We start from the raw sequence: 57,671 nt of genomic DNA, 5'->3' as shown, positions 1-57,671 counted from the left end.
TTACAGCCAATAGTACATCTAGAAGCGTACAATATACCAACCTTTATCCAGGAAATTATACTTTTAAAATACGGTCAAGTAATAGTGATGGATATTGGAGTAAAACGGTCTCTTATAAAATAAAAATCCTTCCTCCATTCTGGTTGACACCAACTTCGTTTTTAATGTTTTTCGCTATTCTATTTGGTGTTTTCTATTTCATCAGAAAGGAAATCAAAAACCGAATTCGTTTAAAACAAGAATTGCTTACAGAGAAAGTAAATAGAGAACACGATGTAAAATTGAATAATGAGAAATTACGCTTTTTCACTAACATTTCGCATGAATTAAGAACACCTTTAACGCTAATTTTAGGTCCGGCAAAACAATTGCTGGATGAAAACAGTAACGCAACAGATTATGAAAAAAGCCGATATAATTTAATATATCAGAATGCCAGCCGATTATTGAATTTAGTGAATCAGGTATTGGATTTTAGAAAAGCACAATCGGGCGAACTTAAGTTGAAAGTTACTCAGACGAATATTCTAGCGTACTCAAAAAATATTTTTGATTCGTTTAAGGAAATGGCTTATAACAAGAAAATTAAGCTCAATTTTATTTCTGAAGATGACGAAATAAACGGCTGGTTGGATAATGATAAGTATGATAAAATCTTGTATAATCTCTTATCGAATGCCTTGAAATTTACCAATAAAAACGGAAATGTCGATTTGTACATAAGGCTGAAAGATACGGTTGAAGATATTTTGGTTATTGAAGTAACAGATGACGGAATTGGTATTCCGCTAAAAAGTCAGGAGAAAATTTTCAAACGATTTTATCAAGCAACCAACAGTAAAGCCAATAATACGGGATCGGGAATTGGTTTATCTTTAGTAAAATCTTTAGTAGCAATTCATAAAGGAAGTATTTCTGTAGAAAGTACACAAGGAAAAGGAAGTACTTTTAGGGTGGAGATTCCAATTGATCGGGAGTCTTACGAGCATAAAGAAGTTTTTGAATATGCTCTTAAAAATGACAATCTGAGTATGCTTATTCCAGAAAAAGCAGCTAAGAAAATTATACAGAATACCGATTTAAAAGAGAAAATTTTGGTAATTGAAGATAATAGTGAACTAAGAAAATATCTGGTTGATTATTTGTCTGATTATTATAAAGTTTATGACGCAGAAAATGGAGAAGAAGGCTTGAGAATCTGCAGACAAATTAAACCAATTGTTTGTGTTACAGATGTTATGATGCCTGTTATGGACGGATTAGAATTCTGTCGAGAGCTTAAAAATGACGAATTCATCAGTCACATTCCAGTTGTAATGCTGACGGCGCTTTCTGAAAATATGGATAAGGTAAAAGGTTACGACATGGGAGCTGACGGTTATTTAGTAAAACCTTTTGAGCCATTATTGCTTAAAACGGTTATTGAAAATATGATCAAATCTAGGTTGGAACTCAAACAAAAATTCTCTGGCGAGGTAGAAAGCAAAGTAAGTATGCTGACACATTCTCCTATTGACGAAGAATTTATGGAAAAAGTCACTAGTCTTATCAATGATAATTTAAGCGAAGTAGATCTTTCGACTGATTTTCTGTGTGATAAATTAGGGGTAAGTTCTTCAAAATTATATCGAAAAATTAAAGAACTGACGGATTTGGCTCCAAATGAATTTATTAGAACCATTCGTTTGAAAAAATCGGCAGAACTATTGAAAACGAAAAAGTATAATGTTTCGGAAGTAACGAATTTGGTTGGCTTTAATGATCCGCTGTATTTCAGTAGATGTTTTAAAAAACAGTTTGGTTTTCCTCCTAGTAAAATTATTAATTAGGTTTTTTAGCCACTCCCGATAGTTATCGGGATAAAGGGGATTGTAAAGATTTTTTTTGCCACGAATTCACGAATTTTCACTTATATATAGGGGCTTTTTCTTTGCGTTAAATCGCACAAATTTTATAAATTAATAGATGAAACATAGCCTGTGGTTTCAACCACAGGAACGCAACGTTTATCTACAATGCTTGTCCATAATCTAATTTTTCTCGTAATGTCCCTGTGGTTGAAACCACAGGCTATTTTCTTAAAAACTGATTTGTAAAAATTCGTGCAACTCCCCGCAAAATTTAAAGTCTGTTATGTAAGTGAAAATTTGTGAATTCGTGGCTAACATTAATAACTACCTTATAAAGCATAAAGAAAATGACCAAACAAGAAAATCCACAAAGATTACTCAATTACTTCTCAGAAATCATAATGTTATTTTACCTTAATCAAATAGATAAAAGCCAATATAACGGCTTTTTAAATTAAATTAAATGTAAAAATCCTACAATAATCAAATTTATCCATGTTTTTGATGTATTAATCCATTTTGAACGGAATATGTAATTCTATTTTTGTCTTGTAACTTTTAACTATTTAACATTATGAAAAAGCATATAGACACAGACAATCCGTTGAAAAATTTAGATGAGTGGGAAGATGATTTGTTGATGCGATATCCTGATCCTTCTGAAGAAAATGAAAGCGCAAAAGAAAAGCAGAAAGAAGAATTCAGGAATTATGTCGATTCAGAAAGAGTAGAAACAGTTAAGGAGTTTTATAGAATAAACCACACCTATCAAACTTATGACTTTGTCTGCAGTAAGGAACAAGAATTTTTGCAGTTTAATAGAAAAGAAATGTCAATTTGGGAAGCTGTTGATTTTTTGAACACTCTTGTAGACGACAGCGACCCAGATATTGACTTAGATCAAACACAACACCTTTTACAGACTTCAGAGGCTATCCGCGCAGACGGTCATCCAGATTGGTTTGTGCTTACGGGTTTCATCCATGATTTAGGTAAAGTTTTATGCCTGTTTGGAGAACCGCAATGGGCAGTGGTCGGAGATACATTTCCTGTTGGATGTGCCTATTCAGATAAAATCGTTTATTCTGAGTTTTTTAAAGAAAATCCAGATTTTACAGACGAGAGATTCAATACCAAATTTGGGGTTTACACTGAAAACTGCGGATTAGATAATGTAAAAATGAGTTGGGGGCACGATGAATATTTATATCAAATCATGAAAGATTATCTTCCAGATCCGGCTTTATACATGATTCGTTATCATTCCTTTTATTCTCAGCATAAAGAAAATGCTTACGCACATTTGATGAATGAGAAAGACATCGAAATGTTTGACTGGGTTAGAAAATTCAATCCATATGATTTATATACAAAAGCGCCAGTTAAACCAGACGTAAAAGCATTGCTTCCTTATTACAAAGAATTAGTTGCTAAATATTTGCCAGAAAAATTGAAGTTTTAAAAAGGTTATATAAACACATAGAAACAGATTTTTTTGAGCGAAAAAAAGATTTATTAAAAAAACTAGTTTTTCACACATAGCTATGTGTTTCTGTAATAAGTAAAATGCCTTTTGATACAAAGAAAAACTATGTTTCTATGTGTTAGAAAAATAATTGCCAGCTATCTAAAACCAAAATAATGCATAAAATCAAAACCAAAATACTTTTATTCAGCCTGATTGTACTTTGTTCTACTGTTTCGGCTCAAGAAAAAGACCGTAACGATTGGGAAAACCCTGAAGTATTCCAAATTAACAGAGAACCCGCAAGAGCAGCTTTTCTTCCTTATGCAGATGAAACTTCTGCCATAATTGATAAATATGAAAACTCACCTTGGTATTTTTCTTTAAATGGAAAATGGAAATTTTCTTGGTCACCAACACCAGATGAGCGCCCGAAGGATTTTTACAAAACGGATTTCAGTACTTTACATTGGAAGGAACTTCAAGTGCCTTCGAATTGGGAGCTAAACGGATATGGTGTGCCAATCTATACAAATATCACATATCCTTTCGAAAAAAATCCACCTTTCATTAATCATTGGGATAATCCAGTTGGTTCTTATAAAAGAGATTTTGTGCTGCCAGAAAATTGGAAAAACCGACATGTTTTTCTTCATTTTGAAGCAGGAACAGCAGCTATGTATATTTGGGTAAACGGTGAAAAAGTAGGTTACACAGAAAACACCAAAAGTCCAGCAGAATTTGATATTTCTAAATATTTAAAACCTGGAAAAAATGATCTGGCTGTAGAAGTGTACAGATGGAGCGACGGTTCGTATTTGGAAGATCAGGATATGTGGAGACTTTCAGGAATTGACAGAAATGTGTACTTGTACAGTACAGATAATGTTCGCATTTCAGATTTTTTTGCGAAACCAGATTTAGATGCCAAATATAAAAACGGAAGTTTAAGTGTTGATGTAAGTTTGAAAAACCTGACTTCAACTTCAGTTAACAATCAAAAATTAGTTGCAAAATTAGTTGACGCTTCAGGTAAAAATGTATTTACAAAAGAACTGAATGTCAATTTTGAAGCTTCAAAAATTCAAACAATCAATTTCGCTCAAAATGTTTCAAGTCCGAAATTATGGAGCAGTGAAACACCGAATTTATATACTTTACTTCTGACTTTAAAAAATGCAAAAGGCGATCTTATAGAAACCGTTTCAACGCAAATTGGATTCAGAAAAGTAGAATTAAAAGGCGGAGAGTTATTAGTAAACGGAGTTCGATTGATGGTTCATGGCGTAAATATTCATGAGCATAATCCTTTAACTGGGCATTATCAGGACGAAGCTACAATGATGAAAGACATCAAAATGATGAAACAGCTGAATATTAATTCAGTTCGTTGCAGTCATTATCCGAACAATATTTTATGGGTAAAATTATGTAATAAATACGGTTTGTTTTTGGTAGATGAAGCCAATATCGAAAGCCACGGAATGGGAGTAGAAGGACAGCCTTTAAAATGGATGAATCCAAAAACTAATCCAGGTTATCTTCCAGAATGGAGAGAAGCACATCTGGACAGAATTTATAGTCTTGTTGAAAGAGATAAAAATATGCCATCTGTAATTATCTGGTCATTAGGTAATGAAAGTGCCAACGGACCTGTTTTTCACGAAGCTTACAAATGGATCAAAAAAAGAGATAATTCCCGTTTGGTTCAGTTTGAACAGGCAAAAGAAAATGAAAACACAGATATCGTTTGTCCGATGTACCCAACGATAGAATACATGAAGGAATATGCGGCGCGCAAAGAAGTGACTCGTCCATACATTATGTGTGAGTATTCACATGCAATGGGAAATAGCAGTGGTAATTTTCAGGAATATTGGGATATTATCCGCGGAAGCAAAAACATGCAGGGAGGATTCATTTGGGATTGGGTAGATCAAGGATTTTATGGAATTGATGAAGCTGGTCGTAAATACTGGACTTATGGTGGAGATATGGGAAGCCAGAATTATTTAAATGACGAAAACTTCTGTCACAACGGTTTAGTTTATGCCGATAGAACGCCGCATCCTGGAGCTTTTGAAGTAAAGAAAGTTTATCAGAATATTTTATTTAAAGCGGTGGATATTAAAAATGGTTTAATCGAAATTAATAATGATTTTGGGTTTACAAATTTGAATAAATACGGTTTTAGATATGAAGTTTTAGAAAATGGAAAAGTAATTAAAGAAGGAACTTTTAATGTTGCTTTAGATCCGAAAACAAAAAAGCAGTTTAAAATTGATTTACCAAAATTAGAGTCAAAAGAAGGAACAGAATATTTGTTGAATGTTTTTGCTTACACGAAAATTGGTTCAGAATTATTGCCTCAGAACTTTGAAATTGCTAAAGAACAATTTATAATCGAAGACGGGAAATATTTCGAAAAATCAGAAAAAGCAAATACAGCAAAAGTTCAAGATGAAAAAGATCAGTTTGTCTTGACTTCGGATAATGTTACGGTTAAAATCAGTAAATCGTCTGGATTGATTTCGTACTACAGCTTAAAAGGCGAGGAATATTTTAAACAGTATCCGGAACCTAATTTCTGGAGAGCTCCAACCGATAATGATATCGGAAATAAAATGCAGATTAGAACAAATGTTTGGAGAACGGCTGGAAAAAACACTTCTGTAGAAAGCATTCAGCAGACTGAAGAAAACGGAAAGAAATACATCGTTGCAAAATTAAAATTAAATGATGTTGCTTCTGATTATACCATCAAATATGCATTAGGAAATGATGGCGCTTTAGAGATTCAAGCTTCTTATAAAAAAGGAAATAATCCGCTGCCAGAGTTACCGCGTTTCGGAATGATTTTCACTTTAAAAAACACATTAGAAAATCTGGATTATTATGGAAGAGGTCCCTTAGAAAACTATCCAGATAGAAAAACATCTTCATTTAAAGGAATTTATACCAGTAAAGTTGCAGATCAATATGTGCCTTATACACGCCCACAAGAAAATGGATACAAGACAGATATACGCTGGTTTAAATTATCAAGCAATAAAGGAAATGGCTTGGAAATAAAAGGTCTGCAACCTTTAGGTATGAGTACTTTGAATAATTATCCGAGTGATTTTGACGGAGGAATTTCTAAAAAGAATATTCATTCCAGCGACATTACTCCGAGAAATGAAGTTGTTGTTTGTGTCGATTTAACCCAGCGTGGATTAGGAGGTGACAACAGCTGGGGCGCACCGCCACACGAACAATATACTTTAACCCAAAGCGAATATAGCTACGGATTTGTTATTAAACCAATTTTTTAAAGTTTACAGTCTCAGTCGCAGTTTTCAGTCACAGGTAAGCACTGAAAACTGCGACTGAGACTGAAAACTAAAAAAGTTCACAGTTACAGTTAGAACTGAAAACTGCGACTGCGACTGAAAACTAAAAAAACTATCAACCGACCACTGAATACTTTAAAAAATGAGTAACCCAACAAATGGAAGATTAATTTCTTTAGATGCACTGCGCGGATTTGTTATGTTTTGGATTATGAGCGGCGAACACATTATTCATGCTCTGGCCAAAGCAGCGCCAATTCCTATTTTTATCTGGATGTCATCGCAACTGCATCATGCGGAATGGAATGGTATTACTTTTTATGATATGATTTTTCCTGTTTTCCTGTTTGTTGCAGGAGTTTCGATGCCGTATTCTTTTGAAAAGAAAATGAGTTTGGCGGGAGTACAAACACCGCAGGAATTGCCTTCAAGCGAAAAGCGTAAAATCTATTTGTCAATGCTCAGGAGAACTTGTATTTTACTGGTTTTGGGATTTGTTGTAAACGGATTACTGCGATTTGACGGTTTCGATCAGACACGTTTGGCAAGTGTTCTTGGAAGAATTGGACTAGCTTGGTTTTTTGCTGGAATTATTTATTTGAATTTTGATTTTAAAAAACAGCTGATTTGGTTTTTCGGTATTCTGATTGGTTATTACGCAGCAATGAAATGGATTCCGGTGCCAGATTTTGGAGCGGGAGTTTTAACCAAAGAAGGTTCATTAGAAGGTTACATTGATCGTCTTTTCTTGCCGGGAAGATTGCACAGTACAGTTTACGATCCAGAAGGAATATTTTCGACGCTTCCTGCTATTGGAACCGCTTTATTAGGTGTTTTTATTGGAACGTTTTTAAAAGCAAAATGTGCGTTTTCAATAAAGGTAAAAATGCTTTTAATGGCTTTAACGGCTGTAGTTTTGATTATTATAGGATTGATTTGGGATATTAGTTTTCCAATAAACAAACATTTATGGACGAGTTCTTTTGTCTGTTTTGTTGGCGGATTCAGTATTTTGTTTTTTGTCCTTTTTTATGTGATTATCGATTTGTTTGGTTTTCAAAAATGGGCATTCCCATTGATTTTGATTGGTTCCAATTCTATTTTAATTTATATCGCCGCTGAAGGTTTAGTCGATTTTAAACACACCGCAGATTATGTTTTTGGCGGACTTATAAATTTTACACCGTTTATATGGCAACCTTTTTTTGCTGCTTTATCCGTAACAGTTGTACAGCTCACTTTACTGTACTTTCTATATAAACGAAAATGGTTTCTCAAGATTTGATATCAATCAAATTTTGAAATACATCTTACTATCTAACCACACAATAACCACACAATTATGAATGTATTACAAACCGCAGATTATATTGTTTTCTTTATTTACTTTATCATAGTGACCACCTATGGAATGTATATTTACAGAAGCAAAAAAACTGCAACAACGAGTTCGAACGAATATTTTTTGGCTGAAGGATCACTTACTTGGTGGGCGATAGGAGCTTCTTTGATTGCTTCTAATATCTCAGCAGAGCACTTTATTGGAATGAGCGGTTCTGGTTTTGCTATCGGACTTGCAATTGCTTCTTACGAATGGATGTCTGCTGCCACTTTAATTATTGTAGCAATGTTTATTCTGCCAATTTATTTGAAGAATAAGATATTTACCATGCCACAGTTTTTAGCTAAAAGATATAGCGGTACAGTAAGCGCAATTATGGCAATTATCTGGCTGTTAATCTATGTATTTGTTAATCTTACTTCAATTATTTATTTAGGTGCTTTAGCCATTTCCTCTATAGCTCCTGTAAGTTTTCAGTTTTGTGTCATTGGTTTGAGTTTGTTCTCTGTGATTGTGACTTTAGGCGGAATGAAGGTAATTGGATACACCGATATGTTTCAAGTTATCGTTTTAATTTTGGGTGGATTAGTAACAACTTATTTAGCCTTGACACTACTTTCTGATCAGTTTGGTTTTGGAAAAGATATATTAAAAGGGCTTGCTATAATTGCTAAAGAAGCACCAGATCATTTACACATGATATTAGACGAATCCAATCCGCATTATAATGAATTGCCAGGAATGTCTGTGTTAGTTGGCGGAATGTTAATTAATAATTTGGCATATTGGGGATGTAATCAATATATCGTTCAAAGAGCTTTAGGAGCCGATTTGAAAACAGCGCGTAAAGGAATTTTATTTGCTGCTTTTCTAAAATTATTAGTTCCAGTTATTGCTGTTTTGCCTGGAATCGCCATGTTTGTAATGCATGAAAACGGAATGTTTCAGCAGGAAATGGTAGATGCTGCTGGAGTTTTAAAGCCAGACCACGCTTACCCAACTTTAATGAATTTACTTCCAGCAGGATTAAAAGGTGTGGCTTTAGCTGCTTTGACTGCGGCGATTGTAGCTTCATTAGCAGGAAAAGCCAACAGTATTTCGACGATTTTTTCTTTAGATATTTATAAAAAGTATTTCAATTCTCAAGCATCAGAAAAAAAACTGGTTCGTACAGGAAGATGGTGCGTGGTTGTTTGTATGATTATTGCGGCTTTTGTGGCTCCAGCATTAAAATCATTAGATCAGGCGTATCAATTTATACAAGAATACGTTGGATTCTTTTCACCGGGAGTTTTAGCAATTTTCTTGTTGGGAATGTTCTGGAAAAAAACAACTCCAACAGCTGGATTAGCTGGAGCATTGCTTACAGTGCCAATTGCAGCAGTTTTGAAATTCCTGCCAATGTGGACAGAAGGCGCTTTTCCAGATTATCCTTTCTTAGATAGAATGACTATCGTTTTCTTCATCATTGTATTTATAATGGTTGGAATTAGTATAGCAAAACCAGTTTCTGAAATAGAATCTAAAATGCATGAAATTGAAGTTGATAAATCGATGTTTAAAGTTTCATCAGAGTTTATCGTTGGTTCCTTTATTATCAGTGGAATTTTGGTTGCTCTCTATACTGTTTTCTGGTAATTTTTATTTTGCCGCGAAGACACAAAGGCTCAAAGTTTATTTAAAAAAATAAATTGAAAATCGCTCGCAATCCTGATGGCTATCGGGAGCAGAAACGAAAAGTTTTTTGCCACAGATTTTAGGATTAAAAAAGGATTTTTGTTTCACGCAGATGTGGCAGATTTAGGCAGATTTAATTAGTTTTTTTTTAATAGATATCTGCGGAATCTGCTTAAATCTTTTTTAAATCTGCGTGAAAAATATTTAGCGCCAATGTTGAGATTAAAAACTTAAATACTAACAGATGAAAAGAAATTTTATAATCGTATTGTTTGTTTTTTGTGTTTCCGTAACTATTTCGGCGCAAAAGATATTTGACGTTAAAAAATACGGTGCAGTAGCAGATGGAATAACATTAAATACAAAAGCAATCCAGAAAGCAATTGACGCAGCCAACAAAAACAAAGGAGGAAGAGTTGTTTTTTCTAAAGGAACTTTTCTTTCGGGAAGTATTGTTCTAAAAAATGGAGTGGAATTATTTTTTGAAGACGATGCCGTTTTGCTAGGAAGTACAAATCCTGATGATTATCCGAAATACGAAGGAATTAGAGCTTTGATTTTAGCTTACGAATCCAAAAATATTGCGGTAAACGGAAAAGGAATTATAAACGGGCAAGGAAGAGAATTAGCATTGGCAATTGATAGTTTGCACCATACGGGAGTACGAATTGATCCAAAATACAATTACAGAAGAATGCGTCCTGAAGATGGAAGAGGAAAATTGATTTCGTTTGTAAAATGCGATTCGATTACAATGACTCACATTACTTTGAAAAATAGTCCAGGTTGGACACAATGTTTTAGAGAATGTAAAAATATTGTAATTGATTTTATGAAAGTAGAAAGCAGAGCGTATTGGAACAATGACGGAATTGATCTTGATGGTTGCGAAAATGCCCGAATTACCAATTGTAATGTAAACGCTGCAGATGACGGAATTTGTTTAAAATCGGAAGAACCGGGATTGCAGAACAATAATATTTACATTGGAAATTGTACGATAAGATCAAGTGCAAACGCAGTGAAATTTGGTACAGGTTCTTATGGAAGCTTCAAAAATGTAACAATCGAAAACATCAAAGTTTTTGATACTTTCAGATCGGCAATTGCGATTGAATCTGTGGATGGCGCGGAAATCGAAAATATTAAAGTTTCGAATATTACAGCTGTTAATACTGGAAATGCAATATTGATTAGGCTAGGTCATAGAAATGGAGACAAACCGGGTTATATCAAAAATGTATCGGTTAAAAATGTAAAAGCACAGATTCCCTTTGGCCGTCCAGACATTGATTACGATATGCGCGGACCTGAAGTTGATTATTTCCATAATCCATTTCCGTCTTCAATTGCTGGAATTCCGGGACATTTGATTGAAAACGTAACTTTAGAAAATATTGAAATCGTTTATCCAGGAAAAGCTTCAAAAGGAATGGCTTATCATCCGTTAAGCAGATTAAAAGACGTAAAAGAAAACATAAAAGGTTATCCTGAATTTACCATGTTTGGAGAATTGCCTTCTTGGGGATTTTATGTGCGTCACGTAAACGGAATCGAGATGAAAAACATAAAATTGATTTTGGAAAAAGAAGATTTCCGTCCCGCTTTTGTTTTCGACGATGTAAAAAATCTGACCATGAAAGCTATTGATATTCCTTCGGATAAGATCAATCAGATTGTCTTTAAAGATGTTTCGTCAAGTAATTTGGACAACGAATCTTTAAAAAGAAAAATAGAACCAGAGCAAAATAAATTTGAATTGCCAGCACACTAGTAGTTGGCCACAAAGGCACAAAGACTAGAAGTTTTTTTGCCAATAATTGTAAAATTTGTTTCACGCAGATTTAAAAATATTTAAGCAGATTCAGCAGATTTTTTAAAGAAATCAAATAAAATCTGCCCAAGTCTGCAATATCTGCGTGAAAAAAAACTTAAAGAAAAAAAACTTTGTGCCTTTGAGTCTTTGTGGCATTAAAAAAATAAAAAACATGAAAAAGAAATCTATAATCGCGATACTTATTTTCTGTATTTCCTTAACTGTTTCGGCACAGAAAATCTACGACGTTAAGAAATATGGAGCGAAAGGAGACGGAAAAACAAATGATGCAGCCGCAATTCAGAAAGCAATTGATGAATGCAGCAAAACGGGTGGAAGAGTTTTAATTCCAGCGCCATTTACTTTTCTATCAGGACCAATTGATGTAAAATCAAAAGTCGATTTGCATATCGAAGCAGGAGCTAAATTATTGGCAAGTCCAGATGAAAAACTGTATACAAAAAGCGCTTTCAGAACGAATCCCGGAGAAGGAACAATTTGGATTGGAGGAGAAAATATAGAAGATTTTACCATTAGCGGAAGCGGCAAAATAGACGGAAACGGAATTTCTTTTATGGGAGCAGAGGAAGATGATGCCTATATTTTAAAACCGTTTAATGTATTAGATCCAAGACCGCACGTTTTAACAATTATTGGCGGAAAAAATATAAGAATCAAAGATGTTCATATCGGAAATTCAGCTTATTGGACCGTTCATTTAATTGGCTGTAATGATGTTGTCATCAGTGGAATTACTTTGTTGAACAGTTTAAAAGTGCGTAACAGTGACGGAATCGATTTGGATCATTCAAAAAATGTTAGAATAAGTGATTGTTATATTGAAAGTGGTGACGATTGCATTTGTTTGAAAAACAGAAGAGAATTTGAAGAATTTGGCGCTTGCGAAAATATTACCGTTACAAATTGTACAATGACAAGCAGTAGCTGTGCAATTAAAATTGGTTCAGAAAATATGGACGCGATTAGACAAGTTGTTTTTAATAATTGTATCATTAAAAACAGCAATCGCGCTTTAGGAATCCAGAACAGAGATGAAGGAACGGTAAGCGATGTTATTTTTTCTAATATCATTATAGAAAGTAAATTAAAAACAGATACTTGGTGGGGAAAAGCAGAACCAATTTATGTTACAGCTTTCAGCAGAGCAAAAGGGAATCATAAAGATGCGAACTGGCGTTTTCCAAAGGGAGCTACTGAAGGGAAAGTGGGAGAAATTAGAAATATCTATTTTTCTAATATTCAATGCACAGGAGAAAACGGTGTATTTGTAAGCGGTGAATCTAAAGATAAAATCAAGAATATTGTTTTTGATAATGTGAGCGTTTTTATAGATAAAACAACTTCTTTTTCTGGCGGATTATATGACAGACGCCCAGCAAATGTTGAAGGTTTTGTAAAAGGAAGTACATCAGGTTTTTATTTTGATAACGCTGAAAGTATTAAAGTTCAAAATTGTACTGTTCAATGGGGAAAAAACAAACCAGATTATTTTAAATATGCTGTTGAAAGTAAAAATGTTGATGTTTTAAAAGTGATTAATTTAGATGGAGAATCGGCTTTTCCTGCTAAATTAGAGGCAGTAAAAAAATAACCATCTCATACCAAAATTATGAAAAACAATATCAGAAAATTTACTATTTGCGGTCTATTAATGAGCAGTTTTTATCTAAATGCTCAAAAAGCGACTTTAGAAGTTGATGCTTCAAAAACGATTACTAAAATCCAACCAACAATGTTCGGTTTGTTTTTTGAAGACATCAATTTTGCTGCAGATGGAGGATTATACGCTGAAATGATTAAAAACAGATCTTTTGAATTTGATAAACCTTTAATGGGTTGGGAACAGCCTAACACCAAAAGATCTTCCATGAATAAAGAATCGGGTAGTGCCACGCCAATAAATTTATCGGCTACTAATACCAATTTCTGTCGAGTAGAGATAAACAATGATAAAGGCTATGCTTTAATAAATGAAGGATTTAGAGGAATGGGAGTGAAGAAAGATGCCAAATACAATCTTTCTTTGAAAGCTGCGAATCCAAATGGAGCAATTAAAAAAATTATTGTTCAATTAATAGATAAAGATCAAAAGGTAATTGGAGAAACGAGCATTGTTCCAAAATCAGAGCAATGGACAAATTACAAAGCACAAATTATTGGTACACAAACAGAAGCAAAAGCCAAACTAAAACTGACTTTTGAAGGAACGGGAACGATTGATTTGGATATGATTTCGTTGTTTCCTGAAGATACTTGGAAAGGGAGAAAAAACGGACTTAGAAAAGATCTTGTACAACTTTTGTATGATGTAAAACCTGGATTTTTACGTTTTCCTGGAGGCTGTATTGTTGAAGGAAGAACTTTATCTGATCGTTATCAATGGAAAAAATCGGTTGGAAATGTAGAGGAAAGAAAAACGATGATGAACCGTTGGAATGTCGAATTCAATCACAAGCAAACTCCTGATTATTTTCAAAGTTTCGGATTAGGGTTTTACGAATATTTCCAGCTTTCAGAAGATATTGGAGCAGAACCTTTGCCAATTTTAAGCTGTGGAATGGCTTGTCAATACAACACAGGAGAATTAGCTCCGATGGATGAATTGGATCCATACATTCAAGATGCTTTAGATTTGATCGAATTTGCCAATGGCGCTGTTACGACAACTTGGGGAAAAATCCGTTCGGATATGGGACATCCTAAACCATTTAATTTAAAATATATTGGAGTTGGAAACGAGCAATGGGGACCAGATTATATTGATCGCTACAAAGTTTTTGAAAAAGCAATAAAAGCAAAATACCCAAATATCATCATAGTTTCTGGAAGCGGGCCTTCGCCAAAAGGAGAACATTTTGATTATGCTATGGCTGAACTTAAAAAGCTGAATGCAGAATTGGTAGACGAACATTATTATGAAAGTCCGAAATGGTTTAGAGAAAATGCCGGTCGTTACGATAATTATGATAGAAAAGGGCCAAAAATATTTGCAGGAGAATATGCGGCGCAAAGTGTTTCAGGAGCAAATCCGAATAATAGAAACAATTGGGAATGTGCATTTTCTGAGGCTGCTTTTATGACAGGATTAGAAAGAAATGCAGAAGTAGTTCAATTATCGTCTTACGCACCTTTAATGGCTCATGAAGATGCTTGGCAATGGACACCTGATATGATTTGGTTTAATAATTTAGAATCTTACGGTTCAGCGAATTATTATGTGCAGCAATTATTTTCGACCAATAAAGGAACAGATCTTTTAAATATTACAAAAGACGGAAAAGCGTTAATTGGTCAAAATGATTTGTATGCATCGGCAGTAAAAGACATACATAGCAAAGAAATTATCGTAAAACTGGTTAATACAGCAGCTTCAAGTCAAGAAGTTAGCATTGATTTAAAAGGAGCAAAATTAGGTTCTAAAGGTTCTATTATAAGATTGTCAAGCTCAAATACGCAAGACGAAAATACTTTTGCTGATCCAAAAAAAATCACTCCAAAACAAAGCGAATATAAAATCACAAAAGGAAAACAAGATTTGGATCTTCCTGCTTATTCGATAACAGTTTTAAAATTGAAAATCAATTAATTGTGAATTGTTAATTATAAATTATTAATTAAAATACCATGTTTCATCATTGTCTTAAAAAGGTTTTTGTAATTCTGTTAGTAACTGGATTTTCTGGTTATGCGCAGGATTTGAAATTGCAATACAATCAGCCAGCTGTGGAATGGACAGAAGCGTTGCCAATTGGAAATGGTACTTTGGGTGCAATGGTTTTTGGAAGAGTAGATTCTGAATTAATTCAGTTGAATGAAGCTACTTTATGGAGTGGAGGACCTGTGCAGAAAAACGTAAATCCAGATGCTTTTAAGAATCTTGCTTTAATTAGAGAAGCGCTGAGAAATGAAGATTTCGAGAAGGCATATCAGCTTACTAAAAATATGCAGGGAGCTTATAGTGAGAGTTTTATGCCTTTGGGAGATCTTATTCTGAAACAGGATTTTGGAGGGCAAAAAACGGATTCTTATAATAGAAGTCTAGATTTACAAACAGGATTAGCAACAACAGATTTCAAAGTTGGTGGTGTAAATTATAAAAGAGAAATCTTTGCTTCTGCACCTGCGCAATGCATTGTAATTAAACTTTCTGCAGATCAAGTAAAGAAACTTTCAGTTACACTTGATGTGACGAGTCTTTTGCGAAACGAAAAATCAATAAACGATAAAGCATTGGTTTTAAAAGGAAAAGCGCCTTCTCACTCAGATCCGAATTATATTGACTACAATAAAGAACCAATTGTTTATGAAGATCCATCTGGATGCAGAGGAATGCGTTTTGAACTGATTATTAAACCAGTTATAAAAGATGGAGAAATAAGTGCTGACGGAAATAAACTGGTCATAAAAAATGCTTCAGAAATTTTGCTTTTTGTTTCAGCCGCGACAAGTTTCAACGGATTTGATAAATGTCCAGACAGTCAAGGTAAAAATGAGCATCAATTGGCTGAAAATCCGATTAAGAAAGCGGTTGGCAAAAAGTATGATAATTTATTAAAAGAACATATTGCTGATTTTCAAAAATTATTTAATAGAGTTTCATTAAAATTGAATGAAAACGAAACCAGCAAAGCCAATCTGGCTACAGACATAAGATTAGAGCATTACGCAAAAGGAGAAAAAGATGCAGGATTAGAAGCTTTATTTTTTCAGTTTGGACGTTATTTATTGATTTCGTCTTCACGCACACACAATACTCCTGCAAACTTGCAAGGAATTTGGAACAATAAACTTCGTGCACCTTGGAGCAGTAATTACACCACAAACATTAATTTACAGATGAATTATTGGCCAGTAGAATCTGGAAATTTGTCTGAATTGTTTTTTCCGCTTGACGAATTCATTAAAAATGTTTCTGTGACAGGAGCGGAAACAGCAAAAAGTTATTACCATGCTAATGGTTGGGTTTTGCATCATAATTCAGATATCTGGGCGATGACCAATCCTGTTGGAGATTTTGGTAAAGGAGACCCAATGTGGGCAAACTGGTATATGGGAGCAAACTGGTTAAGCAGACATTTGTGGGAACATTATGAATATACAGGCGATACAGCATATTTAAGAAAAGTATATCCGATTATTAAAGGTGCGGCTGAGTTTAGTTTAGATTGGTTGCAAAAGGATAAAGACGGATATTTGGTAACAATGCCTTCAACTTCACCAGAAAACATGTTTTATTACGACGGAAAAAAGAAAGGAACTGTAACGACGGCTTCTACAATGGATATTGGAATTATTAAAGATTTGTTCGAAAATACAGTGGAAGCTTCAAAAGTTTTAAATATTGATTCAGAATTCAGAAAAAAAGTAGACAAAGCTGGAAGTGAATTACTTCCTTTTCAAATAGGCAGTAAGGGACAATTATTAGAATGGTACAAAGATTTTGAAGAAGAAGATCCGCATCATAGGCACACTTCGCATCTTTATGCTTTGCATCCAGCTAATTTAATTTCGCCATTGAAAACGCCAGAATTGGCCGAGGCAGCTAGAAAAACGCTAGAACTTCGTGGAGATGACGGAACTGGCTGGAGTTTGGCTTGGAAAGTAAATATGTGGGCAAGACTTTTAGACGGAAATCATGCTTATCGATTATTCAAGAACCAGTTGAGATTAACGAAAGAAAATAATACGGAATACAGCAGACATGGAGGATGTTACCCGAATTTGTTTGATGCGCATCCGCCTTTTCAGATTGATGGAAATTTTGCAGGAACAGCAGGAGTTATAGAAATGCTATTGCAAAGTCAGAACAAAGAAATTCATTTGCTTCCAGCTTTACCAGATGCTTGGACAGACGGCGAAATCAAAGGCATTAAAGCCAAAGGCAATTTTACTGTAGATATAAAATGGAATAATGGCAAAATGAGTCAAGCAAAGATTTTGTCTAATAATGGAGGAATTTGCACAATAAGATCTGCAGAGCCTTTTATTATTGAAAAACTCAATATAAAAAGCGAGAAATCGTCTATTGGTTATACCGTGACATTTAACACCAAAAAAGGAACGAATTACAATATTCTGCCTTTATAAAAGTAGCATTTATTTAAATTTTGGTTTGTTTAAGGCCACTCTCTTTTTTGAGAGTGGTCTTTTGTTTTATGGCTTTAAAGAAAAATCTCCCAGTTTCATAAAACAGAAACTGAGAGATAATCAAAAATAAAAAAAACACATCTTTTAGAACGAATATCTTAAGCCAAGCTGACCTTGGAATCTTGAAGCTAATTGATCTACAGTATAAGGTGAAGTACTTGGTTTTTGGAAAGTATAAGTAGGATCGCCTGTTGCAACTCCTCCTAAGTTTCCTGATTTTGTTAAACCAAGACTTGCTGTTGAATTATAAGTGTTAGGAACAAAATAACTTCTTCCCCAATCTTTATTGATAAGGTTTCCGATATTTGCCATGCTGAACGAAATTTGGAAAGTTCCAACTTTAGTAACCTGAATTTCATCCATTAATTTTAAATCGGCTTGAATGTTCCAAGGAGTTGTATCTCCGTTTCTTTCTGTGAAGTTTCCTCTACGGCTTTTTAAATAATCATTTCCGTTAATGAAAGCTTCATAATCTGCTACTTGCTGTGCTGCTGTTGCAGAAGGAACTCCTGCAGAACTCACTCCAATATATTTTGCTGCTTCTGCTGCATCTTTAAAGATATAAGCTAAACCTGCCGCTTGTCCAGTTCCTGCAATTGTTGAGTTAACAAATCCCCATGAAAACGGATTTCCTGATTGTGCATTGAAATATACATTTGCTGATAAAGTGTTGTTTGGAGCAACTTTTACGCCGTAACCTACATTAGAAACAATTCTGTGTTTGATATTAAAGTTAGAAGTTGCCAATTGAGGATTATTTGGAGTTAAAGATTGGTTCATTTGGAAGTTACTTTCCATAGAGTTACGAATTCCATTTGTGATATCTCTAGAATCTCCGTAAGTATAAGCCACCATAAAGTTGAAACCAAAATCGTAAGTTTTAGAAATCATTTCGGTAATACTGTAACGGTATCCTTTATTTGTGTTTGATAACAAATAAGCATTTGAAAAAGCAGAATTTATGTTTGCAGCATAAATTGGCATTTCATGTTTAGTATCGTAAGAAAAATAAGTCGGATTGTCCGTTTTATTTACTTGTTGGAATTCTAAGTCACGAATTACTTTTGTGTACATACCTTCAAGAGTAAATTTGTAACCGTCAATTATTTTATCAAAAGCCAATGAGTTTCTTAAAACAGCTGGCATTTTAAAATTATTATCAACTAAATCGGCTTGAACTTTTGGTGTAGCATTGTGGTAACCATTAAGTCCACCAGTTGCCAAAGGATCTCCCGCCGCCGCAACTTGAGCAGCAGTTAAATTGTTTTTGTCATAACTTCCGTATCCAACACCATCATTATAATAAGCATAACCTAACCACGCAAACGGAATTCTTCCTGTAAATACACCAGATCCACCTCTAATAACAAACGTTTTGTCTTCATCTACATTGTAAGTAAATCCAACTCTTGGCGAAACTAATGCTGAGCTAAAGAAGTTATTTTTTATTTGATTTAATGGCGTATACGTATAAGTTGTTCCATAATTTGGATCTTCAGGAGAATTTTGTACTTGTTCGCTCAATTTAGGTTTGTTTGGTAAATCAGTATAATCTACACGAACACCTGGAACTACTTTTAATTTGTCTCCAATTCTAATTTCGTCTTGAACGTAAGCACTATACATGTTTATTTTGAATTTAGCATACGGATTATTGAAGATTTCGTCTCTTGTTGAACCGTCAAACGGATAAGTTCCACGAACACGAGTAGGCAGTTTATTGAAGAAATCATCAAGAGATTTGTATGAAACTCTTCCGTTAAGCGCATTTACAAAACCATAGTTGATGTCGTAAAATTCATTGTGAGTACCAAATAATAAAGTATGATTTCCTGTTTTATAAGTTAAGTTGTCTGTGATTTCAGCAGTGTTTTGTTTCATGTTGAAAACAGTTGCTTCACGATCATTTCCTAAGAAAATTGTTCCTCCATTGTAACCAATTTCTGTTTGAGGAAACATGATATTACTAGATTTTGGATCACGATAATCTTTTATTGCCGAATAACTTGCAATAAAAGAGTTAGACCATTGGCTGTTGAAATGTGTTTTTAATTCTAAAACCGTACTGATAGCTTGGTTTTTCTGAGTAAAGTCCATACTTGCAAATCTAAAGTTTGCAGCATCACGCTCTAAGTTTGTCGCTTGAGAAATTACGGTATTGTTTCTTAACGAAAGTGAGTTTTTCTCATTGATTTTCCAGTCAATCTTATTGAAGAATTTTTGGCTTTTCGAGAAGTTATTGTATGAACCATAAGTTCCTGGATCAAATCCGTAGTTTGATTTTACGAATTGCGAAATCTGTTCTGCAGTTGCGTTATCAACTAATGAAGTTAATTTTCCGTTAGAATCTGTTTGTCCAGCATTGTAAAAGACAGGATCTGTTCTTTCTGCATATTCCATATTAGTAAAGAAGAACAATTTGTCTTTGATAATTGGCAACCCTAATCTAAAACCTACTTGATAATCTCCAAAAGAACTTGGCATTTTTGAGCCATCACCAGCATTGTTTGGTCCTGTTATAGCTGCACTTCTTCCGTAACTGTAAATAGATCCGCTCACAGTATTTGTACCACTTCTTGTCACAGCATTTACACTTCCTCCTAAAAAGTTTCCTAATTTAATATCATAAGGAGCAATATAAACTTGAATATCTTGAATCGCATCTAAACTGATAGAATTTGAACGTGTACTGCTTCCTGGCATTCCAGAAGTTCCAGATTGTCCTCCTAAAGACGGACTAAATCCGATGGCATCATTATTTATCGAACCGTCAATTGTAACGTTGTTGTATCTAAAATTGGTACCTGCAAAAGAGTTGTTAGAACTTTGAGGAACAAGTTTTGTAACATCCTGAATTCCTCTATTAATTAAAGGAAGTGCGTTTACTTGTTTTTCATTAATACTTGTGCCATTGTTTTTAGAAGAAGGTTTAGAACTTGTAATTACTACTTCTTCTAATACATTATTATCTGCTTTTCCAACTACAATTGTTGGCAGATCATTTTCGCCAAGAGCTAAAAAAATCTGTGCATTTGAGTAATCTTTCGTGTCGTTACTTTTTATTTCTAATTCGTAAGGACCACCCGCATTTAAGTTTTCGAAGCTAAACCTACCTTGTTTGTCTGTTTTTGCTCTGTAAACTGCATTTGTAGGCAAATGTGTTAGGGTAACATCTGCATCGATAACAGCACTTGTTCCATCATTGACTTTTGCAGACAAGGACGAGGTTGTAATCTGGGCAAAAATACTTCCTGCGGTAAGAAGCATCAAAGCCGAAAAAAAGAGTTTTAGTTTTGTCATGTTATTTATTAGTTTTTATCCACGACAAATAAAATCTCTTTGCTTCAATCCGATTTAAGGCTTATGTTAACGAAAAATCAAAAAACAATTCTTTGTTAATTTAAAATGATGAAGATGTTATTTCATGAAAAAATAGCTATCGCTTTATTATCAAGCAGTTTGTCTCAGATCTCATGGAATAAGGCATTAGAGATAGATTTAAACAAGATTAGAGATAGATTAGAGTATTATGTAAATGTTACGAATTGATAAAAAACAGTTTTTCTGACCAAGAAAAGACTTTGTTTTTATTAAAAAAATTAAGGAAATAGGAGAGAGAAAACAGTGCCTTTTTCAAGTTCAGAATCTACTGTTAAAGCGATGTTATGGCGTTTAAGAATTTGCATGGTAATAAAAAGTCCCAATCCTTGCCCTTGGATATGTCTCGTGCGATCACTTCTAAAAAATAAATCAAAAATCGAAGCAATGTCTTTTTCATCAATTCCAGAACCTTGATCTATTATTTTTAAAAGGAGCTTTCCTTGATTTTCAGAAGCAACTACATTGACCTGCAAAGGAAAAGAGAATTTAATGGCATTGTCTATAATATTATACAAAGCAATAAAAAGCATGTGTCTGTTGCCATTTACAGACAATAAATCTTCATTATTGGCAATAGCGTCCAAATTAAGCGTAACTTTTACTTCAGGATATTCGATGTTTTTCTTTTCGATTATATTCCATAAAATTTCATCAATTCTTACCATTTCCATCTGGTCAGGTTCTGAAAGCTCTAGTCCAGACAGAATAAGCAATCCATCTAGAGTTGATTTTAAATGGAAAGTATCTTTTCGAAGTGATTTTAAAACTTCTTCATATTGTGCGTTTGTTCTAGGATGCTGTAGCGAAACATCGATATCTCCAATAATAAAAGTAAGTGGAGTTTTTAGTTCATGAGAAGCATTTTTAAGAAAGTTTTTCTGTATCGCAACACCTTTTTCAAGTCTTTCTAAAAGATAATTAAAAGTTGTAATAAGCTCTTTTATTTCATCTTTTCCGCTAACGGTTGGCATTTCAAGTCTTGAATGAAGATTTTCTGTTGTAATGGTATTTACCTTCGAAATTACATCTGCAAAAGGTCTGAAAGTTTGTCTTGCTAAAAATCTTCCTAAAAGATAATTAAGCGCAATTCCTGCCAGATAAAAACTAAAAAATACAATGGCAAGCATTTCTAACTGCTGATTTCCAACATCATCAATTCCAGAAACAACAATAATAAAATCACCTTGATTGTCTTTGTAATATAATCCGCTAAATTGCCTCTGATTTATTGTAAAATGCAGAATTTGGTCTCGTGAAATAGCTTTTAAGTTTCGATCACTTAATACAACAGGAACATCATCGCGCAAATACAGTTTCTTGGTTTTTGCATTATAAATTCGGATAGATTGATTGGCAATTTTATTGAATTGCGTTTCTATGTCTTTATAACTTACACTGTCCATTTTTCTTATTTCATCTTTTTCAAAATAGAAAAAAGCAGTGATTAAGGCGTTGTCTTCAAGCTTTTCATAATACAAATCTTTTCTGTGGCTTTTAAAAAGCAAAAAAGATCCAATAAGAACAAGGCCTAAGATAAAAGCAAAAAGCAGTGTAGAATTTCTGGCAAGTTTATTTTTAAGATTCATGAACCTTATTTTTAAGCATATATCCAGTACCTTTTACAGTATGAATTAGCGGAAAAGAAAAATTCTTGTCGACTTTATTTCTTAAATAATTAATATAAACATCAACCGTATTTATACTCATATCGAGATCCATATGCCAAACGGCTTCAGCAATAGCAATTCGGGACAAAGCAGTTTCTCTGTTTTTCATAAAAAAGATCAAAAGCTTTAATTCTCGAGAAGAGAGATTTAATTCTTTACCGTCTCTGCTAGCACTTTGCTCTTTCATATTGATTTTGATTCCCGCATAAGACTGGAAATCTAAAACACCAGAACTAAATTCTGTACGACGAAGCTGCGCATTTATTCGCGCCAGAAGTTCTTCAAACAAAAAAGGTTTTGCCAAGTAATCATCGGCTCCAGCTTTTAATCCTCTCACTTTTTCTTGCGGAGTATCGAGTGCGCTTAAAATAAGAATAGGAACGATTATTTTTCGATTTCTTAAAACCTCGCAGACTTCAAAACCAGAAATATCAGAAAGCATAATATCGAGAATGATAATGTCGTAGGTATTTTCCATTACTTCATTAATGGCATCAAAACCTTTGCTGACGTTTTTTACCTGATACAATTGTTCTTCGAGTCCTCTTGTTATAAAAGAAGCAACTCTTGGATCGTCTTCGACTAATAAAACTTTATTCATTACCGATTAATATTGCTGAATGGAAACCCATGATCAATGAGTTTTAAAGTGATAAAAGTAATTAAAAGTTATTCTATTCTCTGAAAAAAATTCTTGAATTAGATTCGTTTAGTTTTTCTATAAATGTCATTCTTTTATGAGCCTTCGGTATAAGGTTCATTCCATAATGAATTAGGTTTTAAGTAGACTTTGTTTTTCTGAAAATCTAAAATGGTATTAAATCTTTTTAAAACTTCGCTACCAAGAATATGAGTTTTAAATCGGGCTGGATTGTCTTTTGTTAGTAATTGTACTGGTACATCATTCAGACATAAATTTCCTAAATAAAGTTTTTCGTTTTTGACTGTCAGAACTGGAACTTCTACGCCTTGACCATTTTTTAAAATCACTTTCTTCAGAACAGGCAAACTCTCTTTCGGGTATTGCTGTTCCTGCATTATCTGCTGATCAAGCATTGCGGTGCGCTGATAGCCATTGTCAAAAAGGAAACGTCCTTTATAAACTACATTTTTTATTTGAAGCTGTCCTTGAATACAAAATAAAGTATGTGTAAATTCCATATCCAATTTTGTGTAATCTTTATTTTGTTTGGACAGTTTAGAATGAATTATAAAAAGCTTTTTATCATAATCAATTTCTACAATTTTACCATCAAATATATTCCAGCCAAAACGTCCCACAGTTCCTTGTCCTGATAATTCTACAGGATAAATTTCCTGATCTTTCCAAATTTGATTTCCTAGTTTAAAACTATGACCTTTTAAATTACTTAATTTTAGCTGATTGAGCATATCGTTCGTTAAAATAAAATCTGTTGTTCCTGAATCAAATTTTAAATCCAGCGTTTCTTTATCGTCTAATTTAACCTTGAAAATGATGTTGTTATACGCTGAAAGCACAAAAGGAATTGTATCGTGTATTTCAGGTTTGAGTTTTGAAAAGTTTTGTAAAGGCGGACATTCAACTCGTGTATAACAGCTGTCGGTATTATTTAAAAGGACTGCAAAATCAAACTTTTTTCCAGGTTTTAATTTTATGATGATGGAATCTTCATTAGTATAAAAAGTTACCGTTTTCTCTTTGGGAGTTTTATTGGTTACGTATAAATCTGGTTTTGCTTTTGAATCTAAATACCATTTCGTTTTTTCTTCATTTTCTTCTTTTATATAACAGATTTTTGAAGAAGCTTTGATTACAGTTTTTTTTATTTGAGCCTGACAAACCGTTACGACAGCCAGCATAAAAATAAGATGGATCTTCATTGTTTATAATTTCTATTTTCTGGATTAAAGCTGTGGCGGAAGCAAATTATCTAAATCTGAAAGTTTATAGAATTTAAGATCATTCAGTTTCATGTATTTGCATATAAATTCTAAAGTTTCGATTTTCACCTGATAATTTTCAGTGATTTCTTTCACGGGTTTATGACCGCATAAAAGTAGAATTTTATTGTTCTTTTTGGCATAATCTAATAACTCCAATACATACGGAATGCTAAAATGAATGTGGCTGTTATCAATATCAAATGCAAATACGATTTTGGAATTATTAAAATAGCTGTCTTGCTTTTCTGGAATTTCGCCTCCAAATGCTCTTCCTCTAATAATTTTAAAAAGAGGAGATAGTGCTTTGTCCAGCGAATCTGATCTTTCGCCGTAAGGATAAGCAAACGAAGTAACGTTGAAAGACTTTTTTTTCATAGAAATAATCATTGGATCGATTTCCTGTTTTAGATATTCTTTGACGCTATATTTTTGCGTGAACTTAACAGCATTGTAATGATGATAGCCATGTCCGGCAATCTCATGACCGTATTTTTGCATTTCGAGCAGTTTTTTAATTTCAGGTGCTCCAATCGAATCAATTCTGCAGACGTTAAAAGTAGCTTTCCAAGAATATTTTCGCAAAACTTGATCAGCTTCCGACCATTCGTCGACATAAGCATCATCAAAAGATAAAATTACACCCGCTTTATAGGCAGGTTTTGCGACTGGTTTAGGTTTTTTATTTTCACAAGAAAATAAGGTTAAGAAAAGTAAAAGCAATACCGTTTTTGTAAAAAATATTTTCATAGATTTTTGCTTTCTGGTGAATATGAATTTAACATATAAATCAAATATAAAGAATATTCTGAATAGAAACTCCTGTAATAGGGTATTTGGTAATTAGATGATTAAATTATTTTTTTATAATAATCCTCTTTTCAAAACGCCCATGATGACTAATTGAAATATCTTGAAGCGCATTGGAAGAAATTTTCAAATACGGAATACCGTTTTCGTCTTTTACAATTTCTTTATTTTCAACTTCAATCACATTATTTATATCTTTAAAATTGGTAACAGCAACTGTATGAATGCTTTCTAACGATAAAATAGTTTTAGTGTGATAAATATTTTTATCGCAAACTACTTTCCCAAATGAATTATTTATATCTAATGAATCTATAAAACAAATAAGCTTTTTGGGACTGAATTCGCGAATTTTGGTTTGACGATTATAGATTTTATATGCAGCCTCTTTCATGCTCCACAAAAGCCAAACGATGACTTCTGGTTCATCATAATTTCTTATAAGCCGTTGTTCATCAGCCGTAAAAAGCTTTTCTATAAAACCTTTCCGTTGCCAATTACTTTCTTTACGTGACTGCGCGAGATCTATAATGTCATTGCCAATCATTTTGCTGCGAGTTTGGTTTCGATGATTTCCAAAGCAGTTTTCACATCAAGCATTCGTTCCATATCGGCATTGTCAATTACGATGTCGAAATTTTCTTCAATATCAAGTACAATATCAACCAAATTAGCAGAGTTTATATTGAGATCTTTAATGAAGTCTGTTTCTTCAGTTAAATTGTCGTAAGCTTCTGTGTTGGTCGCAAAAGGCTTTATAATTACTTTTAATCTTGCGGTAAGTTCTTGTCTGTCCATTTTAATTTTCGAATTTTTTAAATATTACACACGCGTTTACATCGCCAAAACCAAAACTGGCTTTTGCAATTATTTTGGGGTTAGTTTTAATAGTTTCTAAAAGTACTTTTGAAGGATCAATTAATGCAGCAATTTCAGGATGAAGATCAGAGCAGTTTTTATTTCCAAATAAAAAACCTTCATGAAGCTGTAATACCGTAGCAACACTTTCAATACTTCCAGAAGCACTTAAACAATGTCCAGTTAAGCTTTTCAGCGAATTAATAAATGGAAAATCAGAACTGCTTCGGTCTAATGCTTTTGCCCAATTTTCAATTTCCAAACTATCTTTTGTAGTAGCCGTTAAATGTCCGTTGATGGCATCAATTTCGTGTGGATGTATTCCTGCATTTTCTAGAGCATTTTTAATGCATCTTTGAACGGCTGTGTTGTTTGGAGCGGTCATACTTCCGCCATCGCGCTGTCCGCCCGAATTGACATTTCCGCCCAATATTTCGGCATAAATAGTAGCGTTGCGTTCTAAAGCGCTTTCCAAATCTTCAATTACAAAAGCTCCTGCGCCACTTCCAGGAACAAATCCTGCTGCCGAAGCACTCATTGGTCTTGAACCTTCTTCGGGGCTCTCATTAAACTTGGAAGAACAGACACGAAGCGCGTCAAATCCTCCCCAAATATACGGACCACTGTCAGAAGTGCTTCCCGCTAATATCCGTTTTGCTTGTCCAGATCGTATGCGGTCATAAGCCATTAATATGCATTCAGTTCCCGTAGTACAAGCCGATGAATTGGTAGTTACCTGATTTCCCAATCCGATTTTACCTCCAAGATAAGCGCTTACGCCACTGTTCATAGTTTGGGCAACAACGGTGCTTCCTAATCTTCGGACTTGCAGTTCGTCAATTTTATAAATGCTTTCACGAAATTTATCAATTCCAGAAGTTCCAGCTCCAAAGATTGCGCCGCTATCCCAATCTGGATTTTCATTTATTGACAATCCCGCATTGTTCCAAGCTTCCATACCTGCAATGACGCCGTATAAAATCCCTGTGCTGTTAAATCCGCGAAGTTCGAGTTCTGTAAAATACTGTCCTTTCAACTCTTCAGATATTGGCGGCTGACCTACAATCTGACAAGAAAATTGCAATTCTTCCAGCTGAGAATCATGACGAATACCCGAAATGCCATTTTGCAGCGCATGAGTAAACGCAGGAATTCCAACACCATTTGGCGCAACGACTCCAAGACCTGTTATAACAACTCGTTTTTTCATAATCTTTTTGTTATCATTCCTGCCAGAACACCTCTGCAGACTTCTTGTCCAGCTTCATTTTTCATTATCGCATTGCATTTTAATTTTCCAAAACGAAAGAACAATTTTTCCGAAGTTACCGTTACTTTTTCATTTGGATAAACGGGTTTTAAAAACTCCATATCGGCAGATGTGAAGGCAATCACGGTATTTTCTCCCAATTCATTTCCCAGCAGAAATATTCCCAAGCAAACCATTCCAATCTGAGCCATTGTTTCGGTCAAAATAACGCCTGGAGTAACAGGATTGTTTTTGAAATGACCTTTATAAAAATCAAGATTTTCTTTGAAGGTATAAGTTCCAGTTACGCCGTTTTCATCTGCATGAAGCAATTCATCTACAAACAAAAAAGGTTCGCTGTACGGAAGCTGTTTTATAATATCAGTTAATTTCATAAGCTTTCAAATTACCATTGTAATAAAACTCTTTGTGCCGAAAATCCTGGGCCAAAACTCAGCATTAAACCTTTTTCTCCTTTTTTCGGATTTCGATTCATAATGTTTTCTAAAACATATAAAACCGTAGCGCTCGACATATTGCCATATTGTTTGAGAATTTCTTTAGTGTCGTCAATATTTTTCTCTAATCCACCAAAAAGCGATTCAACCGTTGTCACGATTTTTTTTCCACCGGGATGAAAAATCATGTGGTCAATATCTTTTATTTCGAGATTATTCTGCTTTAAAAAAGGATGAATAATGTCACCAAAATGAGAAGCAATAGTATCAGGAACTTCAATATCGAGAACCATTTGCAGTCCGCCATTAGTTAATTTGAAACCCATCATGTGTTCTGCATCATAAAAATGATACATCTGTTCGTCGAGAATTTCAGGACCAGCATCTTCTTCTTTTGAAGACAATAAGCAGCAAGCCGCGCCATCTCCAAAAATAGCAGCGCTTACAATATTCGGCATGGAGAAATCATCGAGCTGAAAAGTCGCCGTTGGAGATTCTACTGCTATTACCGCTGCACGTTTTCCAGGATTCGATTTTAGAAAATTCTTGGCATAAATAATTCCAGAAATTCCTGCTGCACAGCCCATTTCGGTTACAGGAAGACGAACAATATCTTGTCTTAATTTCATTTTATTAATCAGATAAGCGTCAAGCGAAGGAATCATAATTCCGGTACAGCTTACCGTAATAATATAGTCTAAGCTCTGCGGATCCCAGCCTGTTTTTTCTAATGCTTTTTCGAGAACTTGATGTCCGAGAACAATCATTTCGCGGCTATAAATATCATTTTTTTCTTCGAATGAAGTAGCTGTAAAAACTTCCGAAGGATCCATGATGGAATAGCGCTTGTCTACAGAAGCGCCTTCAAATATCTTCTTTACTTTTTTGATAAAACGCTCTTCCTGACCTTCAAGCCATACGTCTATAAACGGAAGTATTTCTTCGGTCGTTCGAGAATATTGCGGAAGCTGTTTAACAGCCGTGATTATCTTTACACTCATATTTTAGTAATTATCCACTGGTAGCGAAAAGCCCATTTCCAGTTTATGGAATAGTTTTTTAAATTTAGTTTTTCGGAGAAATGCTCCAATTCGTTTTTTTTGAATCCCTTTAAAATAGAAATCAAACCATCGTTACGCGACATTGCATTGAGATTGAAAACAACGCTTATTAGCTCAAACAATCGATACGCAATTTTGCTTCTATGAAGATCATTTACGACAATTCCAATTGAAGCATTTTGGTTTAAAATATGGATTAGTTCTGCAATTTGATTGGTTGTAAAATGATGCAGCGTTAATGTGCACAAAACAATGTCATATTTTAACTGATTGAAATCTTCGGTAAAAATATCCATGCAACTATACTCAATATTTGGAAAATCTTTGGAAAGATTCTTCGCATAATCAATGGTAAAAGCATTGGCGTCGATTCCAATTAATTTGAATTTGAGATTTCGCTTTTTTCCATATTTGGCAAGCATTCTCAGCATGTCTCCATTTCCGCATCCAATATCGGCGATGGTAATGGTTTGAGAAGTATCCGTCTTTTTTAAAAGCTCTTTTATGCCGTGAAGCGTCAGTTTATTTCCTCCAAGCAATTGATTAATAGAAGCAATTTGATCTAACGCGCCAATAAGCTCTTCGCTTTGAAGCGAAAAGTCATCCATTATTTCAATTTCTTCTGTTCTATATTTAGTGTTTACACCCATTTATTCAATTGTTATTGGTCGGCCATGCGTTTGTTTTATAATGAACGAAAGTAAAACAGGAATGGATGCTGCAACGGTTGTCATGATATGAGTCAAATTTTTATGTGTCAGCGCTTTGGCTAAAATTCTACCAAAGAATAATCTTTTGCTAAAATGCTTTTTCCATTCTTTAATGTATTTTTTTTCGAATTCATTTCTCGATTCTATTTTTCCATAATAAAAATCAAGCACAAGCTCAGAAGCTATTTTAGCGCTATGAATTGCCATTGCCATTCCGTTGCCGCACATGGGATGAATTAATCCTGCGGTATCTCCAATCATTAAAATGTGATTTTCTACAGGTTCTTTTTTATCGAATGAAATCTGACTGATTGTTAAAGGTTTTTCGAATAGGGAAGTGCTATTTTCAAAAATAGCTTTCAGTTTTTTATTTTTATAAAGCACTGATTTTTGGTACTCTTCGATGTTTTTGTATTTTTTAAAAGTATCAAAATCGGCTAAATAGCAAATATTGATAACGTCGTTTTCAACTTTTGAAACGCCGCAATAACCGCCTTGAAAATTGTACAAAGCAACAAGACTTTCGTCAAAATTTCCTTTGTAATGTCCTTTTACGGCAAGCCAAGGTGATTTTTTAGAAATGAAATTTCTTGACAAAACCTGATCAATATTTGATCTTTTGCCGTAAGCGCCTAAGACTATTTTTGATGAAAGAATTTCTTCAGAAGTAGTGACAGTAAAAATGTCATTTTCAAAAGAAATATGAGAGACGTGATCGGTTATAATGGTACAGCCATTTTTGGTTGCTTTTTCAAACAAGAAATTATCCAATGCATAACGGCTGATTCCGAAACCGCCTAATGGAAGTTTGGTTTTTGCTGTTTTTCCGTTTTGTGCTGTAAATTCAAAATTAGAAATACTGGTTGGGTGAAGTTCCCTAACATCTAAATCCAACCAAAATAAATAAGGTAGGATTTCATTTGAGATATATTCTCCGCAGACTTTATGTTTTGGATACGTATTTTTTTCGATAAGAATTACCTTCAATCCTTTTTTGGATAAGTGTAAAGCGCTTGCCAGACCAGCAAGACCGCCTCCAATAATAAGTACATCGGGATTTGTTCTCATACAACCAATTTAATCATAAAATCTCAAATGTTCTTACTTAATTCTATAAGAAATTAACAAAATTTCAACTTTTATCTTAAAAGATTGGAATGCGTTTTTATTAGAAAAAAAATGATTTAAAAGATAATTTTTACTTTTGCTGAAAAATAGCGGTTAAATAAATGACAATACAAGATTTAGTAGGTACTTATTCCATTTCTGGAAGCAATCAGGACGAAAGTAATGAAATAACATACCAAGGTGTTTTGACGCTGACTTTAGATAAAAACAATCGCATAAAGGCAGATTGGCTTATCAATTCGCATAAACAAAAAGGAACTGGTTTCTTTAAAGATAATATTTTGGTCATTAATTTTAGTTACAAAGGCGATGACAATAAAACCTATAAAGGAGTTGCGGTTTATAGATGTATTACAAAAGATGTTTTAGACGGATTTTGGTCTGAGAAACATGGAAATCCTTTGTATTTAGGAAGTGAACATTGTTTGAGAATGGAAACTACAGAACGGTTAAATTAAGGGAGAATAATTTTTAACACGTATTAAATTGGGAGTCAACTTTGTCAAAGTGGGAGTAAAGAACTTCGAGGAAAGATAAATTATAAAGTTGGTTTTCACATTTTTGTCATTTCGACGAAGGAGAAATCTCCGCGAGAAGCTCGACAAAGATTGGATTTTCGTTGCGGAGCTACTTGTGGAGATTTCTCCTTCGTCGAAATGACAATGATTGTGGTTATTTTATTGAAGATAAAGGTTTGTTGAAGTCAAAGTTTTAAACTTTGACAAAGTTTGGGGTTTAAAGTCTATGCAGGATTTACTACAGTTTTAAATTTTCTGTTATAAAGAATAATAAAACCAACCCATATTACTAATAAAACTACGATTAAAGTAAGTTCTGTTTCATGCAAACCATTACGGAAGAAATTGTTTAGAGAATGCACTCCTGCAACTGCCAATAACGATCCTGTAGAAGTATATACTTTTCCGATTCCCCAAGTTCCAAAGAAAATGATTCCGAAGAAAATCATATTGCTTGGAGTTGTTTCGAAATTTAAATGCCATGCAAACCAAAGTATTGCAATAATCAAGATTGAAGTAAATTTAGGAAGCGATTTTAATTGTTCTTGCAAAAATCCACGCCAACCGATTTCTTCTAAAAGTCCGTAAACTAAAACAGTAAACATAAGTAAAATTGGGAATTTACCGATTGTGAAATAATAAACACCTGCAATTAAAACAGCTGGAAGAATCCAATAAACGGCAAACGGAACAATTGCATTTTTATAAATTCCTTTTAACGACATTGGATTGTTAAGAGAGAATATTTTTATTGCTGCCAAAGCACCCAAAGCTGGACCAACACCGCGAAGTAAAATTACTAAATATGGATTTTCTATTCCAGATAATAAATTAGTTTTAACGGCTGCATATCTGCAGATTACAGCAATTACATAATAAACTATAATAGCGCCAAAGTTGATTTTATTTTTCATCGTTTTAAATTTGTTTGGTTTAGTGAAGCAAACTTAGCGAGTGAAAATGAAAATAAAATTGACTTTGGGTAAGAAATCATTTTTCCATAACTCTTTTTCGAATTCGGCTTAAACTTTCTGCCGTCAATCCCAAATATGAAGCGATGATTTTAAGAGGTGTTCTTTGAAAAATTTCTGGACGTCCTTCTATAAGTTTTAAATAACGTTCTTGCGGAGAAAGCGTCAATAGATTAATTTGTTCTTGCTGTTTACGCACATAAAGTATTTCAGAAATAGCTTTTCCGATTCGTAAACCTGTTTCAGATCTTTGGTACAATTCATTTAGATCTTGAAGCGAAATGGACCAAAGCGTTAAATCTTCTAAAGCTTCTGTTTTAATAACTGATGGCTTCTGATTTAGAAAAGACATATAATCGCTAATAAAACTCTTTTCATAAAGAAGATTGATGCAAATATCTCTTTTACCATCCCAAACAAATAGTCCAGCTGATCCTTTAATTATAATATTGAGATATTTTTCGACGCTATGATAATCTTTTATGATTTCAGATTTGTCAAATTCACGAACTTTAATTTTCTCCGAAAATCCTGCCCAGATATTCATATCGGCAGTAAAATAATTTTCGAAAATTCTCTTTACATCTTCTGGAGAAGGGCTATGTGGCATTTTTTAAAATTATCAGTTTGAAACGCCAATATAAGTTTTATCTTTCAAAATAAAAACAGCTTTCTTATCCTGTTCTTTATATTTTTTGTGAAGATTGTTACGACAACTTTGTCAAAGTTTAAAACTTTGACAAAGTTCAGCACGAAAAACTATGTGAATTATTATATAAGTGAAAATGCCTTTTTTAAGTACCAGAAATTCTATGTTTCTATGTGTTTAAATTTAACTGCAATGATTGTTTAAATTAAAGAATTTGGCTGAAGTTCATTATCATATTTTTCAGGATCAGAAGCTGCATATTCGTTTTCTGGTTCTGGAATAACGTGAATTTTAGAATTGCTTATCGAAATTACAGCCGAACAGACATAAATCCCTACTTTTCCTTCATTGTATTTAAAATCCAATAAAGTTAGTTTTACAATGTCATTTATCGAAAGTTCATAATAATTTCCGTAGCGGATAATTTTGAAGGAAATCTGTTTTTCGTCACTAATTTCGAATTGATTGGTTTGGATGTTTTCAAAGATAAAATTATTCTTGACATCTTTTTCATTAAATCCCCATGCTCTAAATTGCACGAAACCATTCATAAAATCAATCGAAATATAATATCCGGTTCCTTCTTTATCACATTCAATTACAAAGCCTGTTTTTCCCATTCCTTCAACAGACAATGTTCCTTCCCAAACAAAATCGTTTGAAGGTTTTTCGAAGCCATAAATTTCATAACCGCTTCGGCATCCAAATCGCCATTTGTTTTCATTTTCCAAAACAAATTCTGCTGTCGGATTTCCTAAAATAGGTAAGGGGAGAGGCAAATCTTTTTGAAGTATGGTTTTCTGATATAGTTTTTCCCAATAATAATAGCTTTTCAAAAGAAGCCTTCCGCTCTTATCGACATCCAATTCTTTTGGTGGCGGAATCACACGATGCGTATTGACGTTTCCGTCTGCAAAATAGAAATTATAAACCAAAAAGTGTTTTCCGTTTTTTACAACTCTTGCAGCATAGTTTCCTTGAGGCATTAAAACATTATTATGAAAAGCAGAATATTCTCCTCTAAATTCGCCAGAAGACCAATAACGAACTTTTATGTCTTCTCGAATTGATCCCAAAAGATAATGCGTTCCTTTAATTTCAAAAACACAAGGACATTCAACATCATCATAAACATACGGAATGTGAAGCGGTTTTTGCAGTACATAACCTTCTTTTTCTCTTTTTGCTACACCAATACAGCCTCTGCGGTATGTTGGTCCAGAGGCACTTCGGGCGCAGATTAACAAATAATCTTCTCCTTTGTATTGGTATTTAAATGGATCACGAAAACTAATCCATTGTCGTGGATTGTTATTTTGACCTTCATAATGAGGAGCTTCACTTTTAAACGGAAGTCCGTATAGATTTTCTTTTTTCCAAGTAAGCAAATCGGTAGAAATTGCTCTTCCTACTTTTTGTTCGATTCCCTTATCTTGGCGCTTAAGGCCAGTATAATACATTTCATAACCTTCACCATCCGATTTTTTACTGATATGCATCGTCCACAACATATCATCGTCCCATTCTCCGGGATCGCCAACAAATAAAGCGTTTTTTACTCGTTTCCACGAAAGACCATCTTTTGAAACGGCATGAGCAATATAATCGTGATTGGGAATGATTAAATGAAATAAATGATGGATTCCTTTTTCATCTATAAATACATCAACATCTCCAATTTCCCAGTTGCTAAATCCTGAACCTGAATACATTTTATTATTTATTTTAAACTGTTAGTATATTTTTTATTTTTTTAAACAAATAGAAGCATAGTTTTATTTTGAGAAAAAGGGCATTTCATTTAGTTGAAATAAACATAGATCTTTTAACCGTTAAACTTTGTCAAAGTTTTGAACTTTGACAAAGTTGACTTCTCGTTTACTATGTGTTAAAAACTAGTTTCTTTTAATACTCTTTTTTAACTCAAAATATAAAATCTATGTTTCTATGTGTTTAAATTTTCCACCCTCACCGAATGAATTATTTTATGACTTTATAATGTTTTAGACCTTCCAAAATTCCCTCTGAAGCTGAATTTTTAGCAACATAAATACTTTTGGATGTTTCGTAATCGGCAAGTTCAGAACTTCGATTTCCGACAATAATTCCTTTCACTGGCCCTCTAAACATATCAACATCATTTCCAGAATCCCCCGCAGCAATTACATTTCCTAAAGGAATCGACCATTTTCGGCATAAAAACTTAATGGCATTTCCTTTAGAAGCTCTTTTCGGAATAAAATCTAAAAACTGCCCGTGACTCGGAATAATATTGACTTTGTACCAGCCTGTTCCTAAAATTTGAATTAACTCATCATGATTGTAATGTTCTTTATCATAATAATAAGAGATTTTAAAAGGATTTTGCGCTTCTTCTTCCTGGAGTTTAATCCATTTTATGCCTTTCAGTTTATTGACAATTTCTTCTCTTTTCCATCTTCCAGAGAGAAACTTGGCCCAACCTTTATCCAAAATATAATCCGTTCCGTTTGTATAATAGATTTCGGTTCCGACTGAACAAATAATAAAGTCGGGTAAAGGGAATTCTTCTTCGTCAATTACTTTTTTTACGAGTGACAAATTGCGTCCAGAAGCCATTGCAAAAGCCATTTTATCGGTACGATTGGTTAAATGAGCTTTTAATTCTTTCAAACCTGGATTTGCTAGTTTGGGTTCAATTAAAGTTCCGTCAATATCTGAAACCAATAAGTGGTCTATTTTTCTTTTCAATCGGCTTATATTAATATTTGGATAATGCTGTTTTTTGATTCCAGTCGAAGAAACCGATAGATTTTCATTGATTAAATCTACATAATGATTGATGTGGCTTACCCAGCTGTAATGTTTCTGAATATTAATTGCGCCATTATTTGAGTAATATTTCCATTGATTTTCATCAGTTAAAATATTTCGTAGCGCTTTTTTGATCTGACTTTCTTCTTGCGGATTTACCAATTCTCCGTTCTGGCAAACAGGAATAATTTCTGAAGGCCCACCGTTTTTTGTCACCACAACAGGAAGCCCAGAACTAGCTGATTCTATAACGGTCAAGCCGAAGTTTTCATGCAAGGCTAAATTCACAAAAACGCCTCTTTTTTCTGCAGCATAACGATAGATAATCGAAACTTCATTTTCAACATCATGTTTCTTCGGAATTGCCATTTTTCCGTACAAATCGTATTTATCCATCAAAAGAAGCAAATCGGTTAAAACGTTCTTTTCAGATTCGGGCATTTTAGCAATGTCTTTTCGAATACCAGCAAAAATGACCAGATTGGCCATGCTTTGGAGTTCTTTGTCTTTTCCGTAGACTTCAATTAAAGTATTCAAGTTTTTATGACGATCAGGTCGTGAAAGTGCCAGAATAATAGGTTTGTGCGGATTGGTTAAAAATTTAGAAATGCTTTCGGCAACCCAATATTTTCGTTGCGCTTCTTCCATCTGTTTATCCGAATCATTTTCTTGATAATAATATGGAACAAATTTTCTGGTGTCAATTCCTGGAGAGATGGCGTGGTATTTTCCTAGTTCGAAGTTTTTGTAGGCTTTGTAGGTTTCAATTTCCTGTTCGGTAGAAGTAACAATAAATTCTGCGAGTTCTAATGTTCTTTCTTCGGCGGCGATTCTTGCTTTAAACTTAAACTTTTTTTCAAGTTCTTCTTCTGTTTCTCCGTTTTCGATTAATTTCTTCTTTTTGTAGAATCCTAAAGAATGTCCTGTGTGAGCGAAAGGAATATTTAAAACTGCTGATAATTCGGCTGCAGCGTAACCCGCGTCAGCATAATGAGAGTGAATCCAATCTGGGAAAATGTTGTGCTGTTTGATGTGTTGCATCGCGCCGTTCACAAAAGTATCTAGGCCTTCCCAAAGCTGTTCTTTTGCTCGGTACTTTTTTCCCAGAAACGGAATTCGCCTTATGTCCAATTTATCATTGATAATTTCTACAGGTACAGCGTATTCTGGCGAAAGAGCGGGATCATCTATTAATCTTGTAAAAATATGAACGTGTTCTACATCTTCATGTTGCGATAAAAATTCTGCTAATTCGTATATATATTTGGTCTGACCTCCGTTGTCAGCATCTCGACCGATTTCGAGACCAGAACCTTTCAAAAGTCCGTGTATATTGATAAGTGAAATTCGTAGTTTTTTCATCATTCTTCATTAATAATTTTGAAATCACAAGTTACTGCCCCCATATTGATTAAGAAGAAATAATTACATTTTAAATTTACATATTTCCCATGTTTAGAAGGAAAGATGTATGTTTTAACTATAAAAAGGAAATGGTTTTAAATAAAAGCAATTTTTTCAATTGCCTCCAGCTTTAGCTGGAGGTGTTATAGAATATTGGTGACGGCTTTAGCCTAAAAGTATTATTTGGCTAAAGCGTTTTTATAGCAGAAATTTTAACCTCCCAGTTAAAGCTGGAGGCAATTCATAAATATTAACTTTCTATATTTTATAACGAAACCCGACAGGTTTTTAAAACCTGTCGGGTTTGATTATCATATCTAAAGGAATATTAATTTTTATTGATTAAATTCTCAATGTCAAATATTGAAATTTCAGGATTTCCACCTGCGGATCCAGCGACCAAAGCTCCCGTTGCACATGCAAAATTTAAGGCTGCTTGCGGTTCTTTTCCATTTAAAAGAGAAGTAATCAATGCGCCTAAAAATGAATCTCCGGCACCAACGGTATCTTCAACTTTTACCGTATAACCTTCATTTTCATAAAGATGTTTATCCCATAAAAGCAAAGCACCATCTTTTCCTCTCGTAACACAAATTGCTGTGGCATTGGTTAAAGAACAAATGAAATTCATGTTTTCTTCTAAAGTATTGTAAGGAGAATCTAATGCAGCACTTATTTCCATTAGCTCTTCATCATTAAATTTGATGAAATTTGCTGCCTGCATTAAGTGCTGTAGAATTTCGTAATCATAATGTGGTTTTCGAAGATTAACATCAAAAACTTTATAAGTGTGAGTGTTGAGCAATTCGTCCAAAGCTTCTCTAGAAACGTCATCTCTGCAGACCAAACTTCCATAAATTAAAACATCTGAGTTTACGACTAATTCTCTCGCTTCTTCGTTTAGAATAATTTTATCCCAAGCTGAAGGATAAAGAATTTCATAAGTTGCAGATTTACTTTCGTCCAATGTTACGTTTACTAAACCCGTTGGGAAATCATCAGATTTTAGAATGGTTTTTGTTTCTAAGCCTAATTTATTGACTTCATTTATAATTGCTTCTCCATCTGCATCATTTCCTACACAGCTAATCATATTAGAATCAACGCCAAGGGCTTTCATACGAAGCGCTACATTTAAAGGCGCTCCGCCAATTTTTTTCTCATTGTCAAAAATATCCCAAAGTACTTCTCCGAAAGCTACAGCTTTTAGTTTTTTGTCGTTGCTCATTTTAAATTTCTCCTATTTTAAAATATTAAATCGGATGATTAGAGTTTCATCAGATTCCATAAAAATAAAAAACAATAACGGTTTGTGCAACCTATTTTTAAAATGAAATGCATTGATTTACTTGTAAATAGCTAAAAGCCAGTGGTTAAAAAGCGATGAAAATTGCGTTTTAATTTTCTTTATAGAATTACGTTCGATCAAATTGGCTTTGATAATTTAGTTTCAAAATCAGGCTGATCTTGTTTGCTTTTTTCGATTCTTTCAGTGACTTTTTGTATAGTGTGTTTTTTAAATATATTTGTTCAGAAATAACAAAGTTTATTAAAATATCATGTAGGTATTATAAAACAGAATGCAAATGGCATTAAGAAAAAAACGGACTTTAAAAAAAAGTCATTTTAAAGAATATCGAAAAGATTATGCAAAATTTTTAATTGTATTATGCTTTATTGTGTTTATTTTTAGAAAGCCTTTGTTATATCTTTTAATTTTAGATTTATTTAGTACAGAGAAAACAATTGCTTATGTTACGGATGAAAAAAATTATGAACGAAGAGGGCATTTAACGAATGAATTTACATACTCATACAATTTTAGATACGAAAATATTAATTACTCTCAGAATAGTAATATAAAAGGGTTAAAGGTAGGTGATAGTTTGATAATTGAGTTTAATAAATATATTCCGTCTATTAATAGAATAATTAGTTCCCAGTAGCGCGAGTGTCTCGCTCGTGAACGCAATCAAAGTAAACCTCATAGAATGGCTTCTCTAGTTATACCATTGTTTTATATTAAAAAAATGGATTCTTTCTTATAATTCATATGAATTAATTAATATTGTGTGCACGAGCGGGACGCTCGCGCCAGCAGGGGAAAGAAAAGACTAAAGAAATTGTATTGCCAGAAATAGTTATAAAAAAATCTAAATAAATTGAAAATGAAAACACATACGATTATGATATTATTATTTCTTTTTTATTTTTTTTGTTTAACTGGATGTGAAAATAAAAAGAAAACCTATGAACATCAAATGGATGATATTAGGATTGATAAAATAGTTATAAATTATCAAGATTTAGATGTTGAAACTCCAATGAGAATAGATTGTGAAGATTTTGATAGTTACTTTAATAATAGTATTAAAACAAGAGTAATAAATGATTTTGAGGTTACAAATAAATTAGTAAATTATATAAATGAAGCAAAAGAGAATAATAAAAAAGTTCCACAAATAGATGTGCGATTTAAGATGATAATTACATATTCAGACGGAACTATTAAGGAATTTTGTGGTAATGACTTTGCAATTGAAGTGGATAAATCAAATTATCAGATTGACATAAATTTTTTGAATTATATTAAATCTATTATAAAATAATAGTGTTTCAAAGTTAGTGATAAGAGATTTTAGATTTCTATAAATACTCCCCCCACTAGCGCGAGCGTCTCGCTCGTGAACGCAATCAAAATACCAAAGTTTAAAACTAAAAAAGAGACCATAAAAGTCTCTTTTTTTATTCAATTAATATTTTTATAAAGCTTATTTGCTGAGTAATTTTTCAAGTCTAGTCATCATTTCATCTTTTTCTTTCAGCATGCGCTCAAATAAAGCAATTTTTTCTTCGTGTAGTTTTTTGATTTCTTCAATTGGATTAAAGTTGAATGTCGAATTTGGATTTCCAACGCAAGCATTATCCCAAAAGTATTCGCAATCACATTAACGGCTTTTTCTTCATCAAAATTCTGAAAAGCTTCAACTGGGATTTTCAATATTGCTGAAATTTGTTTCAGTAAGCTTTCTTCAATAATATCTTTCTGCTCTAGCATAGAAATTTTCTTCTGATTCCAGTCTTCTCCAAGATCATAAGCTAATGCTTCCTGCTTAATGTTAAGCATTTCTCTGAAGCGTTTTACGTTTCTTCCCTGATGAATTTTCTGTTCCATAAATGAATATTTATTTTTCTATTGGCTCAAAGATAAAGCCTTTTGCATTAAAAAGTCTCAATTTCAAAGATAGAAAAATATCTCATAAAAGATTATTTTGTAAGATATTATATCTAAAAAGAATATTTATTCTTAATTATTTTTTAAGAAAATTTTAATCTTTCTATAAGAAGTCACTTCTCGTTTATATATTTGTAACCAGTCTAAATAAAGATAAATCGCAAATTTTATATGGAAACAATTTTTAAAACACTTAAAAACAATGTTTTATGTCAAGTGTTTACTGCCTTTTTGATTCTTTTCTTCTGTTCAGAAACGGCTTTTTCTCAGTCAACTGTAGGTTCAATTTCTGGTAAAGCTTTGGTTAAAGACGGAAATTATTTACAAGGCGCAACAGTTAAAATTTCAGAATTAAATAAAACTACTACAACGGATTCTGACGGTACTTACCAATTAAAAAATATTCCTTTCGGAACTTATTTGGTTGAAATAAAATTAAATGGTTACGAATCTTCTCCAGTTTCAGTTATCGTTGACCAGAACAATACAGAGGTTATTCTTGATTTTGAAATGACTTATACTTCACAAAAATTAGAAGAAGTAATTGTAAGTTCAGGAGGAAACAGATTTGCAAGAAAAGAAAGTGAAGAGGTTTCTAAAATGAAACTGAAAAACATGGAAAATCCACAGGTTTATACTATTGTAAGTAAGGAATTAATGAAAGAGCAGGTAATTACAGATTATAATAGTGCTTTTAAAAATGTTCCAGGCGCAGGTATCGCTGAAGTAAGAAATCAGGGAAGAACAACTAATATCTCTCGAGGATTTGCAACGCCGCAATTAGTAAGAAACGGAGTTGGAAGTTTTACGTATAACTCAATCGATCCGTCTAATTTAGAGCGTATTGAAGTTATTAAAGGGCCATCGGCAACTTTGTTTGGAAGCACCATTTCTTCTTTTGGCGGATTGTTTAACCGAGTTACCAAAAAGCCTTTTAATTTCTTTAAAGGAGAAGTATCTTATTCGGCTGGTGATTGGGATTTGAATCGTTTTACGGCTGATATTAACACGCCTCTTAACGAAGATAAAACCGCTCTTTTTAGAATTAACACAGCGTTGCACAGCGAAAGAAGTTTTCAGGATGCTGGATTCAACAAAAGCTTTTTTATTGCGCCAAGTTTTTCTTATGAAGTGAGCGAAAGACTGACTTTGCTAATTGATGCAGAATTTAGTGTTTCTAAAGGAACGTCTCCAACGCGATTAACGCCTTATACAAAAGTAGATGCGACAGCTCATAGCATTGAAGAATTAGGAATTCCATATAATCTTTCGTTTGCCAATAATACAGTAAATTATACAGGACAGCAGTACAATATTTTTGCTCAATTGAAATATAAAATTTCAGAAGAATGGACTTCGCAGACAATCGTTTCCCGTACAAGATCTTCATCAGAAGGATATGTTGTGGCTTTGACTATGTTAAGTAATGAAACTCTTAGACAGCAAGTTACAAATCAAGATTATCCTTATTATGGTACTGATATTCAGCAGAATTTCAACGGTGATTTTAAAATAGGAAAATTGCGTAATAGAGTAGTGGCAGGTTTAGATTTTTATAGCCTTCGCGCAACACGTAATGATGCAACAGTAAATATGCCAGCGATTAATTTTAAGAAACCTGGCGATGCTTACAACAATTTTACAATCAATAAAATAGAACCGTTATTTGAAACTGCAACATATACCAATATGGTGTCAAATAACGAGAGAACTTACAGCGCTTATGTTTCTGATGTATTGAATGTTACCGACAAATTATTGGTAATGGCAGGTGTTAGAGCCGATCGTTACATTAATAAAGGAGTGTATTATCCAAGCCGTGATTCTATTGCTGGAAATTACAATCAGACTGCATTTTCTCCTAGATTAGGAGCTGTTTACCAGGTGGTTAAAGACAAAGTTTCTGTCTTTGGAAATTACATGAACGGATTCAATAATGTTGGTGGATCTGATTTTAATGGAAATACTTTTAAGCCAAATCAGGCGAATCAATTAGAAGGTGGTGTTAAATTTGACTTTAATAAAATTAGTGCGACTTTCAGTTATTATGACATAAAAGTTACAAACGTGACGCGCGACGACCCAGATCACGCAAATTTCCAAATTCAAGACGGAACGCAATTGAGTAAAGGTTTTGAAGCTGAATTGATTGCAAATCCTATTAAAGGTTTAAATATTGTGGCTGGTTATACGTACAATGACAGCGAATATACAAAAGCAAATCCGAGTATTAATGGTTTAAGACCTACAACTGCTGGTTCGCCTACAACCGCCAATCTTTGGGCAAGTTATAGATTGACAGAAGGTGCAGCTTCTGGTCTTGGATTTGGTTTTGGAGGGATTTATGGAAGCGAATATTATCAAACGAATACAACGACTTTTAAATTTACTATTCCTTCTTATACCGTTTTGGATGCTTCTGTGTTTTATGACAGGCCAAAATTTAGATTAGGTTTAAAAGTTGACAATCTTACGAATGAAAAATATTGGTCATATCGTCTAGCGGCTCAAAACCCAACGAGAGTTACAGGAAATATTACCTTTAAATTCTAAGGATTACAATTCGTCATTTCAAATGATATTATCTACATTTGGATTTTATTGCAAATTATGACCAAAGGTTTTAAAAATACTATTAGACAAATACATTTGTGGCTCGGTTTAGCATCGGGCCTCATTGTTTTTATAGTGAGCATTACAGGATTTCTGTATGTTTTTGAAGAAGAAATTCGTGATTTTTCGCAGAAAGAATATCTTCATGTTCCCGTTCAGGAAAAGCCATTTATAGGTTTAAAAACTATAATTGAGAATTACGAACGTCTAGAACCTAAACAGAAAATTACGGCTTTAAAAATTGATAAAGCAGAACCTAATGCTGCAGTTCAAATTTCGACCAAAAAGAAAAAGACGTATTATTTCAATCCGTATGATGGAACTTTAATAAATCAGCAAGGTTCAGATTGGTTAAATACTGTACTAGAAATACATCGTACTTTATTATTGGGCGAGTTTGGCGAATTTATTCAAGGCTGGTCGGTTGTGATTTTCATCATTATGCTGATTACAGGATTGATTTTATGGTTTCCAAAACAGAGACGTCAGCTTAAACAATCTTTAAAGATAAAATGGAGCGGTTCTTTTAAAAGAGTCAATTTTGATTTACATCAAGTTCTCGGATTTTACGCTTCTATTTTTTTGCTTTTAATTGCTTTTTCAGGAACGTATTTTAAATATGAAACAGTAAAAAAAGGAGTAAGTTTAGTTACAGGAGCTAAATTAAGAAAAGGTGATGAAGTGATTTCTAATGCAAAAATAGATTCAACGACAATTCCTGTTCGTTATAATAATATCTACGAAAGTGCTAATGCAAAATATCCAGGAGCAACTTCAGTTTCATTTTCGATAAGAAAGACGGGAGAATTGCGATTAAGAATGACGTATCCAAATGATTGGGCAAGAAATCAAAACACGCTTTTCTTTGACGGAAAAACAGGACAGATACTGCGAACCAAATTGTACAAAGACAATAATGCAGCAGATGTTTACGAAGCAAGTAATCACGATTTACACACAGGAGTTTTCTTTGGACTTACTGGCAAAATAATTTGGAGTTTAGTTAGTTTGATTGGAGCTTCTCTTCCTATAACTGGATTTGTTATTTGGTGGAAGAAAGGGAAGAAGTCTAAGAACAAAAAGACTAAAAATTAAAATCTTTTCAAGTAAAATATCTCTTTGTTCCGTAGGAACATTTGATTGGTAGAACTATGTTATTGTCATTGTTTTACGTTTCGGAGGAACGTTGGTTTTTATCATTTTTTATGGTTGCGTATATCAAACGTTCCTACAGAACGTGAATGTGGTTGTCTTTTTTTCTACCAATCAAACATTCCTACGGAATGATAATCCCATTTTAAATCATTTCTTGTTTGGTTATATTTTGAAATATTGAATTCTACTTTTTGCTAGATTTTCCATTAAACTATACGGCAGATTTTATTTCACTACAAATTTTCCTTAACTCATTACAAAATGTAATTTTTCGCCTTTATTTTATAAAAAAAATAAATTTCAATATCCTAAATTTGGTCATAATGCAAAAATCAAGACCATGGAAATCAATTTAATTTCAGATTCATTTTGGGGAAATAAGAAGAAAATTTCTCTCTGGGATAGATTATTTAGAAGAAATAAACCGATAAATAAAGCACTATCTACACCAGAAATGATTAGTAAAAACTGTCGAGGATTACAGCTGGGAAATGAAAACTTAAAATCATTTCTCTTCTCTACAGATATGGCGCTTATTGAAAACAACGATGCTGATGCTATTCTGGCGGTTTATCCTTTTCCACCATCGCCAAAAATAATCAAAACGCTGATTGATTTTGCAGGAAAACCTATTGTGTGCGGTGTTGGAGGCGGAACAACTAAAGGGAAAAAATCCGTAGAAATGGCAATTTATGCAGAACAAGCTGGAGCGTCAGGAATTATTGTAAATATTCCGTTTGAAAATAAAGACATCAAAAAAATAAGAGAAAAAATTGCGATACCAATTATAGCAACTGTTACTTCATCTGATTATAATTTTTTAAAAGGAAAAATTGATGCTGGAGTCAATGTTTTTCATGTTTCTGGAGGAGCACATACAGCTAAAATTGTAAAAGAAATTACGGCTAAATTTCCCGATTTTCCTGTAATGGCAACTGGAGGAAAAAGTCTAAACAATATCGAAGAATCTATTCATTCGGGTTCGAGAGCGATTGTGCTTTCGCCGCCATCAAATAAAGATTTGTTCAAAACAATTATGAATAAATATAGAAGAGCTTTCTAAGAAAAATGCACAAAAATAAACGGGATTGTCACTGAATTTGAGACAATCCAGTTTTTATGTTTGCATAAATTTTTTTGTTCCGTAGGAACATCTGGTCGGTAGAACCGATGTTGTTGTCGTTATTTTACGTTCCATAGGAACGTTTGTTTTATCAATTTTTATAATAATGTACATCAAACGTTCCTACGGAACGTAAAAATGCTTGTCATTTTTTTTCTACCAACGAAACATTCCTACAGAATGATAATCATTTTTTTGCTAAAAGCATGAATTAATTAACCATGTGCTTCAACTGAAACATCATTCCATTTTTCCCAGCTTTCTAATCTTTGATCGTAGCTTTGTTTTACAAAAGGAAATGCTACTTTTCCAAGTAATAAACGTAATGGCGGATTTTCGTTTTCTACTAATTTCACTACTATAGGAGCAGTCGCTTCGACTTTGCCAAATATGTTTTCTCTTTCAGCTAAAGCTTTTTTGATTTCGTCATAATAAGGTAAACTTTCGCTGGTAATTCCAGTATGCCAGATATTAGATTCGTATCCGTTTGGTTCCAATAAAGTAACGTTGATTCCGAATTGTTTTACTTCAGATGCTAAAGTTTCACTTAAACCTTCAATAGCAAATTTAGAAGCACTGTAAAGTCCCATTCCTGTTGGTAAAGTTGCTAATCCTAAAATTGAAGAAACCTGGATAATATGACCGCTTTTTTGCTCTCTCATTATTGGAATAACAGCTTGGGTTAACCATAAAGTTCCAAAGAAATTCGTTTCAAATTGTTCTCTAGCTTCGCTTTCGCTTGCTTCTTCAACTGCGCCTGTAAGTGCGTAACCTGCATTGTTGATCAAAACATCGATAGTTCCAAAATGCTGTTTTACTTTTTGAACCACTTCTAGTGATTCTTGACGGTTATTTACATCTAATTTTAAAGGTAAAATCGCATTTCCGTATTTTTCTTTTAAATCGTTTAAGGTTTCAAGGTTTCTAGCAGTTCCTGCTACATTGTATCCTTTTGCTAAAAAAGCTTCTGCCCAAGCTCTTCCAAATCCTTTTGAAGCTCCTGTAATTAAAATTGTTTTTGACATGGTATTTGTTTTTATAATTATCATTTAAATATGACTGATCGGTCATTTTTATGGTAAAAAAAATTATATCAATTTTTTAGATATAATTTTTTTAAGCGTTTTTTCTATTGTTTTCATGTTATCATTGTTTCCAGACATTCTAGACATCAAATGTCCGCCTTCTAACATAGCAAAAAGTACAGTTGAGAATTCTGCTGCATTCCAGTTTGGATCGAATTCTTTATCAGCGATTCCTTTTTCTATAATAGAAGTTAAAAGCACTTGTCCATGTTTGATTGCGGTATTTACTTTTTCTTTCACAATCGGATTCGTGTCATCAGCTTCCGTTCCAAAATTCAATAATGGACAGCCACCAGTAACTGGCGGATTTATCGGATTACTGAAAAAGTCGATATAGGCGTAAAGTTGTTCTGTAGCACTTTTTCCTTGAGATAATTCTGCCTGAAGTTTACTGCTTAATACTTTCATATTATGATCTACAGCGGCACAAGCCAAAACATCTTTATTTTCAAAATGAACGTACATACTTCCTTTAGACAGTTTGGTTGCTTCCATAATATCGCTCATAGAAGTAGCTGCAATTCCTTTTGTATTAAAAATAGGAGCGGCTTTTTCTATAATAAATTGTCTGGTTTCTTCACCTTTTGTCATGATGGATTGTATTATAACGATACAAATATATGACCGATTGGTCATAAAAACAAATAAATAATGATTTTTTTATGTATTTATTTGTTTTTTAAACAGATAAAACAGCTTTAAACATCTGGAAAGGTTAATGTTTGAAGCTGTTTTGCTTAAATTAAACTTATTCTAAAAAATTAATTCGCTCGATTTCTTTCCTCTTCATTTCCAAAATTTCTTTCTTTAGATTTTATATTTTGGTTTCCAAATTTATAACTCAAAGCAATTCTGAAAGCTCTAGAATCATTGTAATTTTTCATCGTATTTTTAATTCCGTTTGAATAATAAGAAATTAAAGGCTTTTGTGCATTCAATAAATCTTCTCCGGTTAAAGTAATCGAAAGATTCTTTTTTAAAGCTAGAAATTTCACCGAAACATCTAAAATATTTAAAGTCGAAATATTAAAAACCTGATAGCGTCCTGGCAATTGCAAACCATAATTTAAACCCAGAAAAAGAGTTTTAGATTGATTTACTGTAAAATCATTGTTGGTGTATATATAACCGTTGTAACCATCTACAGAAGCAATTAGATTGGTTCTCGATTTTACATTTTGATAGTTTAAATTAAATCCCATAAAGCTGTTCCACCATGAATATTTATTGAAATTGTAATACGTCGAAAGACCGATTTGGTAAGTATCTGCGTAGTTTATTGGCGTGCTTTTCGTGATATTCGTTTCAGGATCGATAATCGCTAATTCTTGTCCGAAATCAGAAACTTGTGAAAAATAAACCGCATTTACCCATTTCTGATTTCTGATATAAGAAAATTCAAAATTGTCGATAATAGAAGGCTTCAAAAACGGATTTCCTTCAGAATAATAAAACGGACTAGTTCTAATCACAAACGGATTCAAATATTCAAAATCTGGTCTGCGGATTCTTCGGCTGTAGTTTAAAGAATAGGAATTGTTATCGTTCGCATTGTAAGTCACATAAGCCGTTGGAAACAATTTAATATAATTGTTTTTATTGGTTTGGTTTAGATTTTCAGAATAACCTTCTGTTTGTGTCGCTTCGGTTCTTAAACCAATTTGAGTTTCCCATTTTTCGCTCAGTTTTTTATTGGCAGAAAAATAGATTGCCTCGTTGTATTCTTTGTAAGTGAATATATTAGAGTAATTTGTATCAAGAATTGGAGTTCCAGTTTCGTTATCAAAAACAGTTAAATTGTTTTTAGTATTCGTATAAAATCCTTTTCCACCAAAGCTAATATTCGCCCAAGAATAAGGAAGTGAAACATCCATTTTTACCGAATAATTTTTCAATTGGTTTAAGTTAGAATTAATTGTTGCGAAATAAGTTTCAGAAATGTTTTCTTTTTGATTGTCCATTTCATTGCCTGAAAAAACTCGAGAATCGTCTTTTTGATAGTTGAAATAATCCAAATCTACTGTGATATTTTTGCCTTCATTATTTAAAACAAAAACGTTATTCCAGTTTAAAGAATTCATTTGTGGTTTGTTTCGTGCATTTACATCAGACAAAATATAAGAATTGATTTCTCCCGAAGTATTATAACGAGTCGTCAACGGATTATTTGCGGAATTTCTGTCATTAAAGCTTCCTAAATATTTTACTCCAGAAGTCCATTTTTCAGTTAATTTATAATCGATACCAAAACCAAGGCTTAATAAATTGGTTTTTGCTTTGGTTGAAATATCTTGTTTCCAAACTTCATTAAGATAATAAATTCGGTTATCTGATGTCGTGCGAAATTGATCTGTTCCTTTATTAATAGAAGCTTGAAGCGAAAGTTTATTGTAATTGTAAATAAACAATCCGTTTATGTTTCCGCTTGCATAACTTCTCTGTACATAAGTAGACCCAAGATTAGCAGTCCATGAATTCGCTTTAGCAGTTTTCAATTTTATATTGATTAAACCGCTGTTTCCTTCCGCTTCATATTTTGCTGGAGGCGTTGTAATTACCTCGATACTTTTTATATTATCAGCAGGAATTGATCTAAGAAATGCAACCAAATCTTCCTGCGTCATTTTATTCAAACGATCGTCAATCATAACCAAAACCTGTCCTTTTCCAACAATAGAAATCGTTTCGTTTTGAACTCTAACTGTTGGCGTAGATTTTAAAGCATCTAAAGCTGTTCCACCAGTTGCAACAACAGAATTTTCGACATTAAAAACCAATCGATCGACTTTTTGTTCTACCAGTTTTTTTCTTGACTTAACGGTTACGCCATCAAGCTGAATCTGTTCTTTTACTTCCAAATTTCCTAAATCAATATTTTGATTTACGATTATTTCTTTGTTGCTAAATTCAGTTCCAAATTGTTCGATGATTAATCTATAATTTCCATTTTCAGCACTTAAAATAAAGTTACCTAAACTATCAGTTGAAGCTTGTTGATATAAAATTTTATCTCTTTTTAATAAAGTTGCCGTTGCAAATTCAAGCGGTGTTTTATTCTGATTGATGATTTTTCCTTTTACTGAAAATTGTTGTCCGAATACGTTAATTTGAAATAGAAATAAGACGGATACTAAAATGATTCTGTTCATGGTTTTGAATTTAATTACAGGGCAAAACTGTTAGAATTAAAACCCAAAAACCACTTTTATCGACAAACCCCTTCGATTAATCTGCAAACCCGTAAAAATGCTTTTTCATGAATGTATATCTTTGTTTTAAAAATATACCGAATGTATAAAGGAACTATTACCAAAAGACTTGAATGTCTAATTCATCTTATTTATTGGATTTTAATTTTTTATTTCTCTTTCTTGAAAAAACCGATTGGAGCACAATTTTCTGTACCTGATCTTTTTCTTTGTACGTACTTTATCGTTTTTATTATTACGTTCTATTTTCATTATTTGATTGTAATGAAAAAGGTTTTTAAAGCTTTTAATTGGAAAAGACTTTTCGCGGGTGTTTTCATTTCGTATCTCGTTTTTACTTTTCTTAGATTTCTTTTGGAACAAATCATAACCAAACTTTTATTTGATAGAGTAAATTATACTGAAGTTAATTTTCTGAATTATATGCTCGATAATTTACATTACAGTAGTTTGGTCATTATTTTGAGTTCGTTTCTTTGGTTTGTTATTTATTCGATTCGTCTTTTGGAATATAACAAGCTTATTCTAGAAGAAAATAAGAATACGGAAATCAAATTCTTAAAAGCACAGATTAATCCGCACTTCGTATTTAATACTTTAAATAACATTTACTCAATGGTTTATTTTCAATCAGATAAGTCATTGATGGCAATTGATAAATTGAGCCAGATTATGCGTTTTACAACTTACGAATCTCAGAAAGAAAAGATTAAACTTTCAGAAGAAGTTGATTATATAAAAGCGTATATTGAACTCGAACAATTGAGACATCAGGAAAGTGTTTTGGTTAATTTTGAGGTTGAAATTAAAAATGAGTTCGAAGAAATTCCGCCATACATTTTGTCCCCTTTAGTCGAAAATGCTTTAAAACACGGAGAAGTTTCAGACTCAGAACCCATAGAAATTCAGTTGAAAGTTTCTTCTGAAAAATTGATTTTTAAAGTGAAGAATAAAATTGGAACACAGAAAAAAGATAGTCTAGGCGGAATTGGTTTAGACAATTTGAAAAAGCGTTTACAGATTCATTATCCTGAAAAACAGCAATTAAAAATCACAAAAGAAGAAAACCATTTTACAGCCGAACTTGAAATAGATTTAAAATGAATAAAAAAATAAACTGCATTATTCTAGACGACGAACCTTTTGCTGTAAAATTAATTGCCGATTACGCTTCTAAAATTTCCAGATTAAATGTTTTATATGCTGATAGTGATGTTTTTAAAGCAATAGAAGTTTTAAATACTGAATCGGTTGATTTGATTTTTATTGATATTCAAATGCCGCAATTAACGGGAATTGAATTGATGCAAATGTTTAATCAGAAATATAATTTTATTATTACGTCGGCATATTCGCAGTATGCTCTGGAAGCTTTTCAATTTCATGTAATTGATTATTTGTTGAAACCTATTACGTTTAATCGATTTTATCAAAGTGTAGAAAAGTTCATTCGTTGGCAGGAAACTTTTCAAGTTCAGGAAAAAGCAGGTGAAGATTATTTATTCGTAAAAGCCGATCGTAAGCATTATAAAATTGCTTTAAACGATATTTTATTTATCGAGGGATTAAGAGATTATATCCGAATTCATACGAATGATGAAAAAATCATGGCATTGGAAAACATGAAAGATATTCTGGGAAAACTTCCTTCGAATCAGTTTATTAGAATCCATCGTTCGTATATTATTCCAAAAGATAAAATTAAAGTTATTGACGGAAATCAGATTGTAATGAAAAGCGGTAATGCTTTGCCAATAGGAGAGACGTATAGAAAGTTGGTTAGTGAATGGTTGAATTAATAAAATAATTAAATGAAAGAAAACAATGAATTAATTGAAGTTCAAAAACAAATTTGCGACAAGTATGGTTTGAAGTTTGAACCTTGCGAATTAGATTTAAAAGTTGGAATATCATTAAATATAATTGAGAAAAACTACGAAATGCCTATTTATGCGTCAAGGCTTCGTGCTGAAAATGGTACAAATGGATGGTATATCTATGCAGGTGACTATTCTGATGCAGATGATTTTTTTAAGCCTTTGCATGCTTCTCACTTAGAGGAATTTTGTCCGTTACTTCTACCTTATTTAGGATTAGCTCCCGGAAGCAAGGTTTTAATTGCAGAAAATGGTAATTATGTTGATGTTTGGGAGGATTTATCTTTGTTGGAAAGTTAATTAAAAAGCGCAAAGTCATATAACCATTTTGCGCTTGCATTAAATTGGTTAGTTAGTTCAAATCCCACCATAACGAAGCGTTGATCCTAAAACCAGCATTGCAACTCCTATTGAAGTAACAGTTAAAATAATTACGGCTATTTTTTTGATATTATTTTCATTGAGATTTGGAATAACATAAAATTGAGCACAAACTGCACAGATAAAAGTACAGAAAAGCAAAATCAATTTTAGTGAAACAACTTTCTCAAATCCACTCTTAAAATGAAAGCAGGTTTCTATGGTTACACCAAAATCATACGCCATCCAGATTCCTGTTACAATCAGTAAAACAAGAGATGACATTCCGAGCGTTTCGAATTTCTTTTCAAAATTTAGAATAATTTTAGGGTCTTTTTTCTTTAATGCTGTTGGCAAATAACAAATAGCTAAAAGTAAATGACCTCCAACCCAAATTGTTGCCGCTAAAAGATGAATTATTAGTATAAAATGATGTAAGGTCATAACATATTCATTTTAAATTTCACTCTCTAAAAATAACTTTTATTTTTGGAGTTGAGAAGTTTTTAAATCTTATTTCTTTATTCGAATGATCTAGTTTTGAAAGAGTTGGAACATTATTCATAAAATGCTGTACATAATAATTTCCTTCAAAATTTTTAGTCTCCAAATATTCGATCATTTTTATAAAATCATTTTCTGAAATTAACGAAGAATGAAAAGTCGTGCGAACCTCAAACGGAATATTCGACTGAATTAAAAGAGAAAGACTTTCTTCAAATTCAGAAAATAAGCCTGATTGCGTTAGTTTTTTAAAGGTATGAGGAAGACTTTTATAATCTAACGCGACATAATCAATTAATTGATCATGAATCAGGCTGTTCAATATTTTTGGATTGGAACCGTTGGTATCTATTTTTACCGCAAATCCCATTGTTTTGATTTCTTTTATAAAATCAATGATATTTTTGTGTAAAGTACATTCGCCACCGCTTAATACTACGCCGTCTAATAATCCTTTTCGGGTTTTTAGGAAAGCAAGAACAGAATCAAAATCTATTTTTCCCTTTCCTAAAACAATATCTGGATTGTAGCAGTATAAACACCGCATGTTACAGCCCGCAAACCACACTATGCAGGCCGTTTTATGCGGATAATCTAATAAAGTAAAAGGCGTGAGGCTAAATATTCCTTTAGTAGATAATGGTTTCTTCGAAATGTGTGCGCTGTTGGTGTTCACCTTTTTTTCCAATATTAAAACTTTCTACAGGTCTGTGATAACCCATTACACGTGTGTAAACCAAGCATTTACTTCTTTCGTTTTTATTCTCTGCTAGAATTTTATGCGTTTTTGTTTTCATAAGCCAAGTGTTTTTGATTGTTTTTATTGAGTAAAATTTCGTCGCATTTTGGACAATATTCATGTTCTCCGTTGAGATATCCGTGAATAGGACAGATGCTAAAAATTGGTGTTACGGTTATATAGGGCAGTTTAAAGTTGGTTAAAACTTTCTTTACAAAGTTTTTACAAGCTTCTGGACTACTTATTTTTTCTCTCATATAAAGATGCAAAACTGTACCGCCAGTATATTTGCATTGCAATTCGTCTTGAAGCAATAAGGCTTCAAAAGGATCATCGGTATGATCAACTGGAATTTGTGAACTATTCGTATAGTAAATATTCTCGTTTTGTCCTGCTTGCAAAATCTCTGGAAAACGCTTTTTGTCTTCTTTTGCAAAACGATACGTTGTTCCTTCGGCTGGCGTTGCTTCGAGATTGTAAAGGTTTCCAGTTTCTTCCTGAAATTCCTTCATTCGCAATCGAATATAATCTAGAATTTCTGTTGCAAAATGAATTCCAGAACTACACGTAATATTTTGCTTTCCTTCAGAGAAATTGATTACCATTTCATTCATTCCGTTTACGCCAATTGTGGAAAAGTGATTTCTGAAATGCTTCAAATAACGTTGCGTGTACGGATAAAGTCCGCGGTCGTACATTGTCTGAATAAAAGTTCTTTTTTTCTCCAAAGTCGATTTTGCAATTTTCAGTAATTCATCTAAATGAGCAAACAAATTGATGATATTTCCTCTGTGCAAATAACCCAAACGTGCCATATTAATCGTAACAACACCAATGCTTCCCGTCATTTCTGCACTTCCAAAAAGACCATTTCCTCGTTTCAATAATTCTCTTAAATCGAGTTGTAATCGGCAGCACATACTTCGAACAGCATTTGGTTTGTACGCCTCAGGGTTTTCAATACGATTTCCTTTTTCATCCAAAATATATTGGCTTCCAATAAAATTCTGGAAATAAGAGGAACCAATTTTAGCTGTGTTTTCAAATAACAAATCTACATTTTCGCCATTCCAATCAAAATCTTCTGTAATATTTACTGTTGGAATCGGGAATGTAAACGGTTGTCCGTTGGCATCTCCTTCGGTCATAATGGTATAATATGCCTTATTGATGAGATTCATTTCGTTTTGAAAATCGGCATATTTTAAATCTATTAGTTTGGATACGCCTCTTTTTTTAGCTTCCAAAATCAGATTTTTATCATTAACCTTTAAAAATAAATGTTCGTCATTTCTAGTCGGAATCTGTTCTTTCAAATCTTCTGGAACATTCCAATCCAAAGTAATATTCGTAAAAGGCGATTGTCCCCAGCGTGCGGGTACATTTAGATTGTATACGAAACTTCTAATTCCTTTTAAAACTTCTTCGTAAGAAAGTTGATCTTTAAAAACATAAGGTGCCAAATAAGTATCAAAAGAACTGAAAGCTTGAGCGCCTGCCCATTCGCTTTGCAGAATTCCTAAGAAATTAGCCATTTGTCCTAATGCTTCTCTAAAATGAGAAGGAGGTCTGCTCTCGACACGGCCGCGCACGCCGTTAAAACCTTCATTTAACAGCACACGCAAGCTCCAACCAGCGCAGTATCCGGTAAGACAATCCAAATCATGGATGTGTATGTCGCCATTCCTATGAGCAGAACCTTCTTCTTTATTATATATTTTATCCAGCCAATAATTGGCAATAACTTTTCCTGCTGTATTACTGACCAAGCCAGCATTTGAATACGAAATATTTGCATTAGCATTAATTCGCCAATCTGACTGGTTAATGTATTCTTCAACAGTTTGTGTACTGTCTATATAAGTGGTGTCATCGTTTAAACCATTAATATGTTCTCGCTGTAATTTTCTCGTATGGCGATAAATTATAAACGAACGCATGGTTTGGAAATACCCGTTTTCAAAAAGCACTCTTTCAATCATGTCCTGAATTTCTTCTACAGGCCACGAATATTTCACCTCCAAACCAGAAAGAACAATTTTAAAAATCTTTTTATCTAAAGGTTTATTGACGCTCTGAAAAGCTTTTTGAATGGCATCCTGAATTTTATAAGCTTCAAAAGGCTTATAATCTCCGTTGCGTTTGATCACATATTTCTCCATGGTTTTGTTTTTAATTAAGACATTTTTTCAAATGTTTTTCAAGCTCAATAGCTTTTGGAAATAAAATATTGTTTTCCAGATGAATATGCTTTTTTAAATCTTTGTCAAATTCTTCCAACATGAGAAAAGCTACTTTATAAGTGTTGCATGAGTCAACAGGAGGAGTATAATTATTGGTTAAAGCAGCAATTCTTTTAAAGCGCTGTCCTTCTGTAATATGATCATCTTTTAAAGTTAAAATTGGAGCTTCAATAGATAAAAAAGGCGGTGTTTCCAGTTCTGTACCTTTACTGTGTGCGGCTTTCATTTTTTTAATAAAAGGAAAAACAACCAACTCTTCTCTTTTCATATGAGCCGTGAGATCCAAATACGTTTTTGAAAAAATAGTATGAATTTCATGAAGCTCGGGATGAATCGCACCGTGAACACCGCATATTTTATTTAAGTACTCCAAAATAACAGGAGATCTTTCTTCTACATATCTATGATGGGTTTTGGTTATATAATCTGCAATCATGTCTGGAGGCCAGCTTTTATAATCAAAAGACTGATTGGCAGAACTGCCTCTTGCTTTTTCAATATGTTCAATAAGAACGCTTTCTTCGATATCTCTTTTTTTGCAGACTTCTTCAATAGTTCGATGTCCTTTGCAGCAAAAGTCAATATGGAATTTTGTAAAAATGGCTGCTGTTTTGAAATCATCTGCTACGATTTCACCAATGGTTGTTTTGCTTGTTAGTTTCATAATGCTTAGGGGTATAGATTAATTTTGGTTTCAGCATATTTTTTGGTCTGCCGCAGCTTTACATTGTTTAACAATTAATAAAGAAGCAGCAATCATGTTCGAAAATTCGATAAAAGGAATCGTAATTTCGTGTGTTTCTGTAAGTGAAACGGCATAATTATGAAGGTCTTTTATTTTTTCAAAAGCTAACTCGGCATCGCGTTCTTCACTGGTGTAAAATGCGGTTACCAGTTTTTGCAATTCTTTTTTAAGTATTTCAAAAGCAAGGTAATCATCGACATTATGTGCCTTTGGAAACTTTGGAATTAGTATTTTGGATGAAAAAATAAATTCGGCAATAGTTCTGTCTACACTTTCTGAAGCCTGATGTGCAAAGACTAAACCTTCGAGAAGTGAATTTGATGCCAGACGGTTTTTACCATGAAGTCCCGTCCTTGCGCATTCCCCGATAGCGTAGAGATTTTTAATAGAAGTAACACCATTTTGATCCACTTTAATTCCGCCACATTGATAATGTGCCGCGGGAACAACTGGAATTAAATCTTTTTCTGGTCTAATACCTAACTCATTGCAATGCGCCGTGATAACAGGAAATTGATTTGAAAAAGCTTTAGGATCCAAATGTCTGCAGTCTAAATAAACATGGTTTTTTCCACTCAATTGAAGTTCTTTACTGATGGCACTTGAGACCATATCGCGTGTTGCCAATTCGCCTCGGATATCATATTTAAATAAAAATCGCTTTCCTTCTCCATTAACGATATGCGCACCAAAGCCCCTAACAGCTTCCGAAATCAAAAACAACGGATTCTCTTTTCCTGTAAATAGCGCTGTTGGATGAAATTGAATGTATTGCATATCCGTAATTTCTGCACCTGCACGAGCTGCAATTGCCAATCCGTCTCCTGTTGCTATTTTCGGATTTGTTGTGTTTTCAAAAAGCTGACCGCATCCGCCTGTACATAAAACAATAGTTCTTGCTCTAATGTATTTAATTCGGTTGTGTTTCTTTTCAAAGAAAAAAGCTCCGGTACAAGTAGTTTTAGCTTTTTTTGTTTCGGTATTTAAATCAATGACCATATGATTTTCTAAGAGCTCAATATTGGGCATTTTCTTGATTATTTTGAGCAGTTTTTGCTCGATTTCTTGTCCGGAGCTATCTTTATGATGTAATATTCGATGCTGTGAATGCCCACCTTCTAGACCTAAATCCCATTGACCCTTTTCATTTTTATCAAAAGATGCACCGATTTCGATTAATTCCTGAAGCCTTTCTGGAGCTTGTTTAATGACCATATTTACAACGTCTTTATCACACAAACCGCCTCCAGAACGAAGCGTATCATGTATGTGTTTATTAAAACTGTCTTTTATAAGGTCTGTCACTACAGCAATACCGCCTTGAGCGAGCTGTGTATTGGTGTTTTTGGCTGTTTCTTTCGTCATTATAACAATAGATAAGTCTGGACGTTTTTTTGCCGTTTTCATTGCAAAAAATAATCCCGAAATACCAGAACCGATGATAAGTATATCTGTTTTAAGCATGTCATTTTGATTTAAGGTTATTGCGTTTTTTATGATAGTTCGAGCATTCTTTTAATAGGCTTTAGGGCTTCTATTCTCAGCTCATCTTT

At 33.3% G+C, this 57,671-nt stretch carries 45 protein-coding genes and 1 pseudogene (2 of these 46 only partly in view); 18 read left to right on the top strand and 28 right to left on the bottom strand.

Translation table 11 applies throughout. The features are described 5' to 3' along the window. From V6624_RS17575 to V6624_RS17535, 9 genes are all read left to right on the top strand, one after another. Positions 1-1,829: the end of a hybrid sensor histidine kinase/response regulator transcription factor gene (locus tag V6624_RS17575; protein WP_111284167.1), read on the top strand. The gene continues 2,206 nt to the left of window position 1, outside the view; only the last 1,829 of its 4,035 coding nucleotides appear in the window; its start codon lies beyond the left edge, outside the window; its stop codon occupies positions 1,827-1,829. A 595-nt stretch (positions 1,830-2,424) separates the two neighbouring features. After that, positions 2,425-3,312, top strand: coding sequence for an inositol oxygenase family protein (locus V6624_RS17570; RefSeq protein ID WP_111284169.1), 888 nt, complete (start codon positions 2,425-2,427; stop codon positions 3,310-3,312). 179 nt (positions 3,313-3,491) lie between these two features. Continuing rightward, positions 3,492-6,629: a glycoside hydrolase family 2 TIM barrel-domain containing protein gene (locus V6624_RS17565; protein ID WP_338839550.1), complete on the top strand. Its 3,138-nt coding sequence runs from the start codon at positions 3,492-3,494 to the stop codon at positions 6,627-6,629. 160 nt (positions 6,630-6,789) lie between these two features. Further along, positions 6,790-7,932: a DUF5009 domain-containing protein gene (locus V6624_RS17560; protein WP_338839549.1), complete on the top strand. Its 1,143-nt coding sequence runs from the start codon at positions 6,790-6,792 to the stop codon at positions 7,930-7,932. Positions 7,933-7,989: 57 nt separating this feature from the next. Beyond that, entirely contained in the window at positions 7,990-9,627 is a 1,638-nt protein-coding gene (locus tag V6624_RS17555; RefSeq protein WP_111284175.1) for a sodium/sugar symporter, read from the top strand. Between the two features lie 283 nt (positions 9,628-9,910). Then, positions 9,911-11,440, top strand: a complete 1,530-nt coding sequence (locus V6624_RS17550; RefSeq protein ID WP_338839548.1) for a glycoside hydrolase family 28 protein — start codon at positions 9,911-9,913, stop codon at positions 11,438-11,440. A gap of 214 nt (positions 11,441-11,654) precedes the next feature. Continuing rightward, positions 11,655-13,094 carry a glycoside hydrolase family 28 protein gene (locus V6624_RS17545; protein ID WP_338839547.1) on the top strand — a complete coding sequence of 480 codons (1,440 nt, stop codon included), beginning with the start codon at positions 11,655-11,657 and terminating at the stop codon, positions 13,092-13,094. Positions 13,095-13,112: 18 nt separating this feature from the next. Next, complete coding sequence (locus V6624_RS17540; RefSeq protein ID WP_338839546.1) at positions 13,113-15,089, top strand: alpha-L-arabinofuranosidase C-terminal domain-containing protein; 1,977 nt, start codon at positions 13,113-13,115, stop codon at positions 15,087-15,089. A 38-nt stretch (positions 15,090-15,127) separates the two neighbouring features. Next, positions 15,128-17,590, top strand: a complete 2,463-nt coding sequence (locus V6624_RS17535; protein ID WP_338839545.1) for a glycoside hydrolase family 95 protein — start codon at positions 15,128-15,130, stop codon at positions 17,588-17,590. A 144-nt stretch (positions 17,591-17,734) separates the two neighbouring features. On the opposite strand, the gene V6624_RS17530 is transcribed toward V6624_RS17535, so the two are convergent. The 12 genes from V6624_RS17530 to V6624_RS17475 all read right to left on the bottom strand — a co-directional run bounded on the left by V6624_RS17530 (position 17,735) and on the right by V6624_RS17475 (position 30,835). After that, a complete protein-coding gene (locus tag V6624_RS17530; RefSeq protein WP_338839544.1) occupies positions 17,735-20,950 on the bottom strand; it encodes a TonB-dependent receptor in 3,216 nt (1,071 codons plus the stop codon). A 299-nt stretch (positions 20,951-21,249) separates the two neighbouring features. Further along, positions 21,250-22,617 carry a HAMP domain-containing sensor histidine kinase gene (locus V6624_RS17525; protein WP_338839543.1) on the bottom strand — a complete coding sequence of 456 codons (1,368 nt, stop codon included), beginning with the start codon at positions 22,615-22,617 and terminating at the stop codon, positions 21,250-21,252. Further along, on the bottom strand, positions 22,607-23,299 hold the full coding sequence (locus tag V6624_RS17520) for a response regulator transcription factor (RefSeq protein WP_111284189.1): 693 nt from the start codon (positions 23,297-23,299) through the stop codon (positions 22,607-22,609). Before V6624_RS17520 ends, V6624_RS17525 begins: the two co-directional genes overlap by 11 nt. Before the next feature lie 134 nt (positions 23,300-23,433). Further along, the gene (locus V6624_RS17515; RefSeq protein ID WP_338839542.1) at positions 23,434-24,561 is read right to left on the bottom strand and encodes a hypothetical protein; all 1,128 of its coding nucleotides are present in this window, start codon (positions 24,559-24,561) and stop codon (positions 23,434-23,436) included. A 24-nt stretch (positions 24,562-24,585) separates the two neighbouring features. Then, on the bottom strand, positions 24,586-25,371 hold the full coding sequence (locus tag V6624_RS17510) for a polysaccharide deacetylase family protein (protein WP_338839541.1): 786 nt from the start codon (positions 25,369-25,371) through the stop codon (positions 24,586-24,588). Positions 25,372-25,477: 106 nt separating this feature from the next. Next, the gene (locus V6624_RS17505) at positions 25,478-25,978 is read right to left on the bottom strand and encodes a 4'-phosphopantetheinyl transferase superfamily protein (protein ID WP_338839540.1); all 501 of its coding nucleotides are present in this window, start codon (positions 25,976-25,978) and stop codon (positions 25,478-25,480) included. Continuing rightward, positions 25,975-26,229 carry an acyl carrier protein gene (locus V6624_RS17500; protein ID WP_111284197.1) on the bottom strand — a complete coding sequence of 85 codons (255 nt, stop codon included), beginning with the start codon at positions 26,227-26,229 and terminating at the stop codon, positions 25,975-25,977. Before V6624_RS17500 ends, V6624_RS17505 begins: the two co-directional genes overlap by 4 nt. Position 26,230: 1 nt before the next feature. Continuing rightward, positions 26,231-27,499, bottom strand: a complete 1,269-nt coding sequence (locus V6624_RS17495) for a beta-ketoacyl-[acyl-carrier-protein] synthase family protein (protein ID WP_338839539.1) — start codon at positions 27,497-27,499, stop codon at positions 26,231-26,233. Further along, on the bottom strand, positions 27,496-27,933 hold the full coding sequence (locus V6624_RS17490) for a hydroxymyristoyl-ACP dehydratase (protein ID WP_338839538.1): 438 nt from the start codon (positions 27,931-27,933) through the stop codon (positions 27,496-27,498). The genes V6624_RS17495 and V6624_RS17490 overlap by 4 nt, the downstream gene beginning before the upstream one ends. 11 nt (positions 27,934-27,944) lie before the next feature. Beyond that, positions 27,945-28,997 carry a type III polyketide synthase gene (locus V6624_RS17485; protein WP_338839537.1) on the bottom strand — a complete coding sequence of 351 codons (1,053 nt, stop codon included), beginning with the start codon at positions 28,995-28,997 and terminating at the stop codon, positions 27,945-27,947. Next, positions 28,994-29,707, bottom strand: a complete 714-nt coding sequence (locus tag V6624_RS17480) for a methyltransferase domain-containing protein (protein ID WP_111284206.1) — start codon at positions 29,705-29,707, stop codon at positions 28,994-28,996. Before V6624_RS17480 ends, V6624_RS17485 begins: the two co-directional genes overlap by 4 nt. Next, positions 29,708-30,835, bottom strand: coding sequence for an NAD(P)/FAD-dependent oxidoreductase (locus V6624_RS17475; RefSeq protein ID WP_111284208.1), 1,128 nt, complete (start codon positions 30,833-30,835; stop codon positions 29,708-29,710). Positions 30,836-30,996: 161 nt separating this feature from the next. On the opposite strand from V6624_RS17475, the gene V6624_RS17470 reads away from it, so the two are divergent. Further along, positions 30,997-31,353, top strand: coding sequence for a hypothetical protein (locus V6624_RS17470; protein WP_111284210.1), 357 nt, complete (start codon positions 30,997-30,999; stop codon positions 31,351-31,353). A gap of 284 nt (positions 31,354-31,637) precedes the next feature. Here the strand turns inward: V6624_RS17470 and V6624_RS17465 are convergent, their stop codons facing one another. From V6624_RS17465 to V6624_RS17445, 5 genes are all read right to left on the bottom strand, one after another. Further along, positions 31,638-32,327, bottom strand: a complete 690-nt coding sequence (locus tag V6624_RS17465; RefSeq protein ID WP_111284212.1) for a CPBP family intramembrane glutamic endopeptidase — start codon at positions 32,325-32,327, stop codon at positions 31,638-31,640. A 76-nt stretch (positions 32,328-32,403) separates the two neighbouring features. Beyond that, on the bottom strand, positions 32,404-32,994 hold the full coding sequence (locus V6624_RS17460; protein ID WP_111284214.1) for a Crp/Fnr family transcriptional regulator: 591 nt from the start codon (positions 32,992-32,994) through the stop codon (positions 32,404-32,406). Between the two features lie 239 nt (positions 32,995-33,233). Then, positions 33,234-34,745: a glycosyl hydrolase family 32 gene (locus V6624_RS17455; protein ID WP_111284216.1), complete on the bottom strand. Its 1,512-nt coding sequence runs from the start codon at positions 34,743-34,745 to the stop codon at positions 33,234-33,236. 268 nt (positions 34,746-35,013) lie between these two features. Beyond that, positions 35,014-37,191: an HAD-IIB family hydrolase gene (locus V6624_RS17450; protein WP_338839536.1), complete on the bottom strand. Its 2,178-nt coding sequence runs from the start codon at positions 37,189-37,191 to the stop codon at positions 35,014-35,016. Positions 37,192-37,558: 367 nt separating this feature from the next. Next, positions 37,559-38,458: a carbohydrate kinase gene (locus V6624_RS17445; RefSeq protein ID WP_338839535.1), complete on the bottom strand. Its 900-nt coding sequence runs from the start codon at positions 38,456-38,458 to the stop codon at positions 37,559-37,561. Positions 38,459-38,816: 358 nt separating this feature from the next. Here V6624_RS17445 and V6624_RS17440 point away from each other — a divergent pair, with 358 nt between their 5' ends. Together V6624_RS17440 and V6624_RS17435 are read left to right on the top strand one after the other, a co-directional pair. After that, positions 38,817-39,176 carry a hypothetical protein gene (locus V6624_RS17440; RefSeq protein WP_338839534.1) on the top strand — a complete coding sequence of 120 codons (360 nt, stop codon included), beginning with the start codon at positions 38,817-38,819 and terminating at the stop codon, positions 39,174-39,176. Between the two features lie 222 nt (positions 39,177-39,398). Next, on the top strand, positions 39,399-39,839 hold the full coding sequence (locus V6624_RS17435; RefSeq protein ID WP_338839533.1) for a hypothetical protein: 441 nt from the start codon (positions 39,399-39,401) through the stop codon (positions 39,837-39,839). 162 nt (positions 39,840-40,001) lie between these two features. On the opposite strand, the pseudogene V6624_RS17430 reads toward V6624_RS17435, so the two are convergent. Next, a pseudogene (locus V6624_RS17430) lies at positions 40,002-40,405 on the bottom strand (helix-turn-helix domain-containing protein). 231 nt (positions 40,406-40,636) lie between these two features. Here V6624_RS17430 and V6624_RS17425 point away from each other — a divergent pair. The 3 genes from V6624_RS17425 to V6624_RS17415 all read left to right on the top strand — a co-directional run bounded on the left by V6624_RS17425 (position 40,637) and on the right by V6624_RS17415 (position 45,296). Continuing rightward, a complete protein-coding gene (locus V6624_RS17425; protein ID WP_338839532.1) occupies positions 40,637-43,018 on the top strand; it encodes a TonB-dependent receptor in 2,382 nt (793 codons plus the stop codon). 57 nt (positions 43,019-43,075) lie between these two features. Further along, a complete protein-coding gene (locus V6624_RS17420) occupies positions 43,076-44,173 on the top strand; it encodes a PepSY-associated TM helix domain-containing protein (RefSeq protein ID WP_338839531.1) in 1,098 nt (365 codons plus the stop codon). 400 nt (positions 44,174-44,573) lie between these two features. Then, positions 44,574-45,296 carry a hypothetical protein gene (locus V6624_RS17415; RefSeq protein ID WP_338839530.1) on the top strand — a complete coding sequence of 241 codons (723 nt, stop codon included), beginning with the start codon at positions 44,574-44,576 and terminating at the stop codon, positions 45,294-45,296. A gap of 275 nt (positions 45,297-45,571) precedes the next feature. Here the strand turns inward: V6624_RS17415 and V6624_RS17410 are convergent, their stop codons facing one another. From V6624_RS17410 to V6624_RS17400, 3 genes are all read right to left on the bottom strand, one after another. Beyond that, positions 45,572-46,381 (bottom strand): SDR family NAD(P)-dependent oxidoreductase, encoded by an 810-nt coding sequence (locus tag V6624_RS17410; protein ID WP_111282942.1) that lies wholly within the window; start codon positions 46,379-46,381, stop codon positions 45,572-45,574. Between the two features lie 63 nt (positions 46,382-46,444). Next, positions 46,445-47,032, bottom strand: coding sequence for a TetR/AcrR family transcriptional regulator (locus V6624_RS17405; protein WP_111282915.1), 588 nt, complete (start codon positions 47,030-47,032; stop codon positions 46,445-46,447). 170 nt (positions 47,033-47,202) lie between these two features. After that, positions 47,203-49,590 (bottom strand): TonB-dependent receptor, encoded by a 2,388-nt coding sequence (locus V6624_RS17400; RefSeq protein ID WP_111282917.1) that lies wholly within the window; start codon positions 49,588-49,590, stop codon positions 47,203-47,205. Positions 49,591-49,731: 141 nt separating this feature from the next. Between V6624_RS17400 and V6624_RS17395 the strand changes: the two genes are divergently transcribed. From V6624_RS17395 to V6624_RS17385, 3 genes are read left to right on the top strand one after another with little or no spacing between them, the layout of a single operon-like run. Further along, on the top strand, positions 49,732-50,754 hold the full coding sequence (locus V6624_RS17395; protein WP_239455545.1) for a sensor histidine kinase: 1,023 nt from the start codon (positions 49,732-49,734) through the stop codon (positions 50,752-50,754). After that, positions 50,751-51,449, top strand: coding sequence for a LytR/AlgR family response regulator transcription factor (locus V6624_RS17390; protein ID WP_111282921.1), 699 nt, complete (start codon positions 50,751-50,753; stop codon positions 51,447-51,449). The genes V6624_RS17395 and V6624_RS17390 overlap by 4 nt, the downstream gene beginning before the upstream one ends. A gap of 12 nt (positions 51,450-51,461) precedes the next feature. Continuing rightward, entirely contained in the window at positions 51,462-51,827 is a 366-nt protein-coding gene (locus V6624_RS17385; protein ID WP_111282924.1) for an immunity protein Imm33 domain-containing protein, read from the top strand. Positions 51,828-51,884: 57 nt separating this feature from the next. Here V6624_RS17385 and V6624_RS17380 read toward each other — a convergent pair whose 3' ends face one another. The 7 genes in view from V6624_RS17380 to nadA are tightly spaced (at most 30 nt apart) and all read right to left on the bottom strand, a layout consistent with a single transcriptional unit that may run on beyond the window. Beyond that, complete coding sequence (locus V6624_RS17380) at positions 51,885-52,331, bottom strand: CopD family protein (protein ID WP_111282926.1); 447 nt, start codon at positions 52,329-52,331, stop codon at positions 51,885-51,887. 19 nt (positions 52,332-52,350) lie between these two features. Further along, positions 52,351-53,067: an anaerobic ribonucleoside-triphosphate reductase activating protein gene (locus V6624_RS17375; RefSeq protein ID WP_239455546.1), complete on the bottom strand. Its 717-nt coding sequence runs from the start codon at positions 53,065-53,067 to the stop codon at positions 52,351-52,353. Next, entirely contained in the window at positions 53,021-53,188 is a 168-nt protein-coding gene (gene nrdD / locus V6624_RS17370) for an anaerobic ribonucleoside-triphosphate reductase (RefSeq protein ID WP_204251652.1), read from the bottom strand. The genes V6624_RS17375 and nrdD overlap by 47 nt, the downstream gene beginning before the upstream one ends. Next, entirely contained in the window at positions 53,169-55,292 is a 2,124-nt protein-coding gene (locus tag V6624_RS17365) for a ribonucleoside triphosphate reductase (RefSeq protein WP_111282928.1), read from the bottom strand. Before V6624_RS17365 ends, nrdD begins: the two co-directional genes overlap by 20 nt. Positions 55,293-55,302: 10 nt before the next feature. Continuing rightward, positions 55,303-56,037, bottom strand: coding sequence for an iron-sulfur cluster repair di-iron protein (gene ric / locus V6624_RS17360; RefSeq protein ID WP_111282930.1), 735 nt, complete (start codon positions 56,035-56,037; stop codon positions 55,303-55,305). Between the two features lie 30 nt (positions 56,038-56,067). Further along, positions 56,068-57,582, bottom strand: a complete 1,515-nt coding sequence (gene nadB / locus V6624_RS17355; protein WP_338839528.1) for an L-aspartate oxidase — start codon at positions 57,580-57,582, stop codon at positions 56,068-56,070. Between the two features lie 29 nt (positions 57,583-57,611). Beyond that, on the bottom strand, positions 57,612-57,671 hold the end of the coding sequence (gene nadA, locus V6624_RS17350) for a quinolinate synthase NadA (protein WP_338839527.1). It continues 873 nt past the right edge of the window; 60 of the gene's 933 nt are visible here — the last part of the coding sequence; its start codon lies off the right edge, out of view; its stop codon occupies positions 57,612-57,614.

Origin of the sequence: Flavobacterium ginsenosidimutans, assembly GCF_037478105.1 — a bacterium.
Taxonomy (GTDB): Bacteria; Bacteroidota; Bacteroidia; order Flavobacteriales; family Flavobacteriaceae; genus Flavobacterium; species Flavobacterium ginsenosidimutans.
This window is presented reverse-complemented; position numbering and strand designations above follow the sequence as displayed.

Excerpts from the sequence above, each read along its gene's own strand:
- V6624_RS17505 (WP_338839540.1), bottom strand. The coding sequence starts at position 25,978 with ATGATTGGCAATGACATTATAGATCTCGCGCAGTCACGTAAAGAAAGT.
- V6624_RS17475 (WP_111284208.1), bottom strand. The coding sequence starts at position 30,835 with ATGAGAACAAATCCCGATGTACTTATTATTGGAGGCGGTCTTGCTGGT.
- ric (WP_111282930.1), bottom strand. The coding sequence starts at position 56,037 with ATGAAACTAACAAGCAAAACAACCATTGGTGAAATCGTAGCAGATGAT.
- V6624_RS17530 (WP_338839544.1), bottom strand. The coding sequence starts at position 20,950 with ATGACAAAACTAAAACTCTTTTTTTCGGCTTTGATGCTTCTTACCGCA.
- V6624_RS17560 (WP_338839549.1), top strand. The coding sequence starts at position 6,790 with ATGAGTAACCCAACAAATGGAAGATTAATTTCTTTAGATGCACTGCGC.
- V6624_RS17450 (WP_338839536.1), bottom strand. The coding sequence starts at position 37,191 with ATGATGAAAAAACTACGAATTTCACTTATCAATATACACGGACTTTTG.
- V6624_RS17440 (WP_338839534.1), top strand. The coding sequence starts at position 38,817 with ATGGCATTAAGAAAAAAACGGACTTTAAAAAAAAGTCATTTTAAAGAA.
- V6624_RS17365 (WP_111282928.1), bottom strand. The coding sequence starts at position 55,292 with ATGGAGAAATATGTGATCAAACGCAACGGAGATTATAAGCCTTTTGAA.
- V6624_RS17400 (WP_111282917.1), bottom strand. The coding sequence starts at position 49,590 with ATGAACAGAATCATTTTAGTATCCGTCTTATTTCTATTTCAAATTAAC.
- V6624_RS17395 (WP_239455545.1), top strand. The coding sequence starts at position 49,732 with ATGTATAAAGGAACTATTACCAAAAGACTTGAATGTCTAATTCATCTT.
- V6624_RS17455 (WP_111284216.1), bottom strand. The coding sequence starts at position 34,745 with ATGTATTCAGGTTCAGGATTTAGCAACTGGGAAATTGGAGATGTTGAT.
- V6624_RS17410 (WP_111282942.1), bottom strand. The coding sequence starts at position 46,381 with ATGTCAAAAACAATTTTAATTACAGGAGCTTCAAAAGGATTTGGAAGA.
- V6624_RS17445 (WP_338839535.1), bottom strand. The coding sequence starts at position 38,458 with ATGAGCAACGACAAAAAACTAAAAGCTGTAGCTTTCGGAGAAGTACTT.
- V6624_RS17495 (WP_338839539.1), bottom strand. The coding sequence starts at position 27,499 with ATGAAAAAACGAGTTGTTATAACAGGTCTTGGAGTCGTTGCGCCAAAT.
- V6624_RS17425 (WP_338839532.1), top strand. The coding sequence starts at position 40,637 with ATGGAAACAATTTTTAAAACACTTAAAAACAATGTTTTATGTCAAGTG.
- V6624_RS17405 (WP_111282915.1), bottom strand. The coding sequence starts at position 47,032 with ATGACAAAAGGTGAAGAAACCAGACAATTTATTATAGAAAAAGCCGCT.
- V6624_RS17485 (WP_338839537.1), bottom strand. The coding sequence starts at position 28,997 with ATGAGTGTAAAGATAATCACGGCTGTTAAACAGCTTCCGCAATATTCT.
- V6624_RS17385 (WP_111282924.1), top strand. The coding sequence starts at position 51,462 with ATGAAAGAAAACAATGAATTAATTGAAGTTCAAAAACAAATTTGCGAC.
- nrdD (WP_204251652.1), bottom strand. The coding sequence starts at position 53,188 with ATGAAAACAAAAACGCATAAAATTCTAGCAGAGAATAAAAACGAAAGA.
- V6624_RS17555 (WP_111284175.1), top strand. The coding sequence starts at position 7,990 with ATGAATGTATTACAAACCGCAGATTATATTGTTTTCTTTATTTACTTT.
- V6624_RS17545 (WP_338839547.1), top strand. The coding sequence starts at position 11,655 with ATGAAAAAGAAATCTATAATCGCGATACTTATTTTCTGTATTTCCTTA.
- V6624_RS17550 (WP_338839548.1), top strand. The coding sequence starts at position 9,911 with ATGAAAAGAAATTTTATAATCGTATTGTTTGTTTTTTGTGTTTCCGTA.
- V6624_RS17515 (WP_338839542.1), bottom strand. The coding sequence starts at position 24,561 with ATGAAGATCCATCTTATTTTTATGCTGGCTGTCGTAACGGTTTGTCAG.
- V6624_RS17415 (WP_338839530.1), top strand. The coding sequence starts at position 44,574 with ATGGAAATCAATTTAATTTCAGATTCATTTTGGGGAAATAAGAAGAAA.
- V6624_RS17470 (WP_111284210.1), top strand. The coding sequence starts at position 30,997 with ATGACAATACAAGATTTAGTAGGTACTTATTCCATTTCTGGAAGCAAT.
- V6624_RS17565 (WP_338839550.1), top strand. The coding sequence starts at position 3,492 with ATGCATAAAATCAAAACCAAAATACTTTTATTCAGCCTGATTGTACTT.
- V6624_RS17510 (WP_338839541.1), bottom strand. The coding sequence starts at position 25,371 with ATGAAAATATTTTTTACAAAAACGGTATTGCTTTTACTTTTCTTAACC.
- V6624_RS17540 (WP_338839546.1), top strand. The coding sequence starts at position 13,113 with ATGAAAAACAATATCAGAAAATTTACTATTTGCGGTCTATTAATGAGC.
- V6624_RS17490 (WP_338839538.1), bottom strand. The coding sequence starts at position 27,933 with ATGAAATTAACTGATATTATAAAACAGCTTCCGTACAGCGAACCTTTT.
- V6624_RS17460 (WP_111284214.1), bottom strand. The coding sequence starts at position 32,994 with ATGCCACATAGCCCTTCTCCAGAAGATGTAAAGAGAATTTTCGAAAAT.
- V6624_RS17525 (WP_338839543.1), bottom strand. The coding sequence starts at position 22,617 with ATGAATCTTAAAAATAAACTTGCCAGAAATTCTACACTGCTTTTTGCT.
- V6624_RS17465 (WP_111284212.1), bottom strand. The coding sequence starts at position 32,327 with ATGAAAAATAAAATCAACTTTGGCGCTATTATAGTTTATTATGTAATT.
- V6624_RS17435 (WP_338839533.1), top strand. The coding sequence starts at position 39,399 with ATGAAAACACATACGATTATGATATTATTATTTCTTTTTTATTTTTTT.
- V6624_RS17535 (WP_338839545.1), top strand. The coding sequence starts at position 15,128 with ATGTTTCATCATTGTCTTAAAAAGGTTTTTGTAATTCTGTTAGTAACT.
- nadB (WP_338839528.1), bottom strand. The coding sequence starts at position 57,582 with ATGCTTAAAACAGATATACTTATCATCGGTTCTGGTATTTCGGGATTA.
- V6624_RS17500 (WP_111284197.1), bottom strand. The coding sequence starts at position 26,229 with ATGGACAGACAAGAACTTACCGCAAGATTAAAAGTAATTATAAAGCCT.
- V6624_RS17480 (WP_111284206.1), bottom strand. The coding sequence starts at position 29,707 with ATGGGTGTAAACACTAAATATAGAACAGAAGAAATTGAAATAATGGAT.
- V6624_RS17420 (WP_338839531.1), top strand. The coding sequence starts at position 43,076 with ATGACCAAAGGTTTTAAAAATACTATTAGACAAATACATTTGTGGCTC.
- V6624_RS17390 (WP_111282921.1), top strand. The coding sequence starts at position 50,751 with ATGAATAAAAAAATAAACTGCATTATTCTAGACGACGAACCTTTTGCT.
- V6624_RS17570 (WP_111284169.1), top strand. The coding sequence starts at position 2,425 with ATGAAAAAGCATATAGACACAGACAATCCGTTGAAAAATTTAGATGAG.
- V6624_RS17380 (WP_111282926.1), bottom strand. The coding sequence starts at position 52,331 with ATGACCTTACATCATTTTATACTAATAATTCATCTTTTAGCGGCAACA.
- V6624_RS17520 (WP_111284189.1), bottom strand. The coding sequence starts at position 23,299 with ATGAATAAAGTTTTATTAGTCGAAGACGATCCAAGAGTTGCTTCTTTT.